51 protein-coding genes and 1 pseudogene are annotated in these 51,613 nt (G+C 62.5%); 29 read left to right on the top strand and 23 right to left on the bottom strand.

Going from position 1 to position 51,613, the window contains the following annotated elements; all coding sequences use genetic code 11:
- Positions 1–181 precede the first annotated feature (181 nt).
- The 4 genes from LJE91_15530 to LJE91_15515 all read right to left on the bottom strand — a co-directional run bounded on the left by LJE91_15530 (position 182) and on the right by LJE91_15515 (position 2,847).
- Positions 182–637, bottom strand: coding sequence for an EipA family protein (locus tag LJE91_15530; GenBank protein ID MCG6870085.1), 456 nt, complete (start codon positions 635–637; stop codon positions 182–184).
- Positions 638–921: 284 nt separating this feature from the next.
- Positions 922–1,800 (bottom strand): peptidylprolyl isomerase, encoded by an 879-nt coding sequence (locus LJE91_15525; protein MCG6870084.1) that lies wholly within the window; start codon positions 1,798–1,800, stop codon positions 922–924.
- A gap of 106 nt (positions 1,801–1,906) precedes the next feature.
- The gene (locus LJE91_15520) at positions 1,907–2,206 is read right to left on the bottom strand and encodes a YciI family protein (GenBank protein MCG6870083.1); all 300 of its coding nucleotides are present in this window, start codon (positions 2,204–2,206) and stop codon (positions 1,907–1,909) included.
- 17 nt (positions 2,207–2,223) lie between these two features.
- Positions 2,224–2,847, bottom strand: a complete 624-nt coding sequence (locus LJE91_15515; GenBank protein ID MCG6870082.1) for a septation protein A — start codon at positions 2,845–2,847, stop codon at positions 2,224–2,226.
- 334 nt (positions 2,848–3,181) lie between these two features.
- Here LJE91_15515 and LJE91_15510 point away from each other — a divergent pair, with 334 nt between their 5' ends.
- The 8 genes from LJE91_15510 (at position 3,182) to LJE91_15475 (ending at position 9,349) form a co-directional block, all read left to right on the top strand.
- Positions 3,182–3,808, top strand: coding sequence for a threonylcarbamoyl-AMP synthase (locus LJE91_15510; protein MCG6870081.1), 627 nt, complete (start codon positions 3,182–3,184; stop codon positions 3,806–3,808).
- 301 nt (positions 3,809–4,109) lie between these two features.
- Positions 4,110–4,760: a site-2 protease family protein gene (locus tag LJE91_15505; GenBank protein ID MCG6870080.1), complete on the top strand. Its 651-nt coding sequence runs from the start codon at positions 4,110–4,112 to the stop codon at positions 4,758–4,760.
- Positions 4,761–4,766: 6 nt separating this feature from the next.
- Positions 4,767–5,987, top strand: a complete 1,221-nt coding sequence (locus LJE91_15500; protein MCG6870079.1) for a tryptophan--tRNA ligase — start codon at positions 4,767–4,769, stop codon at positions 5,985–5,987.
- A gap of 92 nt (positions 5,988–6,079) precedes the next feature.
- Positions 6,080–6,880, top strand: a complete 801-nt coding sequence (locus LJE91_15495; GenBank protein ID MCG6870078.1) for a segregation/condensation protein A — start codon at positions 6,080–6,082, stop codon at positions 6,878–6,880.
- Entirely contained in the window at positions 6,873–7,610 is a 738-nt protein-coding gene (gene scpB / locus LJE91_15490; GenBank protein ID MCG6870077.1) for an SMC-Scp complex subunit ScpB, read from the top strand. Before LJE91_15495 ends, scpB begins: the two co-directional genes overlap by 8 nt.
- Before the next feature lie 5 nt (positions 7,611–7,615).
- Positions 7,616–8,458, top strand: coding sequence for an rRNA pseudouridine synthase (locus LJE91_15485; protein MCG6870076.1), 843 nt, complete (start codon positions 7,616–7,618; stop codon positions 8,456–8,458).
- Positions 8,459–8,496: 38 nt separating this feature from the next.
- Positions 8,497–9,120 (top strand): endonuclease III domain-containing protein, encoded by a 624-nt coding sequence (locus LJE91_15480; protein MCG6870075.1) that lies wholly within the window; start codon positions 8,497–8,499, stop codon positions 9,118–9,120.
- A gap of 31 nt (positions 9,121–9,151) precedes the next feature.
- Positions 9,152–9,349 (top strand): hypothetical protein, encoded by a 198-nt coding sequence (locus tag LJE91_15475; GenBank protein MCG6870074.1) that lies wholly within the window; start codon positions 9,152–9,154, stop codon positions 9,347–9,349.
- Between the two features lie 18 nt (positions 9,350–9,367).
- On the opposite strand, the gene LJE91_15470 is transcribed toward LJE91_15475, so the two are convergent.
- Positions 9,368–10,147, bottom strand: coding sequence for an SDR family NAD(P)-dependent oxidoreductase (locus tag LJE91_15470; GenBank protein MCG6870073.1), 780 nt, complete (start codon positions 10,145–10,147; stop codon positions 9,368–9,370).
- 299 nt (positions 10,148–10,446) lie between these two features.
- Here LJE91_15470 and LJE91_15465 point away from each other — a divergent pair, with 299 nt between their 5' ends.
- Entirely contained in the window at positions 10,447–11,631 is a 1,185-nt protein-coding gene (locus tag LJE91_15465) for a DegT/DnrJ/EryC1/StrS family aminotransferase (GenBank protein MCG6870072.1), read from the top strand.
- A 24-nt stretch (positions 11,632–11,655) separates the two neighbouring features.
- A complete protein-coding gene (locus LJE91_15460; GenBank protein ID MCG6870071.1) occupies positions 11,656–12,708 on the top strand; it encodes an iron-containing alcohol dehydrogenase family protein in 1,053 nt (350 codons plus the stop codon).
- 34 nt (positions 12,709–12,742) lie between these two features.
- On the opposite strand, the gene LJE91_15455 is transcribed toward LJE91_15460, so the two are convergent.
- The 3 genes from LJE91_15455 to LJE91_15445 all read right to left on the bottom strand — a co-directional run bounded on the left by LJE91_15455 (position 12,743) and on the right by LJE91_15445 (position 14,693).
- A complete protein-coding gene (locus tag LJE91_15455) occupies positions 12,743–13,720 on the bottom strand; it encodes a lysylphosphatidylglycerol synthase domain-containing protein (GenBank protein MCG6870070.1) in 978 nt (325 codons plus the stop codon).
- A 393-nt stretch (positions 13,721–14,113) separates the two neighbouring features.
- On the bottom strand, positions 14,114–14,506 hold the full coding sequence (locus tag LJE91_15450) for a type II toxin-antitoxin system HicB family antitoxin (protein MCG6870069.1): 393 nt from the start codon (positions 14,504–14,506) through the stop codon (positions 14,114–14,116).
- Between the two features lie 4 nt (positions 14,507–14,510).
- On the bottom strand, positions 14,511–14,693 hold the full coding sequence (locus tag LJE91_15445; GenBank protein ID MCG6870068.1) for a type II toxin-antitoxin system HicA family toxin: 183 nt from the start codon (positions 14,691–14,693) through the stop codon (positions 14,511–14,513).
- A 976-nt stretch (positions 14,694–15,669) separates the two neighbouring features.
- Between LJE91_15445 and LJE91_15440 the strand changes: the two genes are divergently transcribed.
- Positions 15,670–16,068, top strand: coding sequence for a hypothetical protein (locus tag LJE91_15440; GenBank protein ID MCG6870067.1), 399 nt, complete (start codon positions 15,670–15,672; stop codon positions 16,066–16,068).
- A 287-nt stretch (positions 16,069–16,355) separates the two neighbouring features.
- Here LJE91_15440 and LJE91_15435 read toward each other — a convergent pair whose 3' ends face one another.
- From LJE91_15435 to LJE91_15420, 4 genes are all read right to left on the bottom strand, one after another.
- A complete protein-coding gene (locus LJE91_15435; protein ID MCG6870066.1) occupies positions 16,356–17,252 on the bottom strand; it encodes a carbon-nitrogen hydrolase in 897 nt (298 codons plus the stop codon).
- Positions 17,245–19,233 (bottom strand): biosynthetic arginine decarboxylase, encoded by a 1,989-nt coding sequence (speA, locus tag LJE91_15430; GenBank protein ID MCG6870065.1) that lies wholly within the window; start codon positions 19,231–19,233, stop codon positions 17,245–17,247. Before speA ends, LJE91_15435 begins: the two co-directional genes overlap by 8 nt.
- A 5-nt stretch (positions 19,234–19,238) precedes the next feature.
- A complete protein-coding gene (locus LJE91_15425; protein ID MCG6870064.1) occupies positions 19,239–20,210 on the bottom strand; it encodes a deoxyhypusine synthase family protein in 972 nt (323 codons plus the stop codon).
- A gap of 253 nt (positions 20,211–20,463) precedes the next feature.
- Positions 20,464–21,495: an agmatine deiminase family protein gene (locus LJE91_15420; GenBank protein ID MCG6870063.1), complete on the bottom strand. Its 1,032-nt coding sequence runs from the start codon at positions 21,493–21,495 to the stop codon at positions 20,464–20,466.
- 244 nt (positions 21,496–21,739) lie between these two features.
- Here LJE91_15420 and LJE91_15415 point away from each other — a divergent pair, with 244 nt between their 5' ends.
- On the top strand, positions 21,740–22,126 hold the full coding sequence (locus tag LJE91_15415) for a hypothetical protein (protein MCG6870062.1): 387 nt from the start codon (positions 21,740–21,742) through the stop codon (positions 22,124–22,126).
- 78 nt (positions 22,127–22,204) lie between these two features.
- Here LJE91_15415 and LJE91_15410 read toward each other — a convergent pair whose 3' ends face one another.
- From LJE91_15410 to LJE91_15390, 5 genes are all read right to left on the bottom strand, one after another.
- Positions 22,205–22,645, bottom strand: coding sequence for an EamA family transporter (locus tag LJE91_15410; GenBank protein MCG6870061.1), 441 nt, complete (start codon positions 22,643–22,645; stop codon positions 22,205–22,207).
- Between the two features lie 169 nt (positions 22,646–22,814).
- Positions 22,815–24,140: a DNA recombination protein RmuC gene (locus tag LJE91_15405; protein ID MCG6870060.1), complete on the bottom strand. Its 1,326-nt coding sequence runs from the start codon at positions 24,138–24,140 to the stop codon at positions 22,815–22,817.
- On the bottom strand, positions 24,098–24,793 hold the full coding sequence (locus LJE91_15400; protein ID MCG6870059.1) for an HAD-IA family hydrolase: 696 nt from the start codon (positions 24,791–24,793) through the stop codon (positions 24,098–24,100). The genes LJE91_15405 and LJE91_15400 overlap by 43 nt, the downstream gene beginning before the upstream one ends.
- Before the next feature lie 3 nt (positions 24,794–24,796).
- Entirely contained in the window at positions 24,797–25,513 is a 717-nt protein-coding gene (gene ubiG, locus LJE91_15395; GenBank protein MCG6870058.1) for a bifunctional 2-polyprenyl-6-hydroxyphenol methylase/3-demethylubiquinol 3-O-methyltransferase UbiG, read from the bottom strand.
- Between the two features lie 14 nt (positions 25,514–25,527).
- The gene (locus LJE91_15390; protein MCG6870057.1) at positions 25,528–26,844 is read right to left on the bottom strand and encodes a TRZ/ATZ family hydrolase; all 1,317 of its coding nucleotides are present in this window, start codon (positions 26,842–26,844) and stop codon (positions 25,528–25,530) included.
- A gap of 102 nt (positions 26,845–26,946) precedes the next feature.
- Here LJE91_15390 and mtnA point away from each other — a divergent pair, with 102 nt between their 5' ends.
- From mtnA to galU, 13 genes are all read left to right on the top strand, one after another.
- Positions 26,947–28,053, top strand: coding sequence for an S-methyl-5-thioribose-1-phosphate isomerase (gene mtnA / locus LJE91_15385; protein MCG6870056.1), 1,107 nt, complete (start codon positions 26,947–26,949; stop codon positions 28,051–28,053).
- A gap of 125 nt (positions 28,054–28,178) precedes the next feature.
- Positions 28,179–30,782 (top strand): DNA gyrase subunit A, encoded by a 2,604-nt coding sequence (gyrA, locus tag LJE91_15380; protein MCG6870055.1) that lies wholly within the window; start codon positions 28,179–28,181, stop codon positions 30,780–30,782.
- Between the two features lie 119 nt (positions 30,783–30,901).
- Complete coding sequence (gene serC, locus LJE91_15375) at positions 30,902–31,984, top strand: 3-phosphoserine/phosphohydroxythreonine transaminase (GenBank protein ID MCG6870054.1); 1,083 nt, start codon at positions 30,902–30,904, stop codon at positions 31,982–31,984.
- A gap of 182 nt (positions 31,985–32,166) precedes the next feature.
- On the top strand, positions 32,167–33,333 hold the full coding sequence (locus LJE91_15370; protein MCG6870053.1) for a 3-phosphoglycerate dehydrogenase family protein: 1,167 nt from the start codon (positions 32,167–32,169) through the stop codon (positions 33,331–33,333).
- Between the two features lie 3 nt (positions 33,334–33,336).
- Complete coding sequence (pheA, locus tag LJE91_15365) at positions 33,337–34,422, top strand: prephenate dehydratase (protein ID MCG6870052.1); 1,086 nt, start codon at positions 33,337–33,339, stop codon at positions 34,420–34,422.
- 60 nt (positions 34,423–34,482) lie between these two features.
- The gene (gene hisC / locus LJE91_15360) at positions 34,483–35,634 is read left to right on the top strand and encodes a histidinol-phosphate transaminase (protein ID MCG6870051.1); all 1,152 of its coding nucleotides are present in this window, start codon (positions 34,483–34,485) and stop codon (positions 35,632–35,634) included.
- The gene (locus LJE91_15355; GenBank protein ID MCG6870050.1) at positions 35,631–36,491 is read left to right on the top strand and encodes a prephenate dehydrogenase/arogenate dehydrogenase family protein; all 861 of its coding nucleotides are present in this window, start codon (positions 35,631–35,633) and stop codon (positions 36,489–36,491) included. The genes hisC and LJE91_15355 overlap by 4 nt, the downstream gene beginning before the upstream one ends.
- Positions 36,491–37,840 carry a 3-phosphoshikimate 1-carboxyvinyltransferase gene (aroA, locus tag LJE91_15350; protein MCG6870049.1) on the top strand — a complete coding sequence of 450 codons (1,350 nt, stop codon included), beginning with the start codon at positions 36,491–36,493 and terminating at the stop codon, positions 37,838–37,840. The genes LJE91_15355 and aroA overlap by 1 nt, the downstream gene beginning before the upstream one ends.
- Positions 37,841–37,842: 2 nt before the next feature.
- Positions 37,843–38,520, top strand: a complete 678-nt coding sequence (gene cmk, locus LJE91_15345) for a (d)CMP kinase (GenBank protein ID MCG6870048.1) — start codon at positions 37,843–37,845, stop codon at positions 38,518–38,520.
- A 111-nt stretch (positions 38,521–38,631) separates the two neighbouring features.
- The gene (rpsA, locus tag LJE91_15340; GenBank protein MCG6870047.1) at positions 38,632–40,311 is read left to right on the top strand and encodes a 30S ribosomal protein S1; all 1,680 of its coding nucleotides are present in this window, start codon (positions 38,632–38,634) and stop codon (positions 40,309–40,311) included.
- Positions 40,312–40,572: 261 nt separating this feature from the next.
- Positions 40,573–40,929: an integration host factor subunit beta gene (locus LJE91_15335; protein ID MCG6870046.1), complete on the top strand. Its 357-nt coding sequence runs from the start codon at positions 40,573–40,575 to the stop codon at positions 40,927–40,929.
- A 192-nt stretch (positions 40,930–41,121) separates the two neighbouring features.
- Positions 41,122–42,315 (top strand): lipopolysaccharide assembly protein LapB, encoded by a 1,194-nt coding sequence (gene lapB, locus LJE91_15330; protein ID MCG6870045.1) that lies wholly within the window; start codon positions 41,122–41,124, stop codon positions 42,313–42,315.
- Positions 42,316–42,578: 263 nt separating this feature from the next.
- On the top strand, positions 42,579–43,457 hold the full coding sequence (gene galU, locus LJE91_15325) for a UTP--glucose-1-phosphate uridylyltransferase GalU (GenBank protein ID MCG6870044.1): 879 nt from the start codon (positions 42,579–42,581) through the stop codon (positions 43,455–43,457).
- Between the two features lie 197 nt (positions 43,458–43,654).
- On the opposite strand, the gene glk is transcribed toward galU, so the two are convergent.
- The 3 genes and pseudogenes from glk to LJE91_15310 form a co-directional block, all read right to left on the bottom strand.
- Complete coding sequence (gene glk, locus LJE91_15320; GenBank protein MCG6870043.1) at positions 43,655–44,656, bottom strand: glucokinase; 1,002 nt, start codon at positions 44,654–44,656, stop codon at positions 43,655–43,657.
- Between the two features lie 339 nt (positions 44,657–44,995).
- Positions 44,996–45,193 (bottom strand): annotated as a pseudogene (locus LJE91_15315) (transposase).
- The gene (locus LJE91_15310) at positions 45,169–45,450 is read right to left on the bottom strand and encodes a transposase (GenBank protein MCG6870042.1); all 282 of its coding nucleotides are present in this window, start codon (positions 45,448–45,450) and stop codon (positions 45,169–45,171) included. Before LJE91_15310 ends, LJE91_15315 begins: the two are co-directional and overlap by 25 nt.
- A 353-nt stretch (positions 45,451–45,803) precedes the next feature.
- Between LJE91_15310 and LJE91_15305 the strand changes: the two genes are divergently transcribed.
- The gene (locus LJE91_15305) at positions 45,804–46,388 is read left to right on the top strand and encodes a hypothetical protein (protein MCG6870041.1); all 585 of its coding nucleotides are present in this window, start codon (positions 45,804–45,806) and stop codon (positions 46,386–46,388) included.
- A gap of 108 nt (positions 46,389–46,496) precedes the next feature.
- Here the strand turns inward: LJE91_15305 and LJE91_15300 are convergent, their stop codons facing one another.
- Positions 46,497–47,198: a hypothetical protein gene (locus LJE91_15300; GenBank protein MCG6870040.1), complete on the bottom strand. Its 702-nt coding sequence runs from the start codon at positions 47,196–47,198 to the stop codon at positions 46,497–46,499.
- 441 nt (positions 47,199–47,639) lie between these two features.
- On the opposite strand from LJE91_15300, the gene LJE91_15295 reads away from it, so the two are divergent.
- From LJE91_15295 to LJE91_15285, 3 genes are all read left to right on the top strand, one after another.
- Positions 47,640–48,116, top strand: a complete 477-nt coding sequence (locus LJE91_15295; protein MCG6870039.1) for a hypothetical protein — start codon at positions 47,640–47,642, stop codon at positions 48,114–48,116.
- Positions 48,117–48,289: 173 nt separating this feature from the next.
- The gene (locus LJE91_15290; protein MCG6870038.1) at positions 48,290–49,303 is read left to right on the top strand and encodes an OmpA family protein; all 1,014 of its coding nucleotides are present in this window, start codon (positions 48,290–48,292) and stop codon (positions 49,301–49,303) included.
- Positions 49,304–49,949: 646 nt separating this feature from the next.
- A complete protein-coding gene (locus LJE91_15285; GenBank protein ID MCG6870037.1) occupies positions 49,950–50,702 on the top strand; it encodes an endonuclease/exonuclease/phosphatase family protein in 753 nt (250 codons plus the stop codon).
- 118 nt (positions 50,703–50,820) lie between these two features.
- Here LJE91_15285 and LJE91_15280 read toward each other — a convergent pair whose 3' ends face one another.
- Together LJE91_15280 and LJE91_15275 are read right to left on the bottom strand one after the other, a co-directional pair.
- Complete coding sequence (locus LJE91_15280) at positions 50,821–51,309, bottom strand: DUF4010 domain-containing protein (protein MCG6870036.1); 489 nt, start codon at positions 51,307–51,309, stop codon at positions 50,821–50,823.
- A partial coding sequence (locus LJE91_15275) for a hypothetical protein (protein MCG6870035.1) occupies positions 51,297–51,613 on the bottom strand: 317 nt, incomplete at its 5' end. The genes LJE91_15275 and LJE91_15280, both read right to left, overlap by 13 nt.

Raw genomic sequence — 51,613 nt, 5'->3', positions numbered from 1 at the left:
CGACGATGCGCCTGTTGTCGCGTCTTGATGACGAACGATCCCGGCGCGGCGCTGTCCCTGCTTTGCTTGGGCACCGGTCTTGGGCTTCCTGCCCAAGCCGTTCACTGCTTCGCAGCTCACCCGGCGCGATCTGGTATGTCATTTCCCGGCAATCGCCTTATGTCCTAGTGGAAGGGCGATTTCAATCCGCGAGTTCGATCGTCAGCCCGCCGATCGCGGCGGACGCATCGAAGCCCTTGGTTGTCGACCAGACCTTCAGAACGGTCCCTTTCTCGTTCTTGAGGATAGCCTCACCCGCGCCCTTGACGAAGGCCGCGCTGGCACCCGTTGCGTTGTAGCTGCCGGCGACGTCTTCGGGGGTCTTAGCATTGTAGACGTTACCCGTGAGATCGGACTTGGCGATGGTCGCCTGCACGCCCAGGCTCAGCACACGCCCCTTGATGGGGATGCGCTGTCCGTCCATGCGCAATTCGCCCTTGCCCCAGCTCAGACCGAAGATCAGCGCCACTTCCTTGGAAGAGAAGTCGATGTACCCGACAGGCTTGGGCTCCTCCTTCGCGGCGAGGACCGAGGACGTAACCATCGACAGGACGATGGCCATCAGCACAACGGTAAGACTTCTGGTAAAGCGAATCATGGAATGGTTCTCCTTCTGAAGTTTCTAAGCGCAGGTTCGTTAGGGTACGTGGAAACGTCGCATATGCCGTAGATCATTTGAATCCGGATGTCTCCGCCGGGGCTGCCAGTCGCGTCAGGCAATGGCCAGACGACCGGATCCAGGTCGACACACGCTACTGGCTGCCCCTTATAGACGCTTTGTCACCGGGGTGCAAGACGTGATCCGGCTTTCGATCGTACACCGTCGTCAACCACAGGAATAACCGGTCGAGGGCCACGATTTGCAGGAGATCTCGAAGCCACCTATCCCCCGTCAGCCCCGGCGATCTTGATGCTCGCGCCGGAGCGAAGCTCCTTCAGGTAGTCGATCAGGGACCGCTGGACGAGGATCTGCCTGAGTTGGTCCTTGATATCGTCGAAGGCCGGGGGCTCGGGTGTACGGACATCTTCCAGCAGGATCACGTGCCAGCCGAACTGGGTCTGCACGGGTGTCTTGGTATATTCCCCTTTCTTCATGCCGACGATTGCGGTTGCAAACTCCGGGACCATGGTCTGCGGCTGGAACCAGCCCAGGTCACCGCCATTCGGGCCGGAAGGCCCCGTCGACGTCGTCTTGGCCAATTCGGCAAAGTCCGCCCCGCCGTCGAGTTTCACGACCACTTCCTCGGCCGACTGCTCGTCCGCGACCAGGATGTGACGGGCCTTGTATTCCTTGCCCGGGTCCCCGGCAATCTGCCGGTCGTACTCGGCCTTCAGGGCGGCGTCGTCGATGGTCAGGCCGGCGACATGCGCCTTGAGCACTTCACTGGCCAGAAGCTGGGTGCGCAGGCTTTCCAGTTTTGTCTTGAACTCGGGGCTGTCGGAGATGCCCTGCTTGTCGGCCGCCTGCTTCATGAGTTCGACGTTGATCGCCTCCTGCAACAGTGCATTGTCATCGAGCTCCTCGTTGCCCGGTCGTGTACGGAGCGGATCCAGCGTCGCTTCGGTGATGGAAATGCCGTTGACCGTGGCCAGGACGCCGGTGGCTGGCTTAGCACTCGCCGTGGGTTCCTCCTCGGTGGCTGGCTTACCACTCGCCGTGGGTTCCTCCTCGGCGGCCGTGGAACTGTGTTGGGTGCACGCACCGGTCAGCAGCGCCCCAAGGAGCAGTGTGGACAGGGCGCGGATTTGGTATCGGTTCATAATGGTTTCCCTAGGTGCTCGGTTGGTTGGCGTCCTGTGTGGTCACAGCGACCGCCGGTCGGGTGTATAGCGACTTGCCGGGCGAATCACGCCCTGCCGGCGCGAATCAGGGTAGCGCCATGAGGAAAGGTTTGACAATGACGCGCGCGTAGACGCCTGCCTCGATGTATGGGTCCTCATCGGCCCATGCCCTCGCGTCATCCAGCGAGCCGAACTCCGCTACTACCAGGCTGCCGCTGAATCCCGCCGCACCCGGGTCGGACGCGTCGACCGCGGGATGGGGTCCTGCGAGCACCAGGCGACCCGCCCGCTTGAGCGCCTCGAGACGCTCCAGGTGACGGGGTCGCGTCGCCGTTCGAGCTTCCAGGCTGCCCTCCGTGTCTTCGGCGATGATGGCGTAGAGCATGTGTGCGGATCGACGTATCAGCCGGCGCTGGTTTCCTGCCCGGCCACGTGGCGGGCAAGATAAAGGGCCGAGGCGAAAGTGAACACGAAGGTGATGCCGGTCATTCCGAAAAGCCTGAAATTGACCCAGGCGGATTCGCTGTAACCGTAGGCGACATAGAGATTGGCCAGTCCGGCGATCAGGAAAAAGACGACCCAGGCGAAATTGACTCGCCGCCAGATGTCCGCGGGGACGTCGATCGCATGACCGAGCATACGCTGGACCAGCGTCCTTTCGCCGAGATATGCGCTGGCGAGGAAGGCGGCCGCGAAGACCCATTCGAGGATCGTCGGCTTCCACTTGATGAAGGTTGGGTCGCGCAGCGCCAGCGTGGCGCCACCGAACAGCGTAATGAGTATGAGTGACATCAGGTGCATCTTTTGGAAGCTGTGGTGTCGCAGCCAGTAGAGGCCAACCTGCACGAACGAGGCGACGATTGCGGATGCGGTGGCCAGGTAGATTGCCCCGGCGTTGCCGTTCGCCTCGCCCGAACCCGGCAGCACGGCTCCAAGCGTCGCGACGGCGTCCGGGGGCAAGTGCCCGTAGCCCTGGTACACCAGAAAGAAGAGCAGAACCGGAAAGATGTCGAACAGGAGCTTCATTGGGTCGTTGTCGGCAGCCTGACACGAAGGTCGGGTATGTTACCACAAGGGACAGGACACGCTGCTCATCTGAGTCGGGCGAACATCGAATGGGTTGAGATGTCACGCAGGAAGATACGGGGGGTCGGATGGCGTAAGATCGCGCACTCGATCCGTCGCCGGCGTTCCGTTCATGCTGCCGTCACCGCTGAATCACACGGGACTGAGGGGGATCTCCCCGGTCTGGGGCGACATGCCCGTGGTTCTATTCCGGCAGGTACCGATGGTATTGCCGGAGTGCAGGCCTTAGAATCCGCGATTTTTTGCGCGAATGCCAAGCGTTGTGGATCCACAAATGAGCCAGTATTTCGAGATCCACCCGGACAATCCGCAACACCGACTCGTTACCCGGGCCGCGGACATCGTTCGAGGTGGGGGGTTGATTGTCTACCCCTCGGATTCCTGCTACGCGCTGGGTTGCAGTCTGGGTGACAAGCGGTCGATGGAACGGGTGCACCGGTTGCGACACACCGACGAGCGTCATCACTTCACCCTCGTCTGTCGGGACCTGTCGCAGATCTCGATCTACGCGCGCGTGGACAACAGCGCCTACCGCCTGATGAAGGGGCTGACGCCCGGCCCCTACACATTCATCCTGCGTGCGAGCCACGAGGTCCCGCGCCGGTTGCAGACGCCGAAGCGCAAGACCATCGGGCTGCGGGTGCCGGACAACCGCGTTGCACAGAGTCTGCTGGAGGAACTCGGCGAGCCGTTGATGAGCACGACATTGCGACTGCCTGAGGACGACATGCCGATGACGGTTCCCTGGGAGATGCGCGAACGACTCGAGCATCAGGTCGATCTGGTCATCGACGGCGGCTATTGCGGGATCGAGCCGACGACCATCATCGATCTGATGGGTGATGCACCGGAGGTACTGCGGCGCGGCAAGGGACCGGTCGACTGGCGGGAACCGGCGTGAGCGCGCGGCGGCCGTAACCTCGCCAGGGAAGTCTTAGGCGATTTCTGTCAAATGACATACCATCCTGCTTGTCTTTTCGTTCGTCCTCTGTGTTGCGACAACAGTGACATAGTTTGACTATGCGCCTGTTGTCGCGCCTTGATGACGAACGAAAATCCGGCGCGATCTGGTACGCCATTTTCCGGCAATCGCCTTACGGCGAGGATTCGGGCCCCAGGGCCCTGAAAGTCTGGCCTTTGCCGTCCAGCGGCGATTCGATTCCCACGACAGCGCGGGCCATGGCGTATAATCGCCGCGCAATATGAACATACTCCAGACCCTGAGCATCTGGGTGTTACCGGTGCTGTTCGCCGTAACGCTGCACGAAGTGGCGCACGGCTTGACGGCGAGGTACTTCGGTGACCTGACCGCCGAACAGGCAGGCAGACTGAGCCTCAACCCCCTTCGTCACATCGACCCGATCGGCACCGTGCTGGTCCCCGCGGTCCTGCTAGTGGTCGGCGGGTTTGTGTTCGGATGGGCGAAACCGGTCCCGGTCGATCCGCGGCGAATGCGCAATCCGAAACGCGACATGGCCGTGGTGGCCGTAGCCGGCCCCCTCTCCAACCTGGTCATGGCGCTGGGTTGGGCCGTGGTGGCACGCATCGGCCTGGCGCTGCTGGGCGAATGGGAATGGGCCGCGAAGCCCATGATCTACATGGGGCAGGCGGGGATCGTCATCAATCTCATCCTGATGCTTCTCAACCTGTTGCCGCTTCCTCCCCTGGACGGTGGGCGCGTCGTGGCGGGCGTGCTGCCGAACGAACTCTCCCGGCGGTATTCCCTCATCGAACCCTACGGCCTGATCATCCTGCTGGGTCTGCTGTTCCTGGGCATACTCGGCAAACTGCTATCGGGACCGTTCGAGGTGCTGAAGACCGCGATCTTTCAACTTTTCAACCTCCCCTTCTAGGCGAACATGCTCTCAAGCAACCCGTCCCAGAATCAGCGCGTCCTCTCCGGCATGCGTCCCACCGGGCGCCTTCACCTCGGTCACCTGCACGGTGTCCTGCACAACTGGGTCGAACTGCAGCATAGCTACCAATGCCTGTTCTTCGTGGCCGACTGGCATGCGCTGACGACGCACTACGACGAACCTGAGATCATCAAGAAATGTGTCTGGGAGATGGTCGTCGACTGGCTCGCGGCCGGCGTCAATCCCGGCGCCGCCACGCTTTTCATCCAGTCCCGGGTGCCGGAGCATGCGGAACTGCACCTGTTGCTGTCGATGATCACCCCCCTGGGCTGGCTCGAGCGGGTCCCCAGCTACAAGGACCAGCAGGAGAAACTTCGCGAACGCGACCTGGCGACTTACGGGTTTCTCGGCTATCCGCTCTTGCAGTCGGCCGACATCCTCATCTACCGGGCGGGTTACGTGCCGGTGGGCGAAGACCAGGTGGCGCACGTGGAGCTGACCCGTGAAGTCGCGCGGCGCTTCAATCATCTGTACGGACGCGAACCGGGTTTCGAGGAAAAGGCCGAACGTGCCGTCAAGAAGATGGATAAGAAGAACGCCAGGCTGTACCGCGAGTTGCGCCGCAAATTCCAGGAACAGGGCGACGAGCAGTCGCTGGAGGTTGCGCACGCCCTGCTGGAGTCCCAGCAGAACATCTCCCTGGGGGACAGGAATCGGCTGTTCGGTTATCTGGAGGGCACCGGAAGGATCATCCTGCCCGAACCGCAGGCGTTGTTGACCCGGGCCTCGAAGATGCCGGGACTCGACGGTCAGAAGATGTCCAAGTCCTACGGCAACACGATCGCCATTCGAGAGGACCCGAAAAAGGTCGAGAAAAAGCTCCGCACCATGCCGACCGATCCCGCACGGGTGCGACGGTCGGATCCCGGGGATCCACTCAAGTGTCCGGTCTATCAGTTGCACCAGGTGTATTCGGACGATTCGGTACGTGACTGGGTGTGCGAGGGGTGCCGCTCGGCGGGTATCGGCTGCGTGGAATGCAAGCAGCCGGTGATCGACGCGGTCGTCGCCGAGATCCGTGGCATTCGCGAACGGGCCCGCGAGTACGAGGACGACAAGGCCGCTGTGCGCGCCATCATCGCCGACGGCAACGAGGCAGCGCGGGATCTGGCGCGGGATACCCTCGACGACGTCCGCAAGGCGGTCGGTCTGGCATACCGGTGACGGGCGAGGAGCAAACCGCGGCCGTCGAGCCGGCGCCGGGAACGGACACCGGGGGCGATGCGCCGAACGACACGAACAAACCCGTCGAGCCGATCGCACGGGTACGCGGAGAACCGGTCACGCAGTTGCCGAAGGACCTCTATATCCCGCCCGAGGCGCTCGAGGTCTTTCTGGAAACCTTCGAGGGGCCGCTCGACCTGCTGCTATATCTGATCAAGCGCCAGAACCTCGATATTCTGGACATCCCCATCGCGGAGATTACTCGACAGTACATCGAATACGTCGAACTGATGAAGGAGCTGCAGCTCGAACTCGCGGCGGAATACCTGGTCATGGCGGCGATGCTCGCCGAGATCAAGTCGCGCATGCTGTTGCCGAGGCCGGTGGAGGTGGGGCAGGAAGAGGATCCGCGGGCCGAACTGATCCGACGGCTGCAGGAATACGAGCGGTTCAAGAAGGCGGCGGAGGACCTGGAGGCACTTCCCATCATGGGACGTGACGTATTCCAGGCCACGGCGTCGCCACCCGAACTGCACCGCCGGGCGCCCCATCCGCAGGTGGAACTGGTCGAGATCCTCAATGCGTTCCGCGCCGTACTCGAACGCGCGGAGATGTACAACCATCACCATATCCGGCGAGAGGCGCTCTCGGTCCGCGAGCGGATGTCGGGTGTACTGCGACGCGTCGAGGTGGGCGGGTTCGTGGAATTCGCCTCACTGTTCACGCCGCAGGAGGGGCGACACGGTGTCGTGGTCACCCTGCTGGCGATTCTGGAACTGGTCAAGGAGCGGATGATCGAACTGGTTCAGGCGGAGCCCTACACGCCGATCCACGTCAAGGCGCCGAACGCTTCGGGCGAGGTGCTGAAAGGGGAGGAAGCCACGGTTGGATAGCTCACGCATCAAGCAGATCGTCGAGGCCGGTCTCATGGCGGGCGCCCGTCCGCTGGACCTGGAGCGCATCACGGGTCTGTTCGGGGACGACACCGACGCGCCTACCAGGGAGGAAATCGGGGCCGCGATAGAACAGTTGCAGCGCGACTGCTCGGGCAGGGGATACGAGCTCGTGCGCGTGGCGGGCGGCTGGCGTTACCAGGTCAGACAGGAACTCGAGCCCTGGGTCTCCCGCCTGTGGGAGGAGAAGCCGCCGCGGTATTCGCGCGCCCTGCTCGAGACACTGGCGCTGATCGTCTATCGCCAGCCCATCACGCGTGCGGAGATCGAATCGATCCGTGGTGTGGCGGTGAGCAGCCACATCGTGCGTACCCTGCAGGAGCGCGAATGGATCCGGGTGCTGGGACACAAGGATGTGCCTGGTCGGCCCGCACTCTATGGCAGCACGAAACGTTTCCTGGACGATTTCGGCCTGAGATCGCTCGACGACCTCCCTACGCTGGCCGACCCGGTCGATCCCGATCGTCACGATCCGCAGTTTCAGCTCGGGGACCTGGAACAAGCGATGCCGACAGGGGAGGGTGACTCCGCCGATAGCGAGACGGAGGACGGGGAATCGCCGGCCTCTCCGGAGGCGGAGGGCTTGGTGGATGGCGAAGGGGAAACCCTGCGAGGATCGCCGGAGCCGACCCCGCTTCCCGAGATCGGCGCGACGGACCCGCCCCCCTGAAGCGCATGCCTGCGGACAGACGGCCGGCGGCGCCCGATGCCGCCAGCGAACGGGTGCAGAAGGTCCTCGCCGCGGCCGGCATCGGTTCCCGCCGGGAGATCGAAGCCTTGATCGCCGCGGGAGAGGTAAAGGTGAACGGCAAGACCGTCCGCCTCGGGGACCGCGCCGTACCGGGTGACAGGATCAGCGTCCGGGGTCGGCCGGTGCGCAGCCGTGCACCCGACACCCTGCGGGTCATCGTCTACAACAAACCCGAGGACGAGGTCACGACGCGCCGCGACCCGCAGGGGCGGCCGACGGTGTTCTCCAGCCTGCCGCCGCTTGAGACCGGCCGCTGGATCAATGTCGGGCGGCTCGATATCAATTCCAGCGGCCTGCTTCTGTTCACCAACGATGGGGAACTGGCAAACCGGCTCATGCATCCGTCGGCGGGGATCGAGCGCGAGTACGCCGTTCGCGTACTCGGTGCGCTCAGCGCCGGGATGCGCGCGCGTCTGCTCGACGGGGTGAAACTGGACGACGGAACGGCACGTTTCACGGCGATCGGCGAGGCGGGCGGATCCGGGGCCAATCACTGGTATCGCGTGGTGCTCTCCGAAGGGCGGAACCGCGAGGTACGGCGTCTGATGGAGTCCCAGGGCCTGCGGGTCAGCCGCCTGATTCGCGTCCGTTACGGGCCCATCGAGCTCGGCGGTGGGCTCAGGCGTGGACGCTGGCGGGAGCTGGCACCGGTGGAGTTGCAGGCGCTGGCTACGGCGGCCGGATTGCCGGAGCGGGCCCGCAAGACCCGTCCCCGGAGGAAGCCCCGCAAGAAACCCTGGGGCGGGCCGCGTCGCGAGGCCCGGTGAGCCCGAAGGATCCAGATCCCGCGGGGATCTACCGCCGGATGTTCGGTCGCTATGGCCCGCAGCACTGGTGGCCTGCCGATACGCCTTTCGAGGTCATGGTCGGCGCGGTGTTGACGCAGAACACCGCCTGGGGCAACGTGGAGCGAGCGATTACGAACCTCAAGCGTGCCGGCTTGCTCGATGCCTGCGCCATACGGGATTGTCCGCGAGCGGTGCTCGCCCGGCACCTGAAGCCCTCGGGCTATTTCAACGTCAAGGCCCGCCGGCTCGCCGATTTCTGCAACTGGTATCTTTGCCGAGGCGGTTTCGGAGGGCTCGACGAACTGTCGACCGTCGCCCTGCGCGATGCGCTCCTCTCGGTCCGAGGCATCGGTCCCGAGACGGCGGACGACATCCTGCTCTATGCCTTCGGACGACCTGTGTTCGTTATCGACGCCTACACGCGCCGGATATTCTCCCGCCTCGGCATGGTGAGCGGGGACGAACCCTACGAACGTCTGCGGGGCTGGTTCGAGGATGCACTGCCGCCCGACCCGAGAATCTATAACGAATTCCATGCACTGATCGTGCGGCATGGAAAGGATGTCTGCCGAACGCGGCCCGCTTGCGGGGGGTGTGTGCTGAAGTCGATCTGCCCCAGCGTCGCGTCACGTGCGGCGTGACCGACGCCTCCCGGATCGAGGACAGAGGAGGATGAACAAGGCCGGCTATCGCGCTGTGTTCCGGTTCGCGATTCGCCTGCTGCCCGTCCGGTCCGCGCCGCTTGCCGGCAGCCAGCGAGGGGCGCTCGAGGAGGGGATAGTGAATTCGGGGTGCCACGAGTTCTCGCCACGATTCCGGAACGCCTTTCTGGATATCCGTGAGGACCTTGCCGAGGCGACCGCGAGGTGAACAGCCTGCAAACTCAACCTACGAGACGTTTTGAGCGCGCGGAGCGAGTTCGAAGTTCCGCCTGGTGACGCCACGCCCATCGGCGCCGAGCAGGTAGAGATACGGGGCGATGACGTCTTCGGGTTCAGGGATCTCGCCGGGACGGGTAGCGGGGTAGTTCTGCAGATGGAGGCGCGTGCGCACCGGTCCGGTGTCCACCCCGTTGACGCGGATCTCCGGCTCGCTGTCCAGGTATTCCAGTGCCAGTATCCGCATCAGGCCGAGCACGCCCTGTTTCGCCACCCCGTAGGCGCCCCAGAAGGCGCGGGTGCAGTCGTGCGTCGAGAACACGATCGAGGCATCCGGCGCCTTTTCCAGCAACGGCAAGCAGGCGCGCGTCAGCAGGAACGGGGCGTGCAGGTTGACCGCCATGACGCTCGCCCAGCGTTCGGCATCGTAGTGCCTCAGCGGGGTGAGCCCGCTGACCGAGGCGGCGTTGTTGACCAGCCCGTCCAGGCGACCGAAGGTGCCGGAGAGGGTATCGGCCAGTTCGTCGTATTCCCGCGCGGTCGTGCCCTCTAGGTTCATGGGATAGATGGCAGGTTGCGGTCCGCCCGCATCCTCGATCCTGTCGTAGACCGCCTCGAGCGCACGCATCTGGTGGGACAACAGCACCACGGTCGCACCGCAGGCCGCGCAGCGCCGGGCCAGCGCCTCGCCGATCCCGCTGTCCGCTCCCGTAACCAGTATGACGCGCCCGGCAAGCAGATCGTCGGGCGCCGTGTAATTCAGCAGGTCCTGCGCGCTCGGTTTGTCCATCCGGATACGGTTCTCAGCGGGGGGAGTGTGAATTATACGGGGTTCAGGGCCCCTGAGGGCCGACCGATCGATAAGTGTTTGGTTGCGTGGCAACACCGAACCCGGTGCTCCGGGACCGGTTCAAAATCCCGCACTGCCGATGTACCATGACCCGGTGCTCGCAGTGGCCGTTGTGCTGAAACGGACCCGGGTCGAGTCAGCCACACGTTACCCGAATGGCGGCACCGGGATATTCTTCTCCGGCGGCTTGCCGTGTAACGCCTGACGGGGCCGCCGTCATCCCGACACCTGGAGTCGCCGTGCCTGGATTCGAGATCTTTGGTGACGAGGAACGCGCCGAGGTCGGAGAAGTGCTGGAGACCGGTGTCCTGTTCCGCTATGGATTCGATGCCGCCCGCAAGGACCGCTGGAAGGCACGGGAGTTCGAGCGTGAATTTGCCGCGCGACTGGGTGCGGGGCACTGCCACCTGTGTTCCAGCGGTACCTCCGCGCTTGCCATCTCGCTGGCGGCCTGCGGTGTCGGCGCCGGGGACGAGGTCATCGTGCCGCCCTTCACCTTCATCGCGACCGTCGAGGCGGTGCTGCAATGCGGTGCGGTGCCCGTGTTCGCCGAGGTGGACGATACGCTGTGTCTGGATCCCGCCAGTATGGGGGAGAGGATCACGGAGCGGACCCGCGCCGTGATCGTCGTACACATGTGCGGAGCGATGGCGCAGGTCGACGCGATCGCAACCCTGTGCGACGAGCGCGGTGTCACCTTGATCGAAGACACCGCTCAGGCCGTGGGTGCGAGCCTCGGGGGCAGGTCGCTCGGGACCTTCGGGCGCATGGGGTGTTTCTCGTTCGATCCGGTCAAGACGATCACCTGCGGCGAGGGCGGGGCAGTGGTCACCGACGACGAGGGACTCTACGAGCTGTCGCATCGGTATGCCGATCATGGCCACGACCACATCGGTTCGGATCGCGGGGCGGAGGACCACCCGGTGCTCGGCACCAATTACCGGATCAGTGAGTTGCATGCGGCTGTGGGTCTCGCCCAGTTGCGCAAGCTCGACGCGATCATCGCAACGCAGCGGGAAAACAAACGCAGGCTCAAGGAGGCCTTTGCCGTGTCTTCCGAGGTGGGCTTTCGTCGTCTGCCGGACCCGGCCGGGGATTCCGCGACGTTCCTGAGTCTCATGATGCCGGACGAGATACGTGCCCGCGAACTGGCGGTCGCACTGAAGTCCGAGGGCGTCGGTTGCTTCTACTGGTACGACAACAACTGGCACTACGTGCGGCGCTGGGAGCACCTGAAGAAACTGAGAACACCGGGCCGCTCGCCGCTGACGCTGATCGATCCCGTCCCGGACCTTCGCGATATCCGCGTGCCCCGGTCCGATGGCGTGCTGTCGCGCACGATCTCGATGCTGGTACAGCTTTCCTGGGACGAGCGTGAACTCGAGGGGCTCACGCGCAAGATCGCCAGGGTGCTCGGAGGATAGACCGTGGCATTCAAGAACCTGCCGATGATTTCGCACGTGGTCTTCGGCCGTGGCAGTTTCGATCGGCTCGACGACATCCTGGCGCCGCGGCGTGCTTCGTCGGGGCCAGGCATGGTGTTTCTCGTCGACGACGTGTTCCGGGACCACGAGCTGGCAGGACGGGTCCCGCTGCGCGAGGGGGACCGGCTCCTGTGGGTCAACGTAGACGACGAGCCCAAGACGGTCTACGTGGACTCGCTGACCGAACAGGCGCGCGAGGCCGTCGGGGGCGAGCCCCGTGGGGTCATCGGTCTGGGCGGCGGTAGCGCCATGGATCTGGCCAAGGCCGTCGCGCTCATGCTGACCAACCCGGGTTCCTCGTCCGACTACCAGGGCTGGGACCTGATCCAAAATCCGGCGGCCTACAAGGTCGGTGTCCCGACCCTGTCCGGGACCGGCGCCGAGGTGTCTCGCACGACGGTACTGACCGGCCCGGTGCGAAAGCTCGGCATGAATTCGGACCACACGGTGTTCGACCAGATCGTGCTCGATCCGGATCTGATCCGCGATGTCCCCAACCCTCAGCGCTTCTATACCGGGATGGACTGCTACATCCACTGCATCGAGTCCCTTGAGGGGACTTATCTGAACGCGTTCAGCCGCGCGTACGGTGAGAAGTCGTTGGAACTGTGCCGCGAGGTGTTTCTCGGCGAGCACACCCCAGAGTTGGACGACAAGTTGATGATCGCCTCCTATTTCGGCGGGATGAGTATCGGTTACTCACAGGTCGGGGTGTGTCACGCACTTTCCTATGGCCTGTCATACGTCCTCGATCTGCACCACGGAGAGGGGAACTGTGTGGCCTTCGATCAGCTCGAGGAGTTCTACCCGGAGGGTGTCGAGGAATTCCGGCGCATGATGAACAAGGGCGGGATCGAACTGCGGCGTGGTCTCACCGCCGAGCTCGATCAGGCCGGAATGGACAAGATGATCGACGTCGCCCTGAGCCTCGATCCGCTGTGGGAGAACGCGCTCGGCAAGGCCTGGCGTGAAAAGATGCCGCGCGAACGCGTACAGGCGCTCTACGAGAGGATGTGATGGACCGGCGCCGGTAGCAGGTTTCTCCTGCCTTTCAGGCCTCGCTGCGGAGAAAGTGTCGTCCCTCCGAGATCTGAAAGGCGATCACCGCCGGGATGCCGAGCAACAACTGACGAACACGCTTGACCAGCGACAGGGTCAGACCCACCTCGGGCGGTATACCGAGGATCGCGACCAGCAACATGTATCCCCCCTCCTGAACACCAAGCGCACCGGGGATGGTGAAGGCCATGTTCTTGATCGCCTGGCCGAGACTCTCCAGCATCAGGGCCTCGACCAGCGTCACGGGATGTCCGAGGAAGTACAGTGCGAGCCACACCTCGCCGACGCCGGCCACCCAGGCCAGGAAACGCCATGTGGCGGCCACGGCCAGGTCGGGCCCCCTGGTGTACAGCTCGCGAATCGCCGCATCGAGACGTGCGGCGCCACCGAAGGTCGCCATCCATCGGTTCCCCCCACCCGACAGGTTGGAGATCCAGCGCACGAACACCTCGAACATGCCCTTCAGCTGTACGACGATAAAGGCCATCACGACCAGCGCCCCGAGTCCGAGCGCCGCCAGCGATGCGTACAGCACGGCGTCTGCTTCCGTGACGACCAGCAGCACCGCCACGCCGAGCATCGTGAACAGGAGTTGGGACACCAGCGCGAGGGTGACGTCCAGTACGATGCTCGCCCCGGCAACCGCACCCGGAATGCCGTCGCGCATCAGCATCCAGGCGCTGGCGAGATCGCCGCCGACCTGGGCTACAGGCAGCAAACGGTTGATCCCGTCGCGGATCCACCGGATCTGTAGCAACCGCAGCGTCGAGGGCCTTCGTTCCACAGGAAACAGCGGTCTCCAGCCGATCGCGTCGAGCCACATGGGAAACAGGTAGTATGCGGTGACGACGAGCAGTCCCCATCCAGCCGATACCAGAGCCGCCGCCACGCTGCCGAATCCCTGCCAGGCGATGAGAGCAAGGGCCAGTGTGAGTCCCAGCATGGCGGCAATGAACGCGGAGAGTTTCATGCGGGATCCGGATCTCTGGCTGTCGGTTGCCTGGTAGGTTCACGGGCGGACGGTGTCCGGCGGTCACTCGGGGCGTCGCCGCCGCACACGATAGCTGGATTACAGACCAAAACACGGCCTGGCGCCAGGGAATCAGAGTTGCCGATTCACGGCGAAGCCCGGCCTCCCGCCGAAATCGTTTCATCGGACCCCGGCATTGCAGCGTTCCAACAAACCGGTGACCCGGGCGGTGTAAATAGGGTAATTTTGTACCGCTATCCTCAATGCCACTCAGGTATCTTATTTTCAATATACCCGTCGCGGACAGGTTTTCACGAAGCGCGTTCATGGGGTCAGGTCTTGTCCTGTGCTGCCATTATTTACATATGACATCGGGACCGGTTGAATGACGTATCAGGAACCGATCTCCCGCAACGCCGCGCTGCTCAGGAACGCGGAACGGGTCATGCCCCGCGCCCTGGCGGCGGCATCGATGCGCGCCAACAGGCCGGCGGGAATCGTGACATTGATGCGCTTGGCCGGGCCCTCGATAGCGGACAGATCGACATCGACCAGGCCGGCAATGAACCCTGCATATTCCGGGTCGTCGCGCAGCTTGGCCAGGGAGGTTGGCTCCGGGATCGTCTCCGCATCCTCGAGATGCAGGAGAATCGCCTCGCGCGCGTTCGCCAGTACATCGGCCTCATCGTCGGCCGCAGAAAAGCAGCCCGGCAAATCGGGAACGATGATTCCCCAGGCCGTTTCGTCGGTCCCGGGCTCGATCAGAATCGGATATTGCACTTTCATCCCTTCACTCCAGTCCCGCCTGCTTGCGGATCGCCTTGACCAGTCCGCGCCCAAGGCCCTTTTTCGGGTGCGGCACCGTGACCACGTGGGAATGATCAGGATGAGCGAACTGACGATGACTGCCCTTGACTCGTTTCAGCTTCCAACCCGCCGTATTCAGTTCCTTGATCGGCTCCCTGCTGTTCATAGTGTGTTTTATACACACTCCTGTTCATTTTACAAGCCAGGAGGCTTCGCGCTCGGAGAATCAGGAGTGGATTCAGATCTGGACGATCCCGGTTTTCTTCAACCTCCCGGAAATCGCGCTTCCACGTCGCACACCGGGTTCGTCCTTTCCTCTCATCAGGAGAAGTATCGATGTCCATGGCAATCTGCACGAACGGACGCCCCTTGAACTTTCGCAACCAGCGCGGCGCATCGCTTAAAGCTTTGCGCTGCCATCAGTGTGGCTCGCCGCTGCGCCAGTGTCTCGATGTGGCGGTCGCCGAGGGACCATTCTATCGTCTCCCCTGGCGGGGGTTAATATCCAGGCACTCAAAGGGCGGGCGGGGCAGCGGTCCGCCCGCGCTGCCGACACCGTTCTCGAGCGAGAATGAGCATTCGAGCACGTTATTAACGCCGCCAGGGAGTGCAGGACGGGCTTTTGCGACACCCTCTGCCAGGGGGAGGGATTAACCGATCATGTACTCGCGCCCGTCACGATTGTCACCTAAGCTGATATACCCGTCACGGACAGGTTTTCACGAGAAAGAGTCTATGTCATATTCGTTTCGTGGCAAGACGCGATGACGCGCAATAGCCGCTCTATTGCAAGGAATCGCAACGCCGCCACGGGACGAAGAGGGCGTGCGTGCCGGGAAAAACCTGTCCGTGACGGGTATATAAGGCGATTTATGTTAAATGACATACCATCCTGCTTGTCTTTGTCGTCCGTTCTCTGTGCTGCGACAACCGTTACATGGTTCGACGATGCGCCTGTTGTCGCGTCTTGATGACGAGCGATCCCGGCGCGGCGCTGTCCCTGCTTTGCTTGGGCACCGGTCTTGGGCTTCCTGCCCAAGCCGTTAACTGCTTCGCAGTTCACCCGGCGCGATCCGGTATGTCATTTTCCGGCAATCGCCTAAACACTCCGTGCTCGATCAATCGGGGCGGTGGGGGATCATGTGACCAGCATCCGGATTACCGAACTCGAACCACACGAAGACGGCCGTGGTGAATCGCTGCGTGTCCCGGTCGAGTGCCTCGCCGGCTTCGGGGCCGTCCGGGAGATGCACGCCGTCACCATCGTTCCGGGCGCGGTCCGTGGGAACCACGCCCACCCGCAACGCGCGGAGATAATGGTGGTCCGCCCGGCGGGTCCCTGGACGCTGGCATGGCGGAGTCCGCCGGCGCCCGATGTCTCCAGGCGCCGGTTCGACGGGACCCGGGTCCTGGTGCTGAATGTCGATGCGGGGATATTCCATGCCCTGCGCAACGACGCGCAGGAGCCGATGTCCATCGTGTCTTTTTCCGATGGTGCGCTAGCAAAGGGCGATACGGTGTGGGAGACGCTCCTCGATTGACCGTTCGGCTGCCGGTGTTTTCGTTCTCGGGAGCCGTGGATACGCCTGGCGAGCGTGACGAAAGCTAGCGATTGCCCCCCCGGAAGTGACGCCTTTTGCTGCGGGTCCGCAAAGATTCGATTTTCTTCCGGCGAATGGAGCCGTGCCCATCGATGAAAGACGGGATGATCGAGGTAGCCCTTCTCCGAGCCTGTTTCCGGTCCTTGCCATAGAAAGGCAAGGCGGGGGGTAAGGTGGGCCTGTTCCCGTTCGGCGAATTCCTTGACGGTCGTTTTCCGGCAATCGCCTTAATCGATGTATCGCCTGGAAAGCGCCCCGTAGGCGTCGATGCGTCGGTCGCGGAAAAACGGCCAGCCCTCGCGCTGCTCGCGGATTCGTCGGCGGTCCAGGGGTACCATGAGTACGGCCTCCTCATCTGCCGACGCGCGGGCGAGGACCCGGCCGTCGGGGCCGACAGCAAGGCTCTGGCCCCAGAACCGGATGCCGCCATCGCCCTTGGGATCAAGTTCGAAGCCGGTCCGGTTCACCGCGACCACGAAACAGCCGTTGGCGATGGCGTGGGCGCGCTGGATGGTTTCCCACGCCTCTAACTGGACCTTGCCGAACGCGTCCTGTTCCTCGGGGTGCCAGCCGATCGCCGTCGGGTAGAACAGGATCTCAGCCCCGGTCATCGCCGTGAGACGCGCCGCTTCCGGAAACCACTGGTCCCAGCAGATCAGGACCCCGAGCCGCCCCGCGGCGGTGGGGAAGGACCGGAATCCCAGGTCGCCGGGGGTGAAATAAAACTTCTCGTAGTAGCGTGGATCGTCAGGGACATGCATCTTCCGGTACCGGCCGACGACGCCCCGCGCCCCGTCGATCACGGCCGCGGTGTTGTGGTAAAGACCAGCGGCTCGCCGTTCGAACAGGCTCGCGACGATTACCACGTCGAGTTCGGCAGCGACCCTAGCCAGCACGTCTGTCGTAGGGCCTGGTACTGCCTCGGCGAGGTCGAAGTTCGCCACGTCCTCGGACTGGCAGAAGTAGCGGGAACGGAACAGCTCCGGCAGGCAGACGACCTGCGCTCGCTGGTCCGCGGCTTTGCGGATCGCCTCGACCGCGCGTGCGAGGTTGGCTTCGGGATCTTCCGAGATGCGCAGTTGCGCGAGGCCGATGCGTACGACATCGGGATTGCGGTCAGACATCGCCGCATTGCTCGATTCTGCAGTACGTGGTGTCGGCGAACAGCTTGCCGTAGTTGTTGAGAATCCTCATCCCCTCGCTCGGCCGGAGCTCTCCCGCGTCGATCTTTCGCCGCACCAGTTCGCTCATGCGCCGGTTGAGATCACTGGGAAAGTACTGAACCTGAGCCAGCATCTCGCTCACGGTCATGCCGGGAATCGCCTTCTCGATCCAGAAGTTGCCGGGTTCCCCTTCGTCGGCGTAGACGTGCACCTCGGGGAGTCGCCCGAACAGGTTGTGGGCGTCGCCGAGGATGTCCTGGTAGGCCCCGACCAGGAAGATGCCGAGCAGGTACGCCTCGCCTTTACGCAATTCGTGCAGCGGCAGGTGTCCGCCGGCAGCCTGCGGGCAGACATAATCTCGGATCCTGCCGTCCGAGTCGCAGGTCAGGTCCACGACGACCGCCCGTCGGGTGGGTTGCTCCGCCAACCGGGTCAGGGGCATGACCGGGAATCGCTGGCCGATGGCCCAGTGGTCCAGCACGGACTGGAAAATCGAGAAATCGCAGAGGTAGGTGTCGGTCAACTGCTGTTCCAGCGCCTGCTGTTCGGCGGGTGGCGGGTCCGGCGCGATCTGTTCCAGTCCGTGCAGCACCTCGTGGCAGGCGGTCCAGTAGGCGGTCTCGACACGGGCGAGCGTGTCGATATCGAGGTGTCCCAGCCGGAAGAGCGAGATGGCATCGTTGCGCGATTCCTGAATGTCATGGTAGGCCTCCACCAGCCGCGTGGCGTCCGCCCCGGCATTTGGAATCTCATTGAGCATCCGAACGAGCCGCTGCAGGATCCGATGTTCCCGCGTCGCCTGTGCGCGGGGCTCGATTTCAGTCGGTGCCTGGCGGTCCTGCCGGCGGCTGTCGAGGACGGGCACGATCAGGACGGAATGGTGCGCGGTGATGGCTCGCCCGCTCTCCGAGACGATGACCGGCGGCGCAACCGCGCGCTCCTGACAGATCGCCATGACCTCGGTCACCACGACATTGGCGTACTCCTGGAGGCTGTAGTTGATGGCCGAATGAGGGTCTTCCCGTGACGCACCATAATCGACGCCCAATCCCCCGCCCACATCGATTGTCGGGACCGCGATGCCACGCTGCCGCAGGTCCGCGTAGATCTGTGTGAGTTCCTGGATCGCTTCCTTCAGGACATGGATCTCGGTAATCTGACTGCCCAGGTGGAAGTGCAGCAGTTCGATCGCATCGTGTGCGCCGCGGTTCTCGAGAACGCGTACGAGACGTACAAGTTCCGGCACCGTCAGTCCGAACTTCGAACGCTCGCCACCGGACTCGAACCAGCGCCCCGAACCGGCCGTGGATAGCCTGATCCGCACGGCGAACCGCGCCGCGCGGCCCATACGGTCCGCGAGCGCCATGAACGCCTCGAACTCCGAGTATCTCTCCACCACCGGCAGGACCTGCTGGCCCAGTGCCTGGGCCGACAGCATCGACCGCAACATGACCTCGTCCTTGACGCCCGTGCAGAGCAGCAACCTGTCATCGCTCGCGTAGGGGAGCGTAGCGGCCAGTTCCGCCTTGGAACCGCATTCCAGACCGAGCCCGTACGCACCTCCCGCGTCGAGTACCTCGTCAACCACCTCGTGGAGCTGGTTGACCTTGATCGGGTAGACGGGCCGGTAGCGGTTGCCGTAACCGGTCTGTTCGATGGCGTTGGCAAAGGCCCTGGCTAGCCGCCGCACACGGCTGCGAAGCACGTCCTGGAAACGAATCAGCATTGGCGGGGCCACATCGTACTCGCGAGCACGCTCGACCACCTCAAGGATATCGATTTCCAATGGCAGGCTCGGCCGGGGCCGGACCACGGCGTGTCCCCGACCGGAGACACCGTAGAACCCGTCGGCCCAGGAGGCCATTGCGTAGAGTTCCTCGGAATCCCCCGGCGACCAGAGAGGTGGCGACTCGGGTGCCAAACGGTCCGGTCGGGCGCTCATCGTGGTCACTGCCCCAGCACGTGCGCGAAGATCAACGGCGCGACGATGGTCGCGTCAGATTCGATGATGAACCTTGGCGTGTCGGCAGAGAGCTTGCCCCAGGTGATCTTCTCGTTGGGCACCGCACCGGAATAGGAGCCGTAGCTCGTGGTCGAATCGCTGATCTGGCAGAAATAGCCCCAACGCGGGGTGTTCTCGAGCTGGAGGTCCTGCTCCAGCATCGGCACGACACAGATCGGAAAGTCCCCCGCGATACCGCCGCCGATCTGGAAGAACCCGACCGGAGCGCTGGCCGACGTATCGCGGTACCAGTCGGCCAGGCTCATCATGGTCTCGATCCCCGTTCGCACCGTGTGCACATTCCTCACCTCGCTCCGGATAACGAGCGCGGCGAAGCTGTTGCCCAGCGTGGAATCCTCCCAGCCGGGCACAAAGACGGGCAGGTTCCGTTCGCAGGCGGCGACCAGCCATGAGTCCGCCGGATCGATCTGGTAAACGGGTTCGAGCTCTCCGGACCGGATCAGCTCGTAGAGGAACTCGTGCGGGAAGGCCCGTTCTCCGGCGGAGTCGGCCGACCGCCAGCGCGCGCTGACGGCATCTTCGATGCGACGAAATGCCTCCTCCTCAGGGATGCAGGTATCGGTGACACGGTTGAGCTTTCTCGCCAGCAGGTCTTCCTCGTCGGCTGCGGAAAGCTCCCGGTAGTGTGGAACGTGTACATAGTGATCGTGGGCAACGAGGTTGAAGAGATCCTCTTCGAGATTCGCACCGGTCGCGGTAATGGCGTGAACCTTGTCCCGGCGGATCATCTCGGCCAGCGATAGACCCAGCTCCGCCGTGCTCATGGCCCCGGCCAGGGTCACCATCATCCTGCCGCCGCGGTCCAGGTGTTTTGCCCAGCCTTCGGCGGCACCAACCAGCATGGCGGCGTTAAAGTGCCGGTAGTGGTGGTTGATGAATCCGCGGACCGTTCCCATGGCGTACCTGCTATTTCCGTGGTTCGATGGTGGACTGCGCTGAACTGCGCTTGTCCACCCTACCGAACTTCCATTTGCAGGTCGTGGACAAGGGTAGGGTGGACAAGTGAAGCGCAGTCCACCCCCGCAGACCCCGGGGAAGAATGGATGGCCTGCGCGTGGATTCTCCACACTAATGAGCACGCGGTTATTGAGTTATCCTTCCCTGTCCTTGCCCACAGGCGAATCATAACCCAATGTTGACCGCTTCGACTCAGCCTTGATGCGCCGGGATCTGTTGCGTCAGGCAGTGGAAGGTGCCGAGACCGGCGACGAGCGCGCGGGCGTCGATCGGCACGATGCGCCGCGACGGGAAGCAGCGGGCGAGGATCTCTGCGGCGAACGGATCGCTGCTGTCGTCGAAGGCGGGCATGAGCACGACACCGTTGCCGATATAGAAGTTGGCATAGCTCGCCGGCAGGCGTTCGCCGTTCCTTAGCTGCGGGGGCGGCATGGGAATCTCGACGATGCGCAGGCGTTTCCGACCGGGCAGACGGGCTGCGCGGAGCCGTTCGAGATTGTCCTGCAGCGGGGCGTGGTTTACGTCGAGCGGGTCGGGTTCGACGACGGTCACGACGGTGTCCTCGGCGACGAAGCGCGTGAGATCGTCGATGTGACCGTCCGTGTCGTCGCCGGCGATCCCTTCGCCGAGCCAGATCACCTGTCGCACACCAAGGTAGTGCCGAAGCGCTTGTTCGATCTCTCCGCGTAAAAGCGACGGGTTACGGTTGGGGTTCAGCAGACATTGCTCGGTCGTCAGACACACTCCGTCGCCGTTGACCTCGACCGAACCCCCTTCGAGCACCAGTTCGATGCGTTCGCAGGGAACTCCCAGCACCTTCGACATTTGTTCGGCCGCGGCATCATCGAGATCCCATGGAGGATACTTGCCGCCCCAGGCGTTGAAGCGGAAATCGAGCGCTTCCAGCCGACCTTGACGGATGACGAAGATCGCCCCGTGATCACGGCACCAGGCGTCGTTGGTCGGGATAACGTGGAACCGTAAGCGCTTGTTCGGGATTCGTCCGATGAATCGTGCCGCCACCGAGGCGCGGTGGGCTTCGTCGAACACGTTGATGCGGACGGTCTCGGCGGTCGCAAGCGCGACCACCGCCTCGGTCACGGCACGCTCGGCCGCTTCGAGACAATCCGGCCAGGTTGCCGCATTGTGCGGCCAAGAGAACCAGGTGCCCTGGTGCGTGGCCCACTCGGGCGGCAGGAAATATCGATCTGAATCAGGTCTCATCTCTGCTAACGGAATGGCCTCCTTTCTGTTGTCTGCTCGCCAACGACTTCTCCCGGTGATGTTGGTTGGCTGGGTGGGTTTGAGAGAGGCAATAACTCCGAGAAACTGGAGATATCGTAAAAAATATCTTCTTAATCAATGACTTAATATAATAAATTCATTGTTGGCACGGATCTGGCCTATAACCGGGCGAAGCATCGAGATACCCCATATCAATCCAGACGATCCCCGTGAAGGAGGGCACATGAAAAACATTCGCGAACGCCTGCTCTTGATGGCCGTCGGCGCAGTCCTGATGTTGCAGGCCTTTCCCGCGGCAGCGCAAGTTATCATCAACGGGCAGGTGGTCGAGGGGCTGCAGCTTCAGGCGCTGCAACTGGCGCTCGGCGAGGTGATTCCTGCCGGCAACTACTGGCTGGATGCCAGCGGCAACTGGGGCTTCGCCGGTAACTCGACCGTGCAGGGCAACCTGTATCAGGACGACGGATCCTCTGCCTCGACAGGCGGCGGCAAGTCCCATTCCTCGTCCTACAGCCAGGGTGGGGCCGGCGGTTACGGTTCCTACGCCAGCGACGGCGACTGTTCCATTATCTCCATCGAGGGCATGAGCATGACCTCGGGTAACTGCTGATCCGCCCCTTACCCGACGGAGGGTGTCGCAAAAGCCTGTCCTGCGCTCCCTGGCGGCGTTAAGAACGTGCTCGATTGCTCATTTACTGTGTGTAAACTGCGCTTCTGCGCGCGTTCCTGCCTTGCTAAGACCCGCCAGGGCGAGGAAGAAGCCGAACCAGGCCAGCGGCGCCATACGCTCCCCGGCGCGCAGTCCGGCGACGAACATCGTCAGTTGAACCGAGGCGAACAGGATCAGGGTACCCGTCGACGCGGTCAGTGAGAGGTAGGCAAGCGAGAAACAGATGGCATAAAGGAATAATGTGACGACGCCCAGCGGTTCGCCGCGGGTGGAGGGGCCGCCGTGACGTACCGCCATCACCAGCCATAGCATCAATGCCCCGGAAACCGGACGTACCGCAGTAACGCCTGCCGCGTCGATAGTCCCTGATTCCAGGGCCATGCGGCAGAGGACGGAGTTGGCGGCGAAGGCCATCATCGCCACGGCCGTCAGTCCGGCGATCCTCGCCTTGGAAGTCATGCGTCTTCGCGGGACTCGTCGAATCGCGTCGGGAGCGCAGGCAAAGCCTGTTCGCACATGCCGTTTGAACTGGACGCGATCACCGCCTGGAGGTCCCCGACCGCTTCGTGACTACGGATCGAATCTGCCTGCCTTCGCTGGAATTCCGAGTGCCCGTTTAAGGGCTTCCCTAATCGTCGCTCTGCTTCGGCGACAGGGTGGCCTTCTCTACGGGTTCGAGTTCCTCGATGTCCTTGTTCGGCTGGATCCCCAGCTCCGTAAACCGGCGCGCGCCAGGCAGGACCTGGCGTTCCAGGGAACCGAGCGCGCGGTTGTAGTTCTCCACGCTGCTGCCGAGAGTGCGGCCGAGCCGGCCCATGTGCTCGACGAAGGTAGCGATCCGGCGATAGAGGTCCTCGCCGAGGTCTCGGATGATCTCGGCGTTTCGCGTCAACACGAGCTGTCGCCAGCCAAAGGCGACCGCCCGAAGCAGGGCGACCAGGCTGGTCGGTGTGGCGAGAACGACCTTGCTGGCGAGGGAGTCCTCCAGGAGCCCCGGGTCCAGCTCCAGGGCGGCGGCGAGGAACTGGTCACCGGGCACGAACAGTACTACGAAGTCCGGCGAGTTGCGAAACTGCGTCCAGTAGGCCTTGCTGGCCAGTTCCCGCACGCGCTCGCGCAATTTCCGCGCGTGTCGTTTAAGCGCCTTTGCCCGCTGCTCGTCGTCCGTGGCCTCCATCGCCTCGAGGTAGCCGTCGAGGGGGGTCTTGGCGTCGACCACGATCTCGCGTTTGTCCGGCATTCGCACGACCATGTCCGGGCGCAGCGTCCCTTCGTCGCTCCGCACGCTTTCCTGCTCGGTGAAATCGCAGTGCTCGACCATCCCGGACAGTTCGGCAAGCCGCTTGAGGGTCATTTCACCCCAGCGGCCACGTACCTCGGGGCGACTCAGGGCCTTGACCAGGTTGCGCGTCTCGTTCTGCAGGCCGCGATGCGACTCGGCCACCAGGCGCAGGTGCTGGTTGAGGGCCCCGTGGGCCTCCTTTCGCTCCTTCTCGATCTCGTGGATCTGGTCACGGGTCTTCTCCAGCGCCTCGCTGATGGGCGTGACAAGCGCGCTGACGGCCTTTTCCTTCTCGTCCAGCCCCGCCTGCGCCCTGATGTGGAACTGCTGGAGGTTCTGCTGTGCGAGTTCCAGGAAGGTCTCGCTGTTCTCGTGCAGTGCCCGGCGCGACAGCGAGGCGAAGGTCGCCATCATGTGCTTGCGGGCCTCCTCCATGGCGGCCACCTTCTCGCGGTGACGCTGCCGCTCGATCTCAAGGCGTGCGGTCAGATGGACGATCTCGGACTCCGTGCCCGCGCGCTGTCGGTCCAGGCGGTCGCGGTAGTACAGCGCGCTGATTCCGGCGCCGAGGAAGAACAGGCCGGCGGCCACGACGAACATCTCCCAGGGGATGGCCGTGGCGTCGACGGTCATCCCCCGCTCGATCGGGCCCGGTCCGGCGCCGGGAGCCACGCCCGGATCTCCCGGATTTCGTCGATGATGCCGTCCGCGCCCCAGCCCGCGGGGTCGAGGCCCTCGTGAATATAGCCGTAGCGCGCGACCAGGGTGGTCATGCCCGCTGCGTTGCCCGCCTGGATGTCGCGCGGATCGTCACCCACGTAGATGCAGTGCTGCGGTAACGCACCAGCCAGATCGCTGGCGTGCAGCAGCGGCGCGGGGTGGGGCTTGCGATCGACAGTCGTGTCGCCGCTGACGATGCAGGCCGCCCGACCGTCCAGTCCCAGCGTGGCCACCAGTGGGTCGGTCAGCCAGGCTGGTTTGTTGGTGACGATGCCCCATCCGAGTCCGGTGGATTCCATGTAAGCGAGCGTTTCCGCCATCCCCGGAAACAGACGCGTGTCGACACACAGGCCGGACTGGTAGAGATCCAGGAATCGCTGGCGCAGATCGGCGAAGCGTACTTCCTCGAGTGTCTCCCCGAAGGCCAGGTGGACCAGGGCGGAGCTGCCGCGCGATACGCTGGCGCGGATCTGTTCGTAGCGGAGCGGTTCCAGACCTTCCTCGAGGCGCAATGCGTTCAGGGCCCGGGCAAGATCCGGCGCGGTGTCCGCCAGCGTACCGTCGAGGTCCAGAAAGACAGTCGATATTCGCTTGTCCGCACGCAAGTTTCAGGGCGCCTTCTGCAGGCGCATGATGTAGTTCACGTCGACGTCGCGTCCGAGTTTGTAGACACGCGTGAGTGGATTGTAGGTCATGCCGACGATGTCGCGGGTCTGCAGACCCGAGCGCCGCGTCCATTGTTCCAGCTCGGAGGGCCGGATGAATCGCGCGTACTCGTGCGTACCGCGCGGCAGCAGATGGAGCAGGTACTCGGCGCCGACGATGGCGAACAGAAAGGACTTCGGGTTGCGGTTGATCGTGGAGAAACACACCGTGCCGCCCGGTCGAACGAGCTCGGCGCATGCCGCGACCACCGAGGACGGGTCGGGGACGTGTTCCAGCATCTCCATACAGGTGACCGCGTCGTAGGACGCCGGTCGCTCGTCGGCCAGCGCCTCGACCGAGATCCGCCGGTATTCCACCTCCAGGCCGGATTCCAGCAGGTGCAGCCTTGCCACCGACAGGGGCGCCTCGCCCAGATCGATGCCCGTGACGCGTGCGCCGCGCAGCGCCATGCCTTCGGAGAGCAGTCCGCCACCGCAACCGACGTCCAGGACCTGCTTGCCGGGCAGGGCGATGTGGCGATCCACGTAGTCGAGCCTCAGGGGGTTGATCTCGTGCAGGGGCTTGAACTCGCTCTCGGGGTCCCACCATCGGTGGGCGAGTTCCTCGAACTTGCGAATCTCGACCGGATCGACGTTGTGTTCTGCGTGCGAATGCGTCATGATAAAAAGTTCGGTCAGGTTTCCCGGATACGGCCGGCCCACCGGGCCGCCTTGTCCTTGACCTCGTCTTCGTCCAGATGGACGAGACAGCGGTCCTTCAGCACGTGCCTCCCGGCGACCCAGACGTCGCTGACCCGCTCCCGGCCGGTGGCGTACACGAGCTGTGAGATCACATCGTAACAGGGCTGGGTCTCTACCGTATCGAACGAGACGGCGGTGATGTCCGCGGCCTTGCCCGGTTGCAGGGAACCGGTCTCCGCGGAAAGCCCGAGCGCGATGGCCCCGTTCAGGGTCGCCATACGGAGAACCCATTCGGCAGGAGCGGCGGTGGCGTCGTTGGCCACCCCCTTGGCGAGCAGCGCAGCGGTGCGCATCTCACCGAACATATCGAGGTCGTTGTTGCTGGCGGCGCCGTCGGTCCCGAGACAGACGTTGACGCCGGCCTCGGCCAGCGCCTGGACCGGACAGAACCCGCTGGCCAGCTTGAGATTGGATTCGGGGCAGTGCGCGACGTGGGCGCCGGCCTGCGCCAGACGCGCGATCTCGGCGTCCTCGAGCTGTGTTAGGTGGACGCCGATCAGCGAAGGGGATACGAGCCCCAGGTCGTCGAGGCGTTCGAGCGGTCGCCTGCCGGTCTTCTCGACGGCCTGGGCGACTTCGTCCGCGGTCTCCTGTACGTGTATGTGGATCGGGATCTCGAGTTCGTCGGCCAGGGTCCGGACGCGGGTCAGGGCGGGGTCAGAAACCGTGTAGGGCGCGTGCGGTGCCATCGCATGGGAGATCAGCGGTTCGCCCTTGAATTCGTCGTACACCGACAGGCCCTTGGCGAGGTATTCGTCTGCGTCGTTCGCATAGCGGCTGGGGAAATCCAGGACGATCAGGCCCACGCTGGCGCGGATCCCGCAGGCAATGGCGGTGTTTGCCGTGACCCCGGCATGGAAGTACATGTCGTTGAAACAGGTGGTGCCCCCGCGCAGCATTTCGGCTGCGGCCAGGGACACGCCGTCGCGCACGAACTCCTCGCTGACCCAGCGGTCCTCCACCGGCCAGATATGCCCCTTTAGCCAGGCCATCAGCGGCAGGTCGTCGGCGATGCCCCGCATCAGCGTCATGGCCGCGTGGGTGTGGGCGTTGACCAGCCCGGGGATCAGGACATGGTCGTGGAGATCGACCGAGTTGAGGGGGTCGAATCGCGACCTTGCTTCCTCTGAAGGCAGGACCTCCAGAATCCGCCCGCCGCTGACCGCGACGGCATGGTCCTCCAGCACTGAGCCGTGGGGTTCCACCGGCACGACCCAGCGTGCTGCGATCAGGGTGTCCACTTTCTGCATGGCGGGCAACCATACCGGTTCGTGAGCCTCGCAAGCAAGCGCCTGCGACGCGATACCAGCGTGGTTTCCGGGCCGTGCGGTCAGGGGCTAGAATGTCCTGCCATGAAACGCAGAGAAGACGATACGGTCCGCGCAGTCACCTGGACCGGTGGGCACCTCAGGCTCCTCGACCAGCGGCGCCTGCCCGATGCGATCGAGACCATCGACTGTCACGAGCTGACGGACACCGCGCAGGCCATCCGCGACATGGTGGTGCGGGGGGCGCCGGCGATCGGAATCACCGCCGCCTACGGTGTCGTGCTGGCGGCCCGCGCACGTTACGCGCAGTCACCGTCTAACTGGAGGGCGGGATTCCTCGAGGACCTGGATTCACTCGGTTCGACGCGTCCCACGGCGATCAATCTGGCCTGGGCCATCCGGCGGATGGCCCGGCTCGCGAGGTCCATCGAGGGTGATCCGGAAGGCATTCTGCTCGCTGAGGCGATCCGGATCCACGAGGAGGATATCGAGGCCAACTACCGCATGGGGGACCTGGGTGCGGAACTCATTAGCGGCGGCGCGGTGATGACACACTGCAATGCGGGGGCGCTCGCCACCGGTGGCTATGGCACCGCGCTGGGTGTGGTGCGCCGCGCCTGGCGGAGCGGAAGGCTCGTCGAGGTCTACGCCGGCGAGACCCGCCCCTGGCTGCAGGGCTCTCGACTGACCGCCTGGGAACTCGTCCAGGAGGGGATCCCGGTGACGCTGGTCTGCGAGGGGGCGGTGGCGAGCCTGCTCCGCCAGGGGGACGTGGGCTGGGTCGTCGTCGGTGCGGACCGGGTCGCGGCGAACGGCGACGTGGCCAACAAGATCGGCACCTACGCCCTGGCGGTTCATGCACGCCGGCACGGTGTGCGTTTCATGGTGGTGGCCCCGACCAGCACCGTCGACATGGACTGCCCGACGGGGGACCGTATTCCGGTGGAGTTGCGAGGCGAGGAAGAGGTGTTGCGATTGGCCGGCCGGCCGCTGGCCCCGGCGGGGGCAAAGGCCTGGAATCCGGTGTTCGACATCACGCCGGCGGAACTGATCGACGTCCTGGTCACAGAGCGTGGCGTGGTGCACCGGCCGGACGACGAGAAGCTGGCGAGCTTCATGTCACACCGGAAAGCGTCTTATCCGACAGGCGAGCTATTAAACGGGCCTGCTGCGCGTCCAGACAGGGGTTGAGGAGCCTTCAGGCCTGATTTGAGCGCCGTTTCGCCTGTGTTCCTATCCCCCCATTGTCCCCTCATTATGTGCTATTATTGAGCGTCTAGCTCGCATATCCCTTCCACGCCCGACCCCCGGACCCAATGGCAGACTTCGCCAAGGAACTCATTGCCGTCAATCTAGAGGACGAGATGCGCCAGTCCTACCTGGATTACGCGATGAGCGTAATCATCGGGCGGGCGCTCCCCGACGTGCGTGACGGTCTCAAGCCCGTGCACCGGCGCGTGCTGTATGCGATGCACGAACTCGGCAACGACTGGAACAAGGCTTACAAGAAGTCGGCGCGTGTCGTGGGTGACGTGATCGGTAAGTACCACCCGCATGGCGATACCGCGGTCTATGACACGATCGTGCGCATGGCGCAGCCGTTTTCCCTGCGGTACATGCTGGTCGACGGACAGGGGAACTTCGGTTCGGTCGACGGTGATGCCCCCGCCGCGATGCGCTACACCGAGGTGCGCATGTCGCGGCTGGCCCACGAGCTGCTCGCGGACCTCGGCAAGGAAACCGTCGACTTCGTCCCCAACTACGACGGTGCCGAGCATGAGCCTTCCGTACTACCGTCGAAGGTCCCGAACCTGCTGGTAAACGGCTCGGCGGGGATCGCGGTGGGTATGGCGACCAACATTCCCCCCCATAATCTGTCCGAGGTCATCGGGGCCTGCGTGGCCCTGATCGACGATCCCGGAATCGGGTTCAGTGAACTGATGGAGCATATCCCGGGCCCGGATTTCCCGACCGCCGGGATCATCAACGGACGCCGGGGCATTCTGGAGGCCTACCAGGGCGGCCGTGGCAGGATCTATGTGCGTGCCCGCTGCCACGAGGAGACCGACAAGTCCGGCAAGACCCGCATCATCGTCACGGAGCTGCCCTACCAGGTCAACAAGGCGCGTCTGCTGGAAAAGATCGCCGAGCTGGTTAAGCACCGCAAGATTGACGGCATCACCGAACTGCGCGACGAGTCGGACAAGGACGGGATGCGCATGGTCATCGAGCTGCGGCGTGGAGAGGTCGGGGACGTTATTCTGAACAACCTCTATCAGCACACCCAGATGCAGAATGTCTTCGGCATCAACATGGTGGCGCTGGTGGACGGCCGCCCGAAGCTGATCAACCTGAAAGAGGCGCTCGAGGCGTTCCTGCGCCATCGCCGCGAGGTGGTCACCCGGCGCACCGTCTTCGACCTGCGCAAGGCGCGGGAGAAGGCGCACGTCCTGGAAGGCCTCGCTGTCGCACTGACCAACATCGACGAGATCATCGCTTTGATCAAGGCCTCCGGCAGTCCGGCCGAGGCCAAGGCCGAGCTCGTCTCGCGGCTGTGGGTACCGGGCGTGGTGATGGAGATGCTGGAGCGCGCCGGCGCCGATGCCTCCCGCCCCGAGGAGATCGAGGGTGAATTCGGGCTGACCGAGGCGGGATACCGGCTCTCCGGCACCCAGGCGCAGGCGATCCTCGATCTCAGGTTGCACCGACTCACCGGTCTCGAGCAGGACAAGATCGTCAGCGACTTCGGCGAGCTGCTCGACTCGATCGCCGACCTGCTCGACATCCTGCGAAACCCGGAGCGCCTGTTGCAGGTGATCCGCGACGAGCTGGTTGATATTCGGGAGCGCTTCGGCGACACGCGCCGCACCGAGATCGTCGCCGCGCAGATGGACCTTACGCTGAAGGACCTGATTCCGCCGGAGGATGTGGTGGTCACGCTGTCGCACGCCGGCTACGCGAAGTCGCAGCCGCGGGACGAGTACCGCAGCCAGGTCCGAGGCGGCAGGGGCAAGACGGCGACGGTGTTCAAGGAAGAGGATTTCATCGACAAGCTGTTTCTCGCCAACACACACGACACACTGCTGTGTTTCTCCAGCGCGGGCCGCGTCTACTGGCTCAACGTCTACGAGCTTCCCCAGGCGGGGCGCACGGCGCGCGGTAAACCGCTGGTCAACCTGCTGCCACTGGAGCAGGGCGAGCGGATCAACGCCGTGATGCCCGTCGGCGGGTACGAAGCGGGGCGCTTCGTCTTCATGGCCACCATGGACGGTACGGTGAAAAAGACCCCGCTGCAGGATTTTTCGCGTCCCAGGTCCAGCGGCATCATTGCCCTGGACCTGCGCGAGGGGGACCGGGTCGTCAACGTGTCCGTGACCGACGGGGACCACGACATTGTGCTGGTCAGCAGCGCAGGGAAAGCGGTGCGTTTCCCCGAATCCGAGGTGCGCCCGATGGGACGCACCGCTTGCGGGGTCCGCGGCATGCGCCTGCGCGAGGGCGAGTCGATCGTCGCGCTGCTCTCCGTCGGACGGGACGAATCCGACCTTAGCGTGCTGATCGCCACGCAGAACGGTTACGGCAAGCGCACCGCGCTGTCGGAGTTCCCCGCCCACCGCCGGGGCGGGCAGGGTGTGATCGCGATCCAGTCCTCCGCACGCAACGGAGCGGTGGTGGGTGCCGTGCTGGTACGGATCGACGACGAGATCATGCTGATCACCGACGGCGGCACCCTGGTGCGGACCCCCGTGGAGAATGTCTCCGAGCTGGGGAGAAACACCCAGGGCGTGATTCTCATCAAACCGGTCAAGGGCGAGCTGCTGGCGGAGATCGAACGCATCGAGATCCTCGAAAACGGGGATGAAGACCCTGGTGACGGGGGTGAGGGGCCTGGTGACGACGCCCCGGCGATCCTGCATTGATTTCGATACAGGCGAGCCCGCACGCATGTTGCATTTCGCGAGCCCCGGCCGTCGGCTTACGCGACGCTGCCCCGGCCGACTTCTGCACCGACGCATTCGTCGTTATCTGAGATGGAGAGATGACCAGAGCATTCAACTTCAGCGCCGGACCGGCCATGTTGCCGGCCGAGGTCCTGGAACGTGCCGCGGCCGAGTTGCAGGACTGGGACGGCAGCGGCATGTCGGTGATGGAGATGAGCCACCGTGGCAAGGAATTCATGTCCATCGCGGGCCAGGCCGAAAGGGACCTTCGCAAGCTGCTGTCGATCCCCGACAACTACCGCGTTCTATTTCTGCAGGGGGGCGCCAGCAGTCAGTTCGCCATGGTTCCGCTGAATCTTCTGGGGGACCGGGGTTCGGCCGACTACCTCAACACCGGGCAGTGGTCCAAAAAGGCCATTGCCGAGGCGCGCAGGTTCTGTGATGTCCGCATCGCCGCCACGACAGAGCAGAGCGGATTCACCACTGTGCCTGCGCAGGCGGACCTCGATCTGTCGGCGGATGCGGCCTACCTCCACTACACCCCCAACGAGACCATCGGCGGGGTGGAATTCCCCTACGTCCCGGAAACGGGGGAGGTGCCGCTGGTTGCCGATATGTCGTCCACGATCCTGTCGCGCCCCCTGGATGTCTCCCGATACGGGGTGATCTACGCGGGCGCCCAGAAGAACATCGGACCGGCCGGATTGACCGTCGTCATGGTACGCGAGGACCTGATCGGGGAGGCGCGCCCCGGGACCCCGGCCATGTTCACCTATACGTTGCACGACGAGGCGGGATCGATGTACAACACGCCGCCGACCTATGCCTGGTACCTGGCGGGGCTCGTGTTTCAGTGGATCCTGGACCGTGGTGGAATCGGGGTCATGGGCGACACGAATCGGCGCAAGGCGGAGAAACTCTACGCGGCGATTGACGTTTCGGGGTTCTACGCGAACCCCGTGGATCCGCAATGCCGCTCGTGGATGAACGTACCCTTCACCCTGGCCGATCCAGCCCTCGACGACGATTTCCTGAAATCCGCGGCGATCGAGGGTCTGCTGACCCTGAAGGGCCACCGTTCCGTCGGCGGAATGCGCGCCAGCATCTATAACGCCATGCCGGAGGCTGGGGTCGATGCGTTGATCGGGTTCATGGCCGAGTTCGAGCGTACTCGGGGCTGACCCGTCGATTGAGGTTTCGGGGCGGCGCTCGTCCGACCCCGGCGGCGGACGGCACGAGGTGATACCGCTCAAATTGCCGATTCAGTTCGTGTAAACTTCGTCCTCCCGAAACGCTCCACAGCGAGACCGGCGCTACCGCGTAGCGACGGGTTACCCGATAGTCCTGATATCCCCGGCCCAACATGACGTTCAAGGTGCTCACCCTCAACAATATCTCCGTCAAGGGCTTGAACCGCCTGCCGCGGGATCGATACGAAGTGGCCTCCGAGATCACCAACCCCGATGCCATCCTGCTGCGCTCCTTCAACATGCACGACATGGCATTTCCGGCGTCCCTCAAAGCCGTCGGGCGGGCCGGAGCGGGGGTCAACAATATTCCGGTGGAGAAACTCAGCCAGATGGGTGTGCCGGTATTCAACGCCCCGGGGGCGAACGCGAACGCGGTGAAGGAGCTTGTGGTCGCCGGCATGCTGCTGGCCTGCCGGAATATCTGTCAGGCCTGGCGCTACACCTCCACACTCGATGCACGCGACGGCGGACTCGCGACCCAGGTAGAGGCCGGCAAGAAGCAGTATGTCGGTTTCGAACTGCCGGGGCGAACCCTCGGTGTCATCGGCCTCGGCGCGATCGGTGTCAAGGTGGCGAATGCGGCCAGGTCCCTGGGTATGCGGGTGATCGGGTACGATCCCACGATCACGGTGGCGCGGGCCTGGCAGTTGTCGGCCGAGGTCGAGCAGGCGACGAGTATCGACGACCTGTTGGGCAAGGTGGATTTCCTGACCTTTCACGTTCCGCTGGTGGACAGCACGCGCGCCATGATCAATACGGACCGCATCCGGCTGATGCGCGACGGCGTGGTCATCATGAACTTCGCCCGCGACGGCATCGTGGATGACACTGCGGTGCTGGCGGCGCTGGACGAAGGCAAGGTCTATGCCTACGTCAGCGACTTTCCGACCGACGAGATCCGCTGCCACCCCCGCGTCATCGCACTGCCGCACCTCGGGGCATCGACCCGGGAGGCGGAGGAGAACTGTGCCGTGATGGTGGCCGATGAGGTCCGGGAGTACCTGGAGAACGGAAACGTCCGCAATTCCGTCAATCTGCCCCGTCTGAGCCTTCCGCGGAAGGGTGAGGCGCGTCTGGCGATCGTCAACTCGAACGTCCCGGACATGGTGGCGAAGATGTCGAGCGATCTCGGTCAGGCCGGGGTGAACATCGTGCACATGGCCAACGAGTCCAACGGCAGCGTGGCCTATACCCTGCTCGACACGGAAACGCCGGTCGACAGCGAGATCGTCGGCCGGATCTCGGACATCGACGGTGTACTCAAGGTGCGCGTAATCTAGATCATGACGCAGGACACGTCACTGGGCGCCCTGAGGGAGCAGATCGACGACCTGGACAAACGCATCCTGGCGTTGATCAGCGACCGCGCCCGGGTCGCGCAGCAGATCGCGCGTGTGAAGCGTGACCATGACCCCAAAGCGATCTTTTACCGGCCCGAGCGCGAGGCCCGTGTCCTGCGCGGCATCCTGGAGAGAAACAGCGGTCCCCTGAACGACGAGGAAATGGCCAGGCTGTTCCGGGAGATCATGTCTGCCTGCCTGGCACTGGAGGAACCGCTCGACATCGCCTTCCTCGGGCCCGAGGGGACGTTCACACAGGAGGCGGCGCTCAAGCATTTCGGCCACTCGGTGAAGACCACACCGCTGAATTCCATCGACGAGGTGTTTCGCGAGGTGGAATCCGGCGCGACCCAGTACGGTGTCGTCCCCATCGAGAACTCCACCGAAGGCGTGGTCAATCACACCCTGGACATGTTCCTGCAATCCTCACTGAAGATCAGCGGCGAGGTGGAACTGCGGATCCATCATCACCTGATGTGCGCGCGCGAGGACATGGGTTCGATTCGCCGCGTCTACTCGCACCAGATGTCTCTCGCGCAGTGCCGGGAATGGCTCGATGCGAACCTGCCAAACGCCGAGCGGGTTTCGATCAGCAGCAACGCCGAGGCCGCGCGGCGTGTCGCGGGCGAACCGGAATTCGCCGCGATCGCCGGAGACGCTGCGGCGGAGAAGTACAACCTCAAGGTCTTGCGAAACAATATCGAGGACCACCCGAACAACACCACGCGCTTCCTGATCATCGGCCGGCCGACGGTCGCCCCGAGTGGCAACGACAAGACCAGTGTGCTGGTCTCGGCGCGAAACAAGCCCGGTTCCCTGCACGCCCTGCTCGAGCCGCTCTCGCGGCACGGCGTCAGCATGACGCGGATCGAGTCGCGCCCCTCGCATTGCGTGAACTGGGAGTACGTGTTTTTCCTGGACATGGAGGGGCACGCCGAGAAACCCAACGTGGGTGCCGCACTCGCCGAACTGAAGCAAGAGGCCGATCTGTTCACCATCCTTGGGTCCTACCCCCGCGCGGTCCTGTGAGGGTGTCGCAAAAGCCCGTCCTGCACTCCCTGGCGGCGTAGGACGGCTCGAATCACGATAATGACGGCATCGATATCACCGACGGATCCTGATTCCCCGGCATTCATCGATCTCGCGGTCGAGGGCGTCCGGCGCCTGCGGCCCTACGAGCCTGGCAAGCCGGTTGAGACCCTGGAACAGGAACTGGGCATCAAGGATTCGATCAAGCTCGCGTCCAACGAGAATCCCCTGGGACCGAGTCCGCTCGCGCTGGCGGCGATGCGTGAACGACTGGATGCGGTCTCGTACTATCCTGACGGTAATGGTTTCGCCTTGAAGGAAGCCATTGCCCGGCGACACGGGGTGCCGATGAACTGTGTCACCGTCGGCAACGGGTCGAACGACATCCTGGAACTGCTGGCCAGGGCCTTCCTCGCTCCGGGCAGGTCGGCCGTGTATTCGGCGCACGCCTTTGCGGTCTATCCCATCGTGACGACAGCGACCGGCGCCGTCTCGCGCGTGGCGACCCCGAATCCGCCGGCTGCGGCGATGCCCTACGGGCACAGCCTCGAGAACCTTTATCGCCAGGTCGACCGCGACACACGACTGGTCTTCGTCGCGAACCCCAACAATCCGACCGGGACCTGGCTCGCCTCGGACGTCTTGCACGACTTCGTCGACTCGCTCCCCTCGCATGTGATCTGCGTGGTGGACGAGGCCTATGCGGAGTACGTGTCCGAAGCGGAGTATCCGGATGCCTCGGCCTGGCTGGAACGTTTCCCGAGGCTGGTCGTGACACGCACCTTCTCAAAGATATTCGGTCTTGCCGGCCTGCGTGTCGGTTATGGGCTGTCGCACCCCGATGTGGCGGATCTGCTGAATCGGGTGCGCCAGCCGTTCAATGTGAATCTCCTGGGTCAGGTCGGCGCGCGGGCGGCGCTGGATGACGACGCACACATCGAGAGAAGCCGGAAGGTCAACGACGATGGCCTGGCGGTGCTCGCTCGGGCCTTCGACGAACGTGGTCTGAGACACATCCCCTCGGTGGGTAATTTCATCTGTGTCGACGTCGCCCGCGAGGCCCTGCCGGTCTACGACACCATGCTGCGCGAGGGTGTCATCGTTCGTCCCGTCGCGAACTACGGATTTCCCGAGCACCTGCGGATCACCGTGGGCACGGCGCCGCAGAACCAGCGCATGCTGGCCGCGCTGGACAAGGCGCTGCAATCGTGATCGATCGACTCTGCATCGTCGGTGTCGGACTCATGGGCGGTTCCCTGGCGCTGGCCCTGCGGCGGGAGCATCATGTCGGCCAGATCGTCGGGACGAGCCGCAACGAGGCGAATCTCGCGCGGGCGGTGGCGCTGGGCGTGATCGACCGTTACGAACTCGATCCCGGCAAGGCCGCGGCCGGGTCGGACATGGTGGTGCTGGCCGTGCCGCTCGGTGCGGTGGAGGCGGTCTGCCGTAGACTGCGCGGGGCCCTGTCACCGGAGAGCATCCTCACCGATGTGGGCAGTGCCAAGGCCTGGGTCGTCGAGGCCGTGGACCGGGCGCTCGGCGGGATTCCCGAGAACTTCGTCCCCGGTCATCCCATCGCGGGTACAGAGAAGAGCAGTGTGGAGGCGGCCTTCGCCGACCTCTACTATCGTCGCCGCGTGATCCTCACGCCGCTGGAGAACACCGCCGTGCGCGCGCTGGGGGAGGTGCGGGAGATGTGGGAACGCACCGGCGCCATGGTCGAGGAAACCACGGTCGAGCATCACGACGAGGTCCTCGCCGCCACCAGCCATCTGCCGCATATGCTGGCATTCACCCTGGTCGACGGGCTAGCGCGCCTGGGAGACCACGAGGATGTGTTCCGCTACGCCGCCGGCGGTTTTCGGGATTTCACACGGATCGCCTCGAGCGACCCGGTCATGTGGCGTGACATCTGTCTGGGTAATCGCAAGGCGCTGACCCGGATGATCGGATACTTCCGCGAGGAACTGGATCGCGTCAATGCCGCCATCGAGGCTGGCGACGGACAGGCGCTGAAAGACATCTTCACGCGGGCCAAGGCGGCGCGCGACAGCCTCCATATCGGGTGATGGCAGACCTCCAGTTCCAGGTAGAACCGGGCGGCGCCATCTGCGGCGTGCTTAGCGTGCCCGGAGACAAATCGATCTCCCATCGGGCTATCATGTTCGGCGCGCTCGCCGAGGGCGTGACGCAGGTGAGCGGCTTCCTCGAGGGCGAGGACTGTCTGGCGACGATGAACGCCTTTCGCGACATGGGGGTCCGCATCGACGGGCCGGAAAATGGCAGCGTGACCGTTCATGGGGTGGGCCGGGACGGTCTGCGCAAACCGCAGGGACCGCTGGACATGGGGAACTCCGGAACCGCCATGCGCCTGATGGCGGGACTGCTGGCCGGGCAGCCATTCGATTCGCGCCTGACCGGGGACGCGTCGCTGTCCCTGCGGCCGATGCGGCGGGTAACCGACCCGTTGCAGGCCATGGGTGCGCGGGTGCAGACCGGAACGGGCGGCACGCCGCCCTTGTCCCTGTCGGGTCCTATGGAACTACGTGGCATCGATTATACGATGCCGGTAGCCAGCGCCCAGGTGAAATCCTGCCTTCTCCTTGCCGGGGTCTATGCGCGGGGGCGGACCTGCGTGACCGAACCCGCCCCCACGCGGGACCATACCGAGCGCATGATGGAGGCCTTCGGATACCCCATTGAACGAAGCGAGGGACGGGTCTGTCTCGTGGGAGGCGGCGTATTCTCCGCAACCCGAGTCGATGTGCCGTCGGATATCTCGTCGGCAGCCTTTTTCCTCGCGGGCGCGAGCATCGCCAGGGGCTCGGACCTGACGCTGCGCCACGTCGGTATCAATCCGACCCGGACCGGGGTGATCGACGTCCTGCGAGCCATGGGCGCGGATATCGAGGTGCTGGATCCGCGCACCGTTGGCGGGGAGCCGGTGGCTGAACTGCGGGTGCGCCCGGCCCGGCTTCGAGGAATCGACGTGCCAACTGACCTAGTGCCACTGGCGATCGACGAGTTCCCGGCGATCTTCGTCGCGGCGGCTTGCGCTGAGGGCCGCACACGGGTCACCGGGGCAGCGGAACTGCGCGTCAAGGAGACCGACCGCATCCAGGTCATGGCCGACGGCCTCGCCGCCCTTGGTGTGAGTGCGACGCCGACTCCGGACGGGATCGTGATCGATGGCGGGGAAATCTCGGGCGGCGAGGTCGACAGCCGTGGAGATCACCGTATCGCAATGGCATTCGCCATGGCCGGGTTGCGCGCCTCGGCTCCCGTGCAGATCCGGGACTGCCGGAACGTCAACACCTCGTTTCCCGGTTTCGCCGCGCTGGCGGGGTCCGCGGGACTGGGTATCCGGGAGCTGAGCAATGGGGACAGAAATCGCCTAAGCTGCGGCCGGGGAGTGTGAGGATGGGCGAGCGCGGTGTCGTGGTGACCGTCGACGGTCCCGGCGGCTCTGGAAAGGGAACGATCAGCCATCTGCTGGCGAAAGAACTGGGCTATCGCTTCCTCGACAGCGGGTCACTGTATCGGCTGACCGCGCTTGCCGCGTTGCGCGGCGGTGTGGCGCTGGATGACTGTCCGGCGCTTTCACGGTTGGCCAGGGAGCTTGCGGTGGAGTTCCGAACCGGCGCCGACGGTGAGCCGGTCACATTGCTGGACGGGGGGAATGTCGGGACGGAGATCCGAACCGAGGCCTGCGGCGAGGCCGCCTCCCGGGTGGCGGCCGATCCGGGCGTGCGGGCCGCGCTGCTGGAGCGGCAGCGGGCCTTTGCCGGGCCTCCTGGCCTGGTCGCGGACGGGCGCGACATGGGTACGGTGGTCTTCCCGGAGGCTGATACCAAGATTTTTCTGACTGCGAGTCTTGAAGAGCGTGCCCGCAGGCGCTATAAGCAGTTGAAAGACAAAGGAGTTGGTGCTAGATTTGCCGACCTTTTGAACGAGCTCGCCAAGCGTGACGAACGGGATGCAAACCGTGAGGTCGCGCCGCTTAAACCCGCCGAAGACGCCATCATCCTGGATTCGACGGGTTTGAGCATTTCCGAGGTCCTCGAGCAGGCGCTGGCCTGCGTATCTCATTGCCGATGAGACGGGGCGCGCGGAATTGGGCGAGGTGACGATGAACCATAACCCCGGACTTCCACGGTCAGTCGGTAGCGACACCTGAGGCCCGCAGTTGAGTACGAGTTAACCTTATTTATGAGCGAGAATTTTGCCGAGCTTTTCGAAGAGAGCCTGAACAGCATCCAGATGCGTCCCGGCACCATCATTAACGGGACCGTCGTCGATATCCGCAACGACAACGTGTTCGTGCATGCCGGACTGAAGTCAGAGGGGGTCATCCCCATCGAGCAGTTCAGGAGTCCCGACGGCGAGATCAACGTCAACGTCGGCGACGTCGTGGAGGTGTCGCTGGATGCCGTGGAGGACGGCTTCGGCGAGACCCGGCTGTCGCGTGAAAAGGCGATTCGGGCCAAGGCCTGGGGCATCCTCGAGGACGCGTTTGAGTCCGATAATCCCGTATCCGGGGTCCTTTCCGGTAAGGTGAAGGGCGGCTTTACCGTCGATATCAGCAACGTCCGTGCCTTTCTCCCGGGGTCCCTGGTGGATGTGCGCCCGGTGCGGGATACGTCCCACCTCGAGGGCAAGGAGCTGGAATTCAAGGTCATCAAGCTGGATCAGCGCCGCAACAACGTGGTGGTCTCGCGGCGCGCGGTGGTCGAGAAGGAATACAGTGCGGAGCGCGAGGCGCTGCTCGAGAGCCTCGAGGAAGGACTGGTCCTCAAAGGTGTGGTCAAGAACCTCACCGACTACGGCGCCTTCCTCGATCTTGGCGGCATCGACGGCCTGCTGCACATCACGGACATGGCCTGGAAGCGGGTGAAGCACCCGTCCGAGGTGGTCAACATCGGCGACGAAGTCGAGGTCAAGGTCCTCAAGTTCGATCGCGAGCGCAACCGCGTCTCGCTCGGTCTCAAGCAGCTGGGCGACGATCCCTGGGTCGATCTCACCCGCCGCTATCCGGAAGGCACGCGCCTATTCGGTACCGTGACGAATATCGCCGACTACGGTTGTTTCGTGGAGATCGAGGACGGCGTCGAGGGTCTCGTACACGTTTCCGAGATGGACTGGACCAACAAGAACGTCAATCCAAACAAGGTCGTACACGTCGGGCAGGAAGTCGAGGTCATGATCCTGGACATCGACGAGGAGCGCCGACGGATATCGCTGGGCGTCAAGCAGTGCCAGTCCAATCCCTGGGACGACTTCGCGGCGACGCACAACAAGGGCGACAAGGTCAGCGGCAGCATCAAGTCGATCACCGATTTCGGCGTCTTCGTCGGCCTGGACGGCGGCATCGACGGCCTGGTCCATCTCTCGGATATCTCCTGGAGTGCCTCGGGCGAGGAGGCCGTCAGGGACTACAAGAAGGGCGACGAGGTCGAGGCCGTGGTGCTTTCCGTCGATCCGGAGCGCGAGCGGATCAGCCTCGGCATCAAGCAACTCGACAAGGACCCCTTCTCAAATTTCGTTGCCGAACATCCGAAGGGTAGCGTGGTCACCGGGGTGATCAGGGAAGTGGACGCAAAAGGCGCGGTCATCGACCTGCCCGACGGTGTCGAGGGCTCCCTGCGGGCCTCGGAACTCTCGCGTGACCGGGTGGAGGATGCACGCAGCGTGCTCAAAGTCGGTGACGAGGTCGAGGCGAAATTCGTCGGTGTCGACGGCAGGCGCCGTGTCATCAACCTTTCCATCAAGGCGAAGGAGGTCGCGGACGAGGCGCAGGCCCTGCAGGACTACACCCGGGGCGGGGAACAAGCGACGACCTCACTTGGAGACCTGCTCAAGGAGCAGATTGGCGGCGACAAGGACGAGTAGCGCTGGCCGCTTTACTGCACAGGGTCATTGGTCGATTGGGAGTCCCCCCGGAAACTAAAGTTTTCGGGGGGGCAGGAAGTGCACCGTCGCGAGCGACAGGCACGGGAAAAACGCCAGGTACTTGGTGCTCTATCGTGGTGATATTTGCGGGTTCAGAGTCCCTGTGGTCTTACGCGGCAGCGTTCCCGTGCTCGACACGAGAACGCTATTGCCTGCGAGACGCGCCTTTCCGTAAACGTTGAGCAGGCAACTGAAAGCACATTGCGGGATAGGGCACAAGGAATGAACGGTATGGCGATGACAAAGTCCGAGCTGATCGAACAAGTTTCACTCAAGCAACAACACCTTGCGACCAGGGATGTAGAACTCGCGGTGAATTCCGTGCTGGAAATGATGAGTGGTGCATTATCTGGAGGAGACCGTATCGAGATTCGGGGATTTGGCAGTTTCTCGCTTCACTACAGGCCGCCGAGGATCGGGAGAAATCCCAAGACCGGGGAGGCGGTATCATTGCCGGGCAAGCATGTTCCCCACTTCAAGCCGGGCAAGGAGCTCAGGGACCGGGTCAATCTGTCCAAGGCGCCGGTACCGGAGGTCGCGGAGGCGGCCGATTCCTGATCGTGTACGGCCGCGTCACGTCCGGACTGGCGTGCAATGGCGGGTTTCCGGTTTCGCCCCCGGTATCAGCGCGCACCTAAACCGACTATAATTCCGCGATGATATCCAAACGGGACGTTTTCCCGCGCCTGGGATACCGATCGGATCACGCGCGTGTCGGTTCTAGGTGACGAGAATGCCGGATGCTTTCCTATGTTGACATTACTCTGGTTCCTTCTTCCCGTGGCTGCCGCTTCTGGCTGGTATGTGGCGAGGAAAACGGACAGACAGCGGAACGAAGGACTGACGTCCTCGATCTCTCCTGAGTACATTCAGGGTCTGAACTACCTTCTCGACGAGAAACCCGACAAGGCGCTGGAGGTCTTCCTTCAGATCGTCGAGGTCGATGCCGAAACCGTCGAGACACACCTCCTGCTAGGGAACCTCTTCCGGCGACGCGGAGAGGTGGACAGGGCAATACGTATCCACCAGAATCTGATATCCCGACCCGGTGCGGGGGCCCAATGCAGGGAGGACGCGCTCCTGGAACTGGGCAGGGACTATCTAAAGGCGGGCCTGCTGGATCGCGCGGAAGAGCTTTTTAAGGAAGTGATCGCACAGAACGGACACAAGCGTGCGGCCTGCCGCCATCTGATGGAGGTATACGAACAGGAGAAGGACTGGGAGTCCGCGATACAGGTCGCGCAGCAACTTCAGGACGCCGGCGACGCACATGAGCCGGTCGTGGCGCATTACTACTGTGAGATCGCCGAATCCCGGGATGCCGCCGGGCACTCTTCGGAGGCGGAGGATCTGGCGAGGAAGGCATTGTCCCGTGATCCGGCCTGTGCCCGCGCAAGTATTCTGCTGGGCGATATGGCGTTGCGGGCATCGCGGTATGGTCGTGCAATCAAGTTCTACAGTAAGGTCTATCAGCAGGACACAGATTACATCCGCATGGTACTTCCGCGCCTGAGGGATGCCTATGCGCGCCGTAACGATGCAGAGGGATACCTTGGTTATCTGAGGGAAATCCAGCCTTGCGGATGCGATCAGGACATCGTATTCACCGTGCTGGAGAGTTACCTGAAGGCCGGGGACCTGGAGCGCGTGGCGTCGGTTTTCGAATCGGAGTTCAGAAAGGAGCGGGTCGCGCTGGCGATGGTTCGCGAGTACGTCAAGATGGTGTCGGATGGTGCGATCCCCGATGGACGTGAGGCCTTGGAAAAGGTTGTAGCCGCACTAGACTCGCATATCGATTCGCAGGTCTCTTACCAGTGTAATTCCTGTGGATTCGAATCCAGGGGGTTGTTCTGGCAATGCCCCGGTTGTCACGGCTGGGGAACGGTCAGGCCGGTTGGCCCGCATACCGCGCTGCCGCGCAAATCCAAGCACTACAGCCTCTGAGAGTTGCCACTCGCCGGATAGGCCGGGTATAGAGCACTTCGGTCGAGTTGGCACGCCTCCGTGCTTCCGGGAGATGTCTTCAGCGCATCGAGTGGTCTTCCGATACCGCGGGTTTCAGGAGGCGAACCGGACGCGCTCGAATCCTGACCCACGGTGCGATCGAGCGTCGCCAAAGTAGAAAATTGGCCATTTTTTTATGTTTACGGTCTTGCCGCCCACACCATTGGCGGACGGTGGCGGCAAGTCATTGAGCAGAGGAATCTATGGGAAAGAAAATAAGGAAGGCGGTTTTTCCGGTGGCGGGTTTGGGCACGCGTTTCCTTCCGGCCACCAAGGCCAGTCCGAAAGAGATGCTTCCAGTCGTCGACAAGCCGCTAGTCCAGTATGCAGCCGAGGAGGCTGTGGCGGCCGGTATCGATGTCCTGATATTTGTCACGGGGAGGAACAAACGCTCCATCCCGGATCACTTCGATAAGGCCTACGAACTCGAGAGCGAACTGGAGGCCAAGAACAAGACGCACCTGCTGAAAGTGGCGAGGGAGGTGCTACCTCCCGGTGTTAGCTGTGTCTACATACGCCAGTCGGAAGCGCTGGGTCTGGGACACGCGGTTGCGTGTGCCCAGTGCGTCATAGAAGACGAGCCCTTTGCCGTTATCCTGGCCGACGACCTGATCGACGACGGAGAGCGGGGTTGTATCATGCAGATGGTGGAGGTCTACGAGGAATCCCAGTGCGGGATCATCGGCGTCGAGCAGGTGCCAAAGGAAGAAATCAGCGGTTACGGCGTCGTGGACGGGACCGAGAAGGGCGATCGACTCTGGGATATCCGCGGCCTAGTCGAAAAGCCCTCGCCCGAGGAGGCACCCTCGAACATCGCTGTCGTGGGACGGTATATTCTCGAATCGTCGATCTTTGACCACCTGAGGCAGATGAGCAAGGGGGCCGGTGGGGAGATCCAGCTGACCGACGCCATCGCACGACAGATTCAGTCGGGTGAAAGCATCATGGCCTACGAGTTCGAGGGCACCCGCTACGACTGCGGGAGCAAACTCGGGTATCTTCAGGCGAACGTCGAGCTGGCTTTGAAGCACCCGGAACTGAAAGATGATTTTCGTGAATATATCCATTCACTGAAGACCTGAGCGAAAGTCCGGCAGGCCCGATACCGGGGAGCGGTCGCCCCGATGTTTACCCGTCTGAGCACTACGATAGCGATGCCGGGCGGGACGCTATCCGATGCCGTTGCCTGGGTTATCAGTATGAAATACCGATCCTCTGCCCCCCGCTTTTTGCCCTTCGCGCGCGGGAATCGATCACTTCCCGCTGTGTCGCCGGGTTGTTAGCCTCGACCCGTCCGTTTCAGCGCCTCGAGTCCGTACCAGGCGGCCCCATACAACCCCGCCTTGGGATTCAGGATCACGTGCACCGGCATTCCGGAGACCAGGGAGGAGAAACGGCCCTTGTCGGCAATGGCGCTGAGAAAATCGGGCTGCTCGAGACGCTCGAGTATGCGTGGCGGGATCCCACCGCCGAGATAGATCCCGCCGCCGGGCAGGAGCGTGACGGCCATGTTGCCGATCACCGTTCCCAGGACATGGACAAACATGTCCAGAGTCGCTTCGCAGAGCTTTGATTTCTGCTCGAGAGCCGCCTGGACGATGACCGGGGTCCGATCCGTGGCCCGTTCCAGGTCTTCCCGCAACCAGTCCGGCTCCGCAAGGCTTCGTTGTTCCTTGAAGAAATCGTAGATGTTCGGCAGTTGGCTGCCCGAGCATATGCGCTCGAAACTGACATGGCCATAGCGGCGCTGCAGGAATGTTAACAGCTCCGTCTGCTGCAGGTTTCGCGGGGAGAACGAGGCATGTCCGCCCTCGCTGGGGCAGGCCAGATATCGATCGCCGGTCCAGACAAGGAACGCGATTCCCAGACCGGTGCCCGGGGCGATCACCGCCATATTTCCTTCGGGGGTCGGAGTGCCCTGGTTGAGCGTGCGGACGTCATCTTTCTCGAGGTGAGGAACGGCCGTGGCGATGGATTCCAGGTCGTTTAGCAGGTACACATCGGGAATATCGAAGGAACCGCCAATGACATCGGCACTGATGAACCACGGCAGGTTTGTGGTCTCCGCACGTCGGTTCTTCACCGGACCGGCCACGCCAAAGCAGGCGGCCACGGGCTGTGCGTGGGTTTTGCGCAGATACTCCTCTATGATAGCTTCGAGGGAGCTGTATCTGCCGCTCTCGTACCGGATCTCATGCAGCATTCCGCCGGCAATATCCTCCTTTTTGTGCCACAGGGCCAGGACGGTCTTCGTGCCGCCGATATCTCCCGCAAGGATCATGGTTCCGCCCCCCTTTGTTCGAATTTGCAGCAAGTTCGTGAAAGCGTGATGCGCGCGGTGAATACTGAACCGTCAACTTGCCGATGACGTTGTCTGCGCGGCTGATGTCCCTGAACTCTGAACTCCCCGGTCAACCAATAATTGCCGACCGTGTCGATAGCCGGCGGGACGCGGTCGGACTTAAGATTGCGATGGTAGTGCACCTCCCGGGCGAAAACGACTCCGTTCTCGCCGAAATCCCGATTCGTGCCGTTCGCGTTTTTCTTCTGACCGGCAGGATCTCCCCCTTTCGGTTCGGGGCCGTCGTCGTGCAATCCGCCGAGCAGGGTCCGGTTCCTGGGCGAATGATGCAAAGTACAGGCGCAGCTGGTTTGCCCGCAGCGTCGCCGCACTGCTGCGGTCGGCGAAAAAACCCAGTTGCTGCTCCTTGATTCGGTTCTCCATGTCGCCACGCGCGCAATAGAGCTTCTCATACAGGCGCTTTGCCCCGGCACGGTGTCTGGGAAGGTTCGTCACCACAAAGCGCGGACTGGCGCCCTTGGCCAGATCTCGCGTGGGGGCAAACGGTACGACTCGATGAACACGTCAACCAGCAGGCGATCCAACGCTTGCGGGTTGCGGTAATCCACAAAGCAATCAGCCAGTCGGGGTATCGGGCCGATGCGGGTATCGACCTCGCGCAACGACAATCCGCCACCGTCGGAGGTGATCCGTCCGCCGTCAAAACGGCCAACGATTTCCCACCGTCCAAGTGCGTGAAACTCAAGCTGTTCCGATTTACACTGCGTTTCCATAGGCCTCTCTCTTGGTGGTTTGTAAGGTGTTGTTCACACTCACTTTATGCGCCATATAGAGGCCTATTTCTATGTCTATGGCGAGATTTACGGGTTAGGTTCATATTTGGGCGATAGCGATCTTCGTAAGCGCTGCACCGTGGCAAGCGAATTTTGAATAGTCTGCTAGTATCAGTTAAAGTTATGAATTCGTAATATTTTGATAAGTCATAGATTTCAATGCTCAAATAGTTGCTCAACTCCTATCGACTGTGAACATAGAGACTTTCTCCTCGCCGCGCTCTGCGGGGTACGCGACAGTCCACAAAGGAAGCGAAGAGACCGACGCCGCAGATGACCAGAGGATCGACCACTTGATGGTCGTTGCCGGTCCGTCCTGCGTCGGTAAATCGACGTTTGTCAAACGGTTAGAGCGTGGGGATTACCCTTGGCTGATTCGGAAGATAGACGTTGGCGATCTGTCTGATTGGACCACGGTCTACTCCAAGGACGCGGCAGACTTAGATATTAGTCGCTACCAAAAGGTCGTGCTGCACTATGCACTGCCGATAATTCCGCTTAGTCGGAAGACCTTCGGTGGATACGAGCATGATCACCGCTTGGATATTGTAGAACTGGCGGACCGAGTGACGATCCTTTCTTTATTTGCTGACAGAAAGACCGTTTACAAAAGGATCCGGAATCGGCTCCGCAGGGTCCTTCTCAACTGTTTCAGGAGGCCGTTAGCCGTTGCGCCGCGACGAGAGTTCCTCCGCCTGCTCGCATTGAAGAATACAGTGAACGAACCGAATTTCCCTTATTTCAGCATACTTTATAGCTGGATTGATTTCTGTGAAACCATGGCCCCGCGTAACCACCTCCTGATCGACTACAACCACGAACCCGAACTGGTCTCTACGCAGCAATGCCGAAGACGGCTCGAAGCCTACAGAGAGTAGAAAACCCACATGCCACCTTGCGAAACCAATCGCAATAGATGCGACTAAGATCTACCGCCCTCGCGCCGATTCGCGTCCGACCTCGTATCGGAGAACTTGCGAGGACAACTAAACCTCCTGATAGGGCTTATATTTTGAAAGTTCTTTATCGAGAATATATTTAAACTCATCGTAGTCCTTATATCGTCTAATGGGTTCGCCGCCGAGTTGATAGTAGTGGCGGCGAAAACGATCCACTGTCTCCTCGCTCAGCCAGACACGCCCGTGCTTTCTGAGAAAGCGCCCAAGTTCCACGGTCCTCTCCAACTGGCTGTAGTCCTGCCGAACACCGAGCGTGTCAATCACAACGAGATGCAGATTGCTGCCCACAGTTTTCAGTAAGATGTTCTTGCTGTGCAGGTCTCGGTGGACCAGCCCACAACGATGTATCTTCCAGATCAGTTTGGCGGTCTCCACCACAACGCCGGTATCGCCAGTCCGCCTCACATATTCCCACAACGTCTCCGCCTGAGTGATCTCCTTCAGGACCAGATAGCTGTGGCTGGGAACCCACCACGATGAGGAGTATCCGTAAGCGAGCAGTTCCGCCGTGTCCACCCCGCAGGCGGCAATGAGTTGGATGTTGCGCGCTTCCCTGACCGCCAGGGTCACCCGACGGGCCCCGTCCTTGAGCTTCTGTAAAAGAGATTTCGACCAGTAGACCTTAACGAATGTCGACGTGCCGTCAACAGACAACCTGATCGCCGCTTTGCCCTTGCGCTGCTCGATCCTGTGTACGTGCATCGGTCGAATGCGCTCGAGGTCGGCCATTGAACGGCAATTTCCCAGCGTTTGGAGCGTCTCTCTCAAACCTTCCGAGGCGCTACCCGGGATCACATGGAAATGCCTCATCTGGAACCCTTACAGAGATTTGATGAAATTTACTCACACCTACGGTAACGCATTGTCCCATTTTAGAGTCCCCGATAGGGGATCCGTAAACCCCTCGCCTTCAGGCGACGGATAGCGGTGCTCGATGTAAGCTCCGTATATGAAAGACTATAAACTGTCTTGCTTCAGTCGGAATTGGAGTTTTCCTCGATAGGAGTTAGTACTAGCTCACGGAGGGAACGATGACCAAACCAAGCCGACGAAAATTCACCGCCCCGGAGAAGGTCATATCGTTACCGTCTTCTCCGCCCCCGGAAATTATGCCCGGACACAGGCCATCGGATCTGATCGAATACTCTCCAAATCACACAGGAGAGCGCCATGGTCGGCGCCCAGATCCGCTATCTGATCCATGCCGATCGCGGCGTGATCGGCGCCGTCGGCTTTGGCGCGGCCGCAACGACCGCCGCCACAGGCACCCCTGGCGATCAAGCGGATCTGGCGCTACCCGCTGCGGCGGGATGCACGCAAGCGCCTCTGCGCGCCTTTGTGTTCGGTGGGGGAAGTGGCATGAGTGACCTTGTCGGCGCGGACCGGAACCCGATCGAGAACCACCCACTCGAAGAGGAGATCCACGGAGTCGATCCGGGCGACGAGCGCCGGGACCGGCGCGCCTGCGCGGTGATCGAGCAGTTGGAGCGTCAGCCCCGCAACAGCACGCCAACGGCCATCGGCGGCTGGGGCGAGACCCGATCCGCTGATCACATGCTGGCCCACGAGCAGGTCACCGCGCAGAAGGTCCTGGCACCCCACTACCAGTCCACTCTGGAACGGATCGAGCAGCATCCGGTGGTCTGAGGTGGTGCAGGACACCACGGAACTGGACGATACCGGCAAGAACGATATCCAGGGGCTGGGCACGCCGCTTATTTCTGCTGCGGCATGTATTATTGTGTTTTAAACTAGCGACAGCTAGAACGTTGCTTTTTAGTAATCCACTACGATACCTATAATGACTCAGGAGAAGCGATATGGGAATTCACAGGAATTTACTTCTAAGCACGCTTGCTATAAGCATACTTCTCAATTTCAATATTGCGCGGTCAGACTCCGATATGCCGGGCAGCCACGATCATCCGAAGATACCGCGCGTTGCGGATACCACGATCATAGGGTTCGCCGAGAGCAATTATGACGAGGGCGTCTTTATGACAGGTGCGGTGGGGCGTGATGTCGTTTCCGAAAACGTTGAAGGCAAACGGACAAGAATCGTGTACGTTGGACCAACGAACTTGTCACCGCTCGCTGTGCTTCGGAACTACCAGAAGGCGTTCGATGATATTGGGGAAGTTGAAGAAGTCTATAGCTGCAAGGGCGATGACTGTTTTGGGAACCTTGGTAGCGTATTTACTTGGAGAAAATCCAATCAAATACCTACTATTTTCGACTATTCGCAACATATGTATAGTGGTCGGGGCTATAAGGATCAAATTTACTGGTACGGCAAAATTAAAAGTCCTGAATCGCTTTACCATGTCTCAGTGTATTCCGCCATCAGCACGCCCCCAGAATTCATCAACCAGGATTGGGCGACACGCGTGCGGAATCATCCTCTGATACATCTTGAAGTAGTCGAAGTCGCCGATTTCAAACCTTCACTTGAGGTTGTCACAGCGGAGGATGTGACGACGAAGATCGGCCAAAAAGGCCATATTGCACTATATGGCATCTACTTTGATTTCGATAGCGATCAATTGAAACCTGAGTCCGATCCAACACTCAACGAAATTGCCAAGGCGCTTCAAAATGACGCGGCATTAGACGTTTATGTTGTCGGACATACTGACAACAAGGGTACGATCGAATACAACGAGGATTTATCAGAACGAAGAGCCGTGGCGGTAGTGAACGAGTTGAGCTCCAAACACGGCATAGCAAGAGATCGCATGGTACCAATTGGGGCTGGATTAATTGCTCCTGTAGCATCAAACAAGACTGAGGAAGGCCGCGCGCTGAATCGGCGTGTAGAGCTGGTGGAGCGCTGAACAGATTTCCGAATGCTGCCAGCACTAGAATGTCTGGAAGCAGAGATCAACGTGCGGTTCGCTAGTCGTTCGTGTAGGGTGGAATTTGGCCGACTTTTGCCGAATCCAGAAGTTTAGCTGGCGCTACTATTAGGAGTTGCTAAAAGTCGGTAAACGACCCAAAACCGACGTAGTGCTGCGGCACAGCAAAAGGCCTACTTTGACTCGATGCGGTCAGTCACAGGGATGGGCCCCATGAATCCTGTGTGCCTTACGGCGGGACGGTCAGGATCATCGCCTGTAACAACACCGATAAACTGGAGAAACCCCGTCGCTGGTCACCGTTTTCCTCAAGATTCGGAGAAAGTGAGGCGGTAAACGCGAGAGGAAGGGGCCGAATTTGGCGGCGTGAGTATAAAGATCCCCTACCGTGGCTGTCAGTAAGACTAACCAAAATATAACGTGACTCAGCCATGAAATACGAAGACCTGCGTCGCTCCGGCCATCGTCAGTCGGGAACGCTGATCACCGGGCACGAACCGTGACTGAACCTACCCAAAGCCAGCCCAGGGTTTCGCTCCTGCGTCCCCAACGGTTTGATTTTTCCTCCAGTTCGTGGGTAACCGCACCCGTCGCCCGTCGCGCGATTGCGGATCGCCTAACCCTGGTGAGCTACAATTTATGGTTCTACGAGCAACAACTCCAGCAGCGTCTCCGCGCCCTGCTGCACCTGGTCCAGGATTGCAGTGCGGACGTGATCGGGTTTCAGGAGGTTACGCCCGCTACGCTGGACCTCATTCTGGCCGAGGATTGGATCCGTCGTGACTATCATGTCTCGGACGCGGAGGGTGACACGCTGGAGCCCCACGGCGTACTGTTACTGTCGCGGGTGCCGGTCACGGACCTGGTGCTCTGCAACCTGCCCAGCCGCAAGGATCGCAAAATTCTGATAGGTACCCTGGGAGCGGGAGCGCTTTGCGTCGGAACGCTGCACCTTGAGAGTTCGCCGCTTAGCTTGCCGCTGCGTCTGGAGCAGCTCGACCAGATTCTACCGAGCCTGCATGGAGCCGAGAACCTCGTTCTCATGGGCGACTTCAACTTCGACCCACGGGACCGGGCTGAGCAATCACGTATCGAGCCTGGTTACACCGATCTGTGGCCGGCGCTACACGGAGGCGACCCCGGCTATACGGTAGACACTGCCCGCAACAGGATGCGCCTGTTGCACAAACAGAGGCACAAGCTGGCACGCTTCGACCGAATCCTGTTGCGATCCGTGACCGCGGGGTGGAAACCGGTGTCGATTCGAATGCTCGGCACTAAGCCTGTTGCACCCGAATGTCCGGAGGTTTATCCCTCGGATCACTTCGGGCTCGCGGGGGTGATTTCCCGAACCCCCGATGTCGGCCGGAGCGGTTAGGCAGAGTACGCCGCCACGCCCTTCCGGAACGACCGTTCATCCTATTCCGGGCACGAAGCCGTAGTAAACGTTGGTGATCAGGCCGACACCCCCTATGACGGCGAAGGGGGCCACCAGGTTAAAGCTTGCCCACCGCAGCGAAATCCGCTCGGATTGGTGCGCGTCGCTGACCGAGAACGCGATGGCCAGCGGCGTCCGTAAGTCCGCTGATCAGAGCGACGACAAACAACCAGGCGTCTCCAAGGTAGCGCGTCGCCGTGCGCGTGAGCATCAGGATGGCGGCAAAGATCAGACCGAAAGTGACGGCTTCAGCGAGAATGAAAGGGTTGTCGAACTCTACCGGTTCTGTCTTGCTCTCCGAATGTCGGGTACGGAAGAAGCGTAGGAAGGCAATGGCGAATCCAGTCGCCCCCATCAGCATGAGGGGAAGAGCGACGCCCATCGCCAGTGGCTGATTGACCACGAACATTTCTATCAGGAGACGCGGAAACATCATCGCCGACGCGAGCAGGATGGCCACGCTGAAGCTGCGGTTGAGCTCAGGTCGCTCCTGGCTGCGCCGCGAGAAGCTGAGGGTGGTGACGGTGCTGGAGATCAGACCGCCCACCAGACCGTGAGGCCTACCCCGATCCCGCTACCCATGAGCTTGATCAGGATGTAGCCGATGAGGCTTATCAGGGATCCCAGGATAACGATTAGCCAGAGATTGTACGGCTCGATGGCCGAGAGCAGTATGCGAACGAACTCGATTCCGAGAGGGGCGTAAACGTTTGCGCCTGCTGCCAGGTTCTGAGGCGGGTCGGCGGGAAGTCTGCCGATGACACGTTTTCCGGCCTCTCCGACGATCCGTACCCCTTCTATTTGTTCACCCCCGACGGCGGAGCAATGCTGACCTGGTCCCCCGGCTCCAG

The organism is Gammaproteobacteria bacterium, from assembly GCA_022340215.1.
Taxonomy (GTDB): Bacteria; Pseudomonadota; Gammaproteobacteria; order JAJDOJ01; family JAJDOJ01; genus JAJDOJ01.
Note: the sequence above shows the minus strand (reverse complement) of the source record. Positions and strands in the feature narration are given on the sequence as shown.

Coding starts and splice junctions, on each gene's coding strand:
- LJE91_15530 (MCG6870085.1), bottom strand. CDS start 637: ATGATTCGCTTTACCAGAAGTCTTACCGTTGTGCTGATGGCCATCGTC.
- LJE91_15525 (MCG6870084.1), bottom strand. CDS start 1,800: ATGAACCGATACCAAATCCGCGCCCTGTCCACACTGCTCCTTGGGGCG.
- LJE91_15520 (MCG6870083.1), bottom strand. CDS start 2,206: ATGCTCTACGCCATCATCGCCGAAGACACGGAGGGCAGCCTGGAAGCT.
- LJE91_15515 (MCG6870082.1), bottom strand. CDS start 2,847: ATGAAGCTCCTGTTCGACATCTTTCCGGTTCTGCTCTTCTTTCTGGTG.
- LJE91_15510 (MCG6870081.1), top strand. CDS start 3,182: ATGAGCCAGTATTTCGAGATCCACCCGGACAATCCGCAACACCGACTC.
- LJE91_15505 (MCG6870080.1), top strand. CDS start 4,110: ATGAACATACTCCAGACCCTGAGCATCTGGGTGTTACCGGTGCTGTTC.
- LJE91_15500 (MCG6870079.1), top strand. CDS start 4,767: ATGCTCTCAAGCAACCCGTCCCAGAATCAGCGCGTCCTCTCCGGCATG.
- LJE91_15485 (MCG6870076.1), top strand. CDS start 7,616: ATGCCTGCGGACAGACGGCCGGCGGCGCCCGATGCCGCCAGCGAACGG.
- LJE91_15480 (MCG6870075.1), top strand. CDS start 8,497: ATGTTCGGTCGCTATGGCCCGCAGCACTGGTGGCCTGCCGATACGCCT.
- LJE91_15475 (MCG6870074.1), top strand. CDS start 9,152: ATGAACAAGGCCGGCTATCGCGCTGTGTTCCGGTTCGCGATTCGCCTG.
- LJE91_15470 (MCG6870073.1), bottom strand. CDS start 10,147: ATGGACAAACCGAGCGCGCAGGACCTGCTGAATTACACGGCGCCCGAC.
- LJE91_15460 (MCG6870071.1), top strand. CDS start 11,656: ATGATTTCGCACGTGGTCTTCGGCCGTGGCAGTTTCGATCGGCTCGAC.
- LJE91_15455 (MCG6870070.1), bottom strand. CDS start 13,720: ATGAAACTCTCCGCGTTCATTGCCGCCATGCTGGGACTCACACTGGCC.
- LJE91_15450 (MCG6870069.1), bottom strand. CDS start 14,506: ATGAAAGTGCAATATCCGATTCTGATCGAGCCCGGGACCGACGAAACG.
- LJE91_15445 (MCG6870068.1), bottom strand. CDS start 14,693: ATGAACAGCAGGGAGCCGATCAAGGAACTGAATACGGCGGGTTGGAAG.
- LJE91_15435 (MCG6870066.1), bottom strand. CDS start 17,252: ATGTCTGACCGCAATCCCGATGTCGTACGCATCGGCCTCGCGCAACTG.
- speA (MCG6870065.1), bottom strand. CDS start 19,233: ATGAGCGCCCGACCGGACCGTTTGGCACCCGAGTCGCCACCTCTCTGG.
- LJE91_15425 (MCG6870064.1), bottom strand. CDS start 20,210: ATGGGAACGGTCCGCGGATTCATCAACCACCACTACCGGCACTTTAAC.
- LJE91_15420 (MCG6870063.1), bottom strand. CDS start 21,495: ATGAGACCTGATTCAGATCGATATTTCCTGCCGCCCGAGTGGGCCACG.
- LJE91_15415 (MCG6870062.1), top strand. CDS start 21,740: ATGAAAAACATTCGCGAACGCCTGCTCTTGATGGCCGTCGGCGCAGTC.
- LJE91_15410 (MCG6870061.1), bottom strand. CDS start 22,645: ATGACTTCCAAGGCGAGGATCGCCGGACTGACGGCCGTGGCGATGATG.
- ubiG (MCG6870058.1), bottom strand. CDS start 25,513: ATGACGCATTCGCACGCAGAACACAACGTCGATCCGGTCGAGATTCGC.
- LJE91_15390 (MCG6870057.1), bottom strand. CDS start 26,844: ATGCAGAAAGTGGACACCCTGATCGCAGCACGCTGGGTCGTGCCGGTG.
- mtnA (MCG6870056.1), top strand. CDS start 26,947: ATGAAACGCAGAGAAGACGATACGGTCCGCGCAGTCACCTGGACCGGT.
- gyrA (MCG6870055.1), top strand. CDS start 28,179: ATGGCAGACTTCGCCAAGGAACTCATTGCCGTCAATCTAGAGGACGAG.
- serC (MCG6870054.1), top strand. CDS start 30,902: ATGACCAGAGCATTCAACTTCAGCGCCGGACCGGCCATGTTGCCGGCC.
- LJE91_15370 (MCG6870053.1), top strand. CDS start 32,167: ATGACGTTCAAGGTGCTCACCCTCAACAATATCTCCGTCAAGGGCTTG.
- pheA (MCG6870052.1), top strand. CDS start 33,337: ATGACGCAGGACACGTCACTGGGCGCCCTGAGGGAGCAGATCGACGAC.
- hisC (MCG6870051.1), top strand. CDS start 34,483: ATGACGGCATCGATATCACCGACGGATCCTGATTCCCCGGCATTCATC.
- aroA (MCG6870049.1), top strand. CDS start 36,491: ATGGCAGACCTCCAGTTCCAGGTAGAACCGGGCGGCGCCATCTGCGGC.
- cmk (MCG6870048.1), top strand. CDS start 37,843: ATGGGCGAGCGCGGTGTCGTGGTGACCGTCGACGGTCCCGGCGGCTCT.
- rpsA (MCG6870047.1), top strand. CDS start 38,632: ATGAGCGAGAATTTTGCCGAGCTTTTCGAAGAGAGCCTGAACAGCATC.
- lapB (MCG6870045.1), top strand. CDS start 41,122: ATGTTGACATTACTCTGGTTCCTTCTTCCCGTGGCTGCCGCTTCTGGC.
- galU (MCG6870044.1), top strand. CDS start 42,579: ATGGGAAAGAAAATAAGGAAGGCGGTTTTTCCGGTGGCGGGTTTGGGC.
- glk (MCG6870043.1), bottom strand. CDS start 44,656: ATGATCCTTGCGGGAGATATCGGCGGCACGAAGACCGTCCTGGCCCTG.
- LJE91_15310 (MCG6870042.1), bottom strand. CDS start 45,450: ATGGAAACGCAGTGTAAATCGGAACAGCTTGAGTTTCACGCACTTGGA.
- LJE91_15300 (MCG6870040.1), bottom strand. CDS start 47,198: ATGGCCGACCTCGAGCGCATTCGACCGATGCACGTACACAGGATCGAG.
- LJE91_15295 (MCG6870039.1), top strand. CDS start 47,640: ATGGTCGGCGCCCAGATCCGCTATCTGATCCATGCCGATCGCGGCGTG.
- LJE91_15290 (MCG6870038.1), top strand. CDS start 48,290: ATGGGAATTCACAGGAATTTACTTCTAAGCACGCTTGCTATAAGCATA.